Source organism: Pelagerythrobacter sp. Soil_C_18 (assembly GCF_057657235.1).
On the sequence record NZ_JBDGIU010000004.1, the window covers coordinates 222,803 to 268,319 of the forward strand.

General features: G+C 67.7%; 45 protein-coding genes and 1 pseudogene. 21 read left to right on the forward strand and 25 right to left on the reverse strand.

Annotated elements, in window-relative coordinates; translation table 11 throughout:
- The 7 genes from AC3A5N_RS11285 to AC3A5N_RS11315 form a co-directional block, all read left to right on the forward strand.
- The coding region (locus AC3A5N_RS11285) for a hypothetical protein (RefSeq protein ID WP_487737421.1) at positions 1-193 on the forward strand (193 nt) is incomplete at its 5' end.
- 53 nt (positions 194-246) lie between these two features.
- Positions 247-4,128, forward strand: a complete 3,882-nt coding sequence (locus tag AC3A5N_RS11290; protein WP_487737422.1) for a BapA/Bap/LapF family large adhesin — start codon at positions 247-249, stop codon at positions 4,126-4,128.
- Positions 4,129-4,317: 189 nt separating this feature from the next.
- Positions 4,318-5,523 (forward strand): TolC family protein, encoded by a 1,206-nt coding sequence (locus AC3A5N_RS11295; RefSeq protein WP_487737423.1) that lies wholly within the window; start codon positions 4,318-4,320, stop codon positions 5,521-5,523.
- Positions 5,520-7,661, forward strand: a complete 2,142-nt coding sequence (locus tag AC3A5N_RS11300; RefSeq protein WP_487737424.1) for a type I secretion system permease/ATPase — start codon at positions 5,520-5,522, stop codon at positions 7,659-7,661. Before AC3A5N_RS11295 ends, AC3A5N_RS11300 begins: the two co-directional genes overlap by 4 nt.
- Positions 7,658-8,845 (forward strand): HlyD family type I secretion periplasmic adaptor subunit, encoded by a 1,188-nt coding sequence (locus AC3A5N_RS11305; RefSeq protein WP_487737425.1) that lies wholly within the window; start codon positions 7,658-7,660, stop codon positions 8,843-8,845. The genes AC3A5N_RS11300 and AC3A5N_RS11305 overlap by 4 nt, the downstream gene beginning before the upstream one ends.
- Positions 8,842-11,901 (forward strand): UDP-N-acetylmuramoyl-tripeptide--D-alanyl-D-alanine ligase, encoded by a 3,060-nt coding sequence (locus tag AC3A5N_RS11310; RefSeq protein WP_487737426.1) that lies wholly within the window; start codon positions 8,842-8,844, stop codon positions 11,899-11,901. The genes AC3A5N_RS11305 and AC3A5N_RS11310 overlap by 4 nt, the downstream gene beginning before the upstream one ends.
- A 73-nt stretch (positions 11,902-11,974) precedes the next feature.
- Complete coding sequence (locus AC3A5N_RS11315; RefSeq protein ID WP_487737427.1) at positions 11,975-12,472, forward strand: MarR family winged helix-turn-helix transcriptional regulator; 498 nt, start codon at positions 11,975-11,977, stop codon at positions 12,470-12,472.
- Between the two features lie 9 nt (positions 12,473-12,481).
- Here the strand turns inward: AC3A5N_RS11315 and AC3A5N_RS11320 are convergent, their stop codons facing one another.
- Positions 12,482-13,681, reverse strand: coding sequence for a M20 metallopeptidase family protein (locus tag AC3A5N_RS11320; RefSeq protein WP_487737428.1), 1,200 nt, complete (start codon positions 13,679-13,681; stop codon positions 12,482-12,484).
- A gap of 82 nt (positions 13,682-13,763) precedes the next feature.
- Between AC3A5N_RS11320 and AC3A5N_RS11325 the strand changes: the two genes are divergently transcribed.
- Both AC3A5N_RS11325 and AC3A5N_RS11330 read left to right on the forward strand, forming a co-directional pair.
- A complete protein-coding gene (locus AC3A5N_RS11325; protein WP_487737429.1) occupies positions 13,764-14,756 on the forward strand; it encodes a diacylglycerol/lipid kinase family protein in 993 nt (330 codons plus the stop codon).
- A complete protein-coding gene (locus AC3A5N_RS11330) occupies positions 14,753-15,646 on the forward strand; it encodes a hypothetical protein (RefSeq protein ID WP_487737430.1) in 894 nt (297 codons plus the stop codon). Before AC3A5N_RS11325 ends, AC3A5N_RS11330 begins: the two co-directional genes overlap by 4 nt.
- Here the strand turns inward: AC3A5N_RS11330 and AC3A5N_RS11335 are convergent, their stop codons facing one another.
- From AC3A5N_RS11335 to AC3A5N_RS11375, 9 genes are all read right to left on the reverse strand, one after another.
- Positions 15,647-16,003, reverse strand: a complete 357-nt coding sequence (locus AC3A5N_RS11335) for a HesB/IscA family protein (protein WP_487737431.1) — start codon at positions 16,001-16,003, stop codon at positions 15,647-15,649.
- Between the two features lie 27 nt (positions 16,004-16,030).
- The gene (locus AC3A5N_RS11340; protein WP_487737432.1) at positions 16,031-16,546 is read right to left on the reverse strand and encodes an SUF system Fe-S cluster assembly protein; all 516 of its coding nucleotides are present in this window, start codon (positions 16,544-16,546) and stop codon (positions 16,031-16,033) included.
- A complete protein-coding gene (locus tag AC3A5N_RS11345; protein ID WP_487737433.1) occupies positions 16,543-17,808 on the reverse strand; it encodes an aminotransferase class V-fold PLP-dependent enzyme in 1,266 nt (421 codons plus the stop codon). Before AC3A5N_RS11345 ends, AC3A5N_RS11340 begins: the two co-directional genes overlap by 4 nt.
- Positions 17,805-18,554, reverse strand: a complete 750-nt coding sequence (locus tag AC3A5N_RS11350; protein WP_487737434.1) for a SufD family Fe-S cluster assembly protein — start codon at positions 18,552-18,554, stop codon at positions 17,805-17,807. The genes AC3A5N_RS11345 and AC3A5N_RS11350 overlap by 4 nt, the downstream gene beginning before the upstream one ends.
- Positions 18,551-19,294 carry a Fe-S cluster assembly ATPase SufC gene (gene sufC, locus AC3A5N_RS11355; protein WP_487737435.1) on the reverse strand — a complete coding sequence of 248 codons (744 nt, stop codon included), beginning with the start codon at positions 19,292-19,294 and terminating at the stop codon, positions 18,551-18,553. Before sufC ends, AC3A5N_RS11350 begins: the two co-directional genes overlap by 4 nt.
- Positions 19,278-19,811 (reverse strand): endonuclease domain-containing protein, encoded by a 534-nt coding sequence (locus tag AC3A5N_RS11360; RefSeq protein WP_487737436.1) that lies wholly within the window; start codon positions 19,809-19,811, stop codon positions 19,278-19,280. The genes sufC and AC3A5N_RS11360 overlap by 17 nt, the downstream gene beginning before the upstream one ends.
- Positions 19,808-21,289 (reverse strand): Fe-S cluster assembly protein SufB, encoded by a 1,482-nt coding sequence (gene sufB / locus AC3A5N_RS11365; protein ID WP_487737437.1) that lies wholly within the window; start codon positions 21,287-21,289, stop codon positions 19,808-19,810. The genes AC3A5N_RS11360 and sufB overlap by 4 nt, the downstream gene beginning before the upstream one ends.
- The gene (locus tag AC3A5N_RS11370; protein ID WP_487737438.1) at positions 21,286-21,720 is read right to left on the reverse strand and encodes an SUF system Fe-S cluster assembly regulator; all 435 of its coding nucleotides are present in this window, start codon (positions 21,718-21,720) and stop codon (positions 21,286-21,288) included. The genes sufB and AC3A5N_RS11370 overlap by 4 nt, the downstream gene beginning before the upstream one ends.
- A 111-nt stretch (positions 21,721-21,831) precedes the next feature.
- Complete coding sequence (locus AC3A5N_RS11375) at positions 21,832-23,646, reverse strand: DUF885 domain-containing protein (RefSeq protein ID WP_487737439.1); 1,815 nt, start codon at positions 23,644-23,646, stop codon at positions 21,832-21,834.
- Between the two features lie 300 nt (positions 23,647-23,946).
- On the opposite strand from AC3A5N_RS11375, the gene AC3A5N_RS11380 reads away from it, so the two are divergent.
- From AC3A5N_RS11380 to AC3A5N_RS11390, 3 genes are all read left to right on the forward strand, one after another.
- Positions 23,947-24,975 (forward strand): quinone-dependent dihydroorotate dehydrogenase, encoded by a 1,029-nt coding sequence (locus AC3A5N_RS11380; protein WP_487737440.1) that lies wholly within the window; start codon positions 23,947-23,949, stop codon positions 24,973-24,975.
- Between the two features lie 10 nt (positions 24,976-24,985).
- Positions 24,986-26,689 (forward strand): gamma-glutamyltransferase, encoded by a 1,704-nt coding sequence (gene ggt, locus AC3A5N_RS11385; RefSeq protein ID WP_487737441.1) that lies wholly within the window; start codon positions 24,986-24,988, stop codon positions 26,687-26,689.
- 92 nt (positions 26,690-26,781) lie between these two features.
- Positions 26,782-28,587 carry an AMP-dependent synthetase/ligase gene (locus AC3A5N_RS11390; RefSeq protein WP_487737442.1) on the forward strand — a complete coding sequence of 602 codons (1,806 nt, stop codon included), beginning with the start codon at positions 26,782-26,784 and terminating at the stop codon, positions 28,585-28,587.
- A 6-nt stretch (positions 28,588-28,593) separates the two neighbouring features.
- Here the strand turns inward: AC3A5N_RS11390 and AC3A5N_RS11395 are convergent, their stop codons facing one another.
- Positions 28,594-29,706, reverse strand: coding sequence for a calcium:cation antiporter (locus tag AC3A5N_RS11395; protein ID WP_487737443.1), 1,113 nt, complete (start codon positions 29,704-29,706; stop codon positions 28,594-28,596).
- 103 nt (positions 29,707-29,809) lie between these two features.
- Complete coding sequence (locus AC3A5N_RS11400; RefSeq protein ID WP_487737444.1) at positions 29,810-30,103, reverse strand: hypothetical protein; 294 nt, start codon at positions 30,101-30,103, stop codon at positions 29,810-29,812.
- Positions 30,104-30,191: 88 nt separating this feature from the next.
- Here AC3A5N_RS11400 and AC3A5N_RS11405 point away from each other — a divergent pair, with 88 nt between their 5' ends.
- The 3 genes from AC3A5N_RS11405 to xth all read left to right on the forward strand — a co-directional run bounded on the left by AC3A5N_RS11405 (position 30,192) and on the right by xth (position 31,878).
- Complete coding sequence (locus tag AC3A5N_RS11405; protein WP_487737445.1) at positions 30,192-30,623, forward strand: CBS domain-containing protein; 432 nt, start codon at positions 30,192-30,194, stop codon at positions 30,621-30,623.
- Between the two features lie 31 nt (positions 30,624-30,654).
- The gene (erpA, locus tag AC3A5N_RS11410) at positions 30,655-30,984 is read left to right on the forward strand and encodes an iron-sulfur cluster insertion protein ErpA (protein ID WP_487737446.1); all 330 of its coding nucleotides are present in this window, start codon (positions 30,655-30,657) and stop codon (positions 30,982-30,984) included.
- 114 nt (positions 30,985-31,098) lie between these two features.
- Complete coding sequence (gene xth / locus AC3A5N_RS11415) at positions 31,099-31,878, forward strand: exodeoxyribonuclease III (RefSeq protein WP_487737470.1); 780 nt, start codon at positions 31,099-31,101, stop codon at positions 31,876-31,878.
- Between the two features lie 31 nt (positions 31,879-31,909).
- Here xth and AC3A5N_RS11420 read toward each other — a convergent pair whose 3' ends face one another.
- The 10 genes from AC3A5N_RS11420 to AC3A5N_RS11465 all read right to left on the reverse strand — a co-directional run bounded on the left by AC3A5N_RS11420 (position 31,910) and on the right by AC3A5N_RS11465 (position 38,370).
- The gene (locus AC3A5N_RS11420; RefSeq protein ID WP_487737447.1) at positions 31,910-32,506 is read right to left on the reverse strand and encodes a cell wall hydrolase; all 597 of its coding nucleotides are present in this window, start codon (positions 32,504-32,506) and stop codon (positions 31,910-31,912) included.
- Between the two features lie 248 nt (positions 32,507-32,754).
- Complete coding sequence (locus tag AC3A5N_RS11425) at positions 32,755-33,090, reverse strand: DUF1491 family protein (protein ID WP_487737448.1); 336 nt, start codon at positions 33,088-33,090, stop codon at positions 32,755-32,757.
- A gap of 2 nt (positions 33,091-33,092) precedes the next feature.
- Positions 33,093-33,563 carry a PaaI family thioesterase gene (locus AC3A5N_RS11430; RefSeq protein ID WP_487737449.1) on the reverse strand — a complete coding sequence of 157 codons (471 nt, stop codon included), beginning with the start codon at positions 33,561-33,563 and terminating at the stop codon, positions 33,093-33,095.
- Entirely contained in the window at positions 33,550-34,011 is a 462-nt protein-coding gene (locus tag AC3A5N_RS11435; RefSeq protein ID WP_487737450.1) for a PTS sugar transporter subunit IIA, read from the reverse strand. Before AC3A5N_RS11435 ends, AC3A5N_RS11430 begins: the two co-directional genes overlap by 14 nt.
- 132 nt (positions 34,012-34,143) lie before the next feature.
- The gene (hpf, locus tag AC3A5N_RS11440; RefSeq protein ID WP_487737451.1) at positions 34,144-34,713 is read right to left on the reverse strand and encodes a ribosome hibernation-promoting factor, HPF/YfiA family; all 570 of its coding nucleotides are present in this window, start codon (positions 34,711-34,713) and stop codon (positions 34,144-34,146) included.
- Between the two features lie 44 nt (positions 34,714-34,757).
- The gene (dnaQ, locus tag AC3A5N_RS11445; RefSeq protein ID WP_487737452.1) at positions 34,758-35,444 is read right to left on the reverse strand and encodes a DNA polymerase III subunit epsilon; all 687 of its coding nucleotides are present in this window, start codon (positions 35,442-35,444) and stop codon (positions 34,758-34,760) included.
- A 64-nt stretch (positions 35,445-35,508) separates the two neighbouring features.
- Entirely contained in the window at positions 35,509-36,099 is a 591-nt protein-coding gene (coaE, locus tag AC3A5N_RS11450; RefSeq protein WP_487737453.1) for a dephospho-CoA kinase, read from the reverse strand.
- The gene (locus AC3A5N_RS11455; protein ID WP_487737454.1) at positions 36,096-36,950 is read right to left on the reverse strand and encodes a shikimate dehydrogenase family protein; all 855 of its coding nucleotides are present in this window, start codon (positions 36,948-36,950) and stop codon (positions 36,096-36,098) included. Before AC3A5N_RS11455 ends, coaE begins: the two co-directional genes overlap by 4 nt.
- A complete protein-coding gene (locus AC3A5N_RS11460) occupies positions 36,947-37,528 on the reverse strand; it encodes a Maf family protein (RefSeq protein ID WP_487737455.1) in 582 nt (193 codons plus the stop codon). The genes AC3A5N_RS11455 and AC3A5N_RS11460 overlap by 4 nt, the downstream gene beginning before the upstream one ends.
- Positions 37,525-38,370, reverse strand: coding sequence for a pyruvate, water dikinase regulatory protein (locus tag AC3A5N_RS11465; RefSeq protein WP_487737456.1), 846 nt, complete (start codon positions 38,368-38,370; stop codon positions 37,525-37,527). The genes AC3A5N_RS11460 and AC3A5N_RS11465 overlap by 4 nt, the downstream gene beginning before the upstream one ends.
- Positions 38,371-38,700: 330 nt before the next feature.
- Between AC3A5N_RS11465 and hemE the strand changes: the two genes are divergently transcribed.
- The 4 genes from hemE (at position 38,701) to AC3A5N_RS11485 (ending at position 42,173) form a co-directional block, all read left to right on the forward strand.
- Positions 38,701-39,726 (forward strand): uroporphyrinogen decarboxylase, encoded by a 1,026-nt coding sequence (gene hemE / locus AC3A5N_RS11470; protein WP_487737457.1) that lies wholly within the window; start codon positions 38,701-38,703, stop codon positions 39,724-39,726.
- A gap of 31 nt (positions 39,727-39,757) precedes the next feature.
- Positions 39,758-40,201: a CopD family protein gene (locus tag AC3A5N_RS11475; protein ID WP_487737458.1), complete on the forward strand. Its 444-nt coding sequence runs from the start codon at positions 39,758-39,760 to the stop codon at positions 40,199-40,201.
- 168 nt (positions 40,202-40,369) lie between these two features.
- On the forward strand, positions 40,370-41,635 hold the full coding sequence (rho, locus tag AC3A5N_RS11480) for a transcription termination factor Rho (protein ID WP_487737459.1): 1,266 nt from the start codon (positions 40,370-40,372) through the stop codon (positions 41,633-41,635).
- 7 nt (positions 41,636-41,642) lie between these two features.
- Positions 41,643-42,173: an AAA family ATPase gene (locus AC3A5N_RS11485; protein ID WP_487737460.1), complete on the forward strand. Its 531-nt coding sequence runs from the start codon at positions 41,643-41,645 to the stop codon at positions 42,171-42,173.
- Here the strand turns inward: AC3A5N_RS11485 and AC3A5N_RS11490 are convergent.
- From AC3A5N_RS11490 to AC3A5N_RS11500, 3 genes are read right to left on the reverse strand one after another with little or no spacing between them, the layout of a single operon-like run.
- Positions 42,165-42,578: a nuclear transport factor 2 family protein gene (locus AC3A5N_RS11490; RefSeq protein WP_487737461.1), complete on the reverse strand. Its 414-nt coding sequence runs from the start codon at positions 42,576-42,578 to the stop codon at positions 42,165-42,167. The genes AC3A5N_RS11485 and AC3A5N_RS11490 overlap by 9 nt on opposite strands.
- Entirely contained in the window at positions 42,575-44,191 is a 1,617-nt protein-coding gene (locus AC3A5N_RS11495) for an FMN-binding glutamate synthase family protein (RefSeq protein WP_487737462.1), read from the reverse strand. Before AC3A5N_RS11495 ends, AC3A5N_RS11490 begins: the two co-directional genes overlap by 4 nt.
- A gap of 13 nt (positions 44,192-44,204) precedes the next feature.
- Positions 44,205-44,903: a dienelactone hydrolase family protein gene (locus AC3A5N_RS11500; RefSeq protein WP_487737463.1), complete on the reverse strand. Its 699-nt coding sequence runs from the start codon at positions 44,901-44,903 to the stop codon at positions 44,205-44,207.
- A gap of 107 nt (positions 44,904-45,010) precedes the next feature.
- On the opposite strand from AC3A5N_RS11500, the gene AC3A5N_RS11505 reads away from it, so the two are divergent.
- Positions 45,011-45,271: a DUF6489 family protein gene (locus AC3A5N_RS11505; RefSeq protein ID WP_129525012.1), complete on the forward strand. Its 261-nt coding sequence runs from the start codon at positions 45,011-45,013 to the stop codon at positions 45,269-45,271.
- A gap of 108 nt (positions 45,272-45,379) precedes the next feature.
- Positions 45,380-45,517: pseudogene (locus tag AC3A5N_RS11510) on the forward strand (tRNA uridine-5-carboxymethylaminomethyl(34) synthesis GTPase MnmE); the annotation flags it as partial.

The window sequence follows — 45,517 nt, forward strand, 5'->3', positions numbered from 1 at the left end:
GACGACGCGGATGCAGACGCTGATGCGGACGCCGACGCGGATGCTGACGCCGATGCTGATGCTGACGCCGATGCGGACGCTGATGCAGATGCTGACGCTGACGCAGACGCTGATGCGGATGCAGATGCTGACGCTGACGCTGACGCTGATGCCGACGCGGACGCGGACGCCTTCGATGATACCGCAAGCGTAGAGTTCCCGCTGACAGTCGAGACGACGACCGACAGTGAGAGCACGACCTATCTCTTGGCGGTCGGAACCTTCAGCGAGACCTACGACTTCACGGTGGCCGCCGGCGCGGAGACCGATACCTCGTTCACGCTGACGGCGGACAGTATCGCGACCGTGCTTTCCGGCGTCGAATTCACTCTACAGAGGGAACTGCCCGACGGCTCGTTCGAGGATGTCGCCAGCACGTCCGGAGGCGGTCTGCTCGACCTACTCACGCTCGACGTCCTCGCCGATAATCAGGTTCAGGTCACGGCCGACGATCTTCCCCCAGGGAACTACCGTGTGGTCTACGAAGGTGGCGGCCTGCTGTCGGTAGGCATCACGCTCACCCTCGATGTTGAATTCCACACCACCACGGTCGACGGCGATCCGGTGAGCGGCAACGTGCTTGCGAACGACGTGGACGCGGGCGAGGCGGTGCTGGAGATCGATACCGGCGACGGTACCTTCGCCGCCGTGACCGACGGCCTCGTCGTCGCGGGCGAATACGGCACGCTCGTCATCAATGCGGACGGAAGCTACACCTACACGCCGAATGACGAGGCTGTGGGCGTGGGCGAGGCGGAAGTGTTCACCTACCGTCTCGTGAATCCCGACGGAAGCAGCGATACGGCTACGCTGACGATCAACCTGGTCGAAGCCGACACCACACCGCCCGACGCGCCGACCGCGGACGTGGACGATGCGACCGGCACCACGGTGACGGGGGCGGGCGAGATCGGTGCGACCATCACCGTCTACGCTCCCGACGGCACGACCCAGCTCGGAACCGGAACGGTCGGGGCAGACGGCACCTACAGCGTGACGATCCCGGCGCAGGTCGACGGCGAGGACCTTCTGGTCACTGCCACCGACGAAGCCGGCAACGAGTCCACGCCGACCACTGCCGAGGCGCCGGACCTTACACCGCCCGCAGCGCCGACCGCAGACGTGGACGACGCGACCGGCACCACGGTGACCGGCACAGGCGAGGTCGGTGCGACCATCACTGTCTACGCCCCTGACGGCACGACCGAGCTTGGGACCGGCACCGTCGGGGCCGGCGGCACCTACAGCGTGACGATCCCGGCACAGGTCAACGGCGAGGACCTTCTGGTCACCGCCACCGACGAAGCCGGCAACGAGTCCACGCCGACCGCTGCCGAGGCGCCGGACGGCACACCGCCGGCAGCGCCGACCGCGGACGTGGACGATGCGACCGGCACCACGGTGACGGGGACGGGCGAGGTCGGTGCGACCATCACCGTCTACGCCCCTGACGGCACGACCGAGCTTGGGACCGGCACGGTCGGGGCAGACGGCACCTACAGCGTGACGATCCCGGCGCAAGTCGACGGCGAGGACCTTCTGGTCACCGCCACCGACGCTGCCGGCAACGAGTCCACGCCAACCGCTGCGGAGGCGCCGGACCTTACACCGCCCGCAGCGCTTGAAGCCGCCCTCGAAACCGATACCGGCGTCGATGGCGACGGCATCACCAGCGACGGCACGGTCGGGATCAGCGGTCTCGAGACGGGAGCGTCCTGGGAATACTCGATCGACGGCGGCACGAGCTGGACGGCCGGAACGGACACCAGCTTCGAGCTTCCGGCCGGCGAATATGCCGCCGGTGAGGTGCAGGTCCGTCAGACCGACGCGGCCGGCAACTCCGGACCGAGCGCCCAGCTCGGCGCGGTGACGGTCGCGGCTCTCCTGGCCGTGAACGATACGGCCACCGCGGACCTGGGGACCAGGGACTCGGTCACCCAGGCGCCCGTGACCGACGAGAACCTGCAAGTTCTCGGCCTGCTCGACGACGGCAACGACACCAACAGCATCGCGGTCTCGATCGCCGAAGGATCGTCGGGTGAGATCGCGATCGAGGTCAGCCAGACGGCGCTGCTCGCGGTGGCGGACGCCTTCAATGTCGAGATCTACGACGCGGCCGGCGAGCTGGTCGGGGTCCTGACCACCGGCAACGATCCGCTGCTCGGCGACGTAGCCGGGCTGGGCGTGCTCGGGGTTACCAGCGACAACACGCTGGTCGCCAATGTGACCGGGCTCGAGCCGGGCGACTACACGATCGTGGTTCGCAAGGGTGAGAGCACGCTGGGCAGCCTGCTCGACACGGACGGCGACGGCCTGTCGCTCGAGGAACTGGGCGAAGGCGGCGTGGTTCTGGGCACGGAAAACGAGGCGCTCGTTCTGGATGCGGTCGAGACCGCGCTGAACGGCGAGATCCTGCCCGGGATCGGACTTCCGCTGGGAACGGTGGTGCGGAACCTTCTGGAGCCGGTGCTTCAGACCACCACCAACCTCGGTGCGGGTGAGCTGGTGGAAGTCCTGACGGACGGCCTCAATTCTTTGGGTCTGGGTGCATCTCTCGATGCGGTCCTCGGCGCGGTCACGGAGGCGCTGCTCAGCAACACGCTGACGGTCATCCAGGACACCTCCGTCACGGCGACCGTCACCGAGCACACCTTCTCGGGCGCCGGCACGCCGGTCAGCGGGAATGTCATCAACCCCGACGCCGCCGCGGACGGAGAAGCGGGTGAAGACAGCGCGGTTCCCGGCACCACGGTCACGCAGGTCGAGAACGGTACCGGCGAAGTGCAGACGGTCACCGATGGCAGCGCGACGATCGAGGGCGCCTACGGCACGCTCGTCATCAACGCCGACGGCTCCTACAGCTACACGGCGAACGGCGACCCTGCGTCCATCGGGTTATCCGACGTGTTCACCTACACCATCTCGGACGGCACCAATGCGGTCGAGGCGACGCTCACGGTCGAGGTCGCTGGCGAACGGGTGGCCGACGATACGGCGCAAGCCGGGATCGAGTACGAGTACGAGGTGACGACGGGCGATCCGATGCCCGATGCGGTGGACTACGCGTGGACCGCAGTGCTGCTCGGTGCGCCGGTCGGCACAAGCGGCGATCTCGTCAGCGACAGCTTCCTCGTCGCTGCCGATACCACACAGGACGTGACGCTCGCCGTCGATGCCGGAAGTCTCCTCGGCTTGGGCGGCGGCGTCACGGTCTTCGTCGAGATGCTGGACACGGCGAGCGGCACCTGGAGCACCTATGCGAGCTACAACGGCAGCCAGCTGCTGAGCCTGCTGGGCAGCGGCGGCACCGGTGACATCCTCGTTCCCGATGTTCCCGCGGGCGAGTACCGGATCCGGGCCGATGTCGACTTCGGCCTGGTCGCGGTAGCCGGCGGTGTCGACATCGACGTGAGCTCGACGGTCACCCATCTGGACAGCTTCCTCGTCGGCCAGACTTTCCCGGCCGAAGGCGATCTGTTCGCGAACGACTTCCTCGGCGACGTCGATCCGCCGCTGTCGATCTCGGCCGATGGCGTGACGTTCACCGAGGTGACCAGCGGCGCTCCGGTGACCATCCAGGGCACCTACGGTTCGCTGGAGGTCAATGCCGACGGCACTTACACCTACACGCCCAACACGACGGGGCACTTGACCGAACCCGGGCTCGATACCTTCGAGTACCAGGTCACGCTTCCGTCGGGCGAGGTGGAAGAGGGCACGCTCGAGGTGACCGTCGAGCCCTCAGGCGCCGGCGTACCCGAGGCCGGTGCGGCGGCGTTCATGAGCATGTTCGCGGCCGACGCCATCCCGCTGGATCTGGCGGGCGTCGACGGCAGTGAAAACGTCGCGGCGATCGGCGAGACCGGCTTCCCCGAGTTCGACCTGCTCGAAGGGCAGGGCACGCTCGAGGAAGTGCTCAACCACTATCTGTCGGAAAGCGGCGACGACACGCCGATGCCCTCGGCGGCGGAGCCGGCGGAAGAGATCGCGCTGGTGCAGACCGCATCGGATCCCATGCAGGATCCGCTCGGCTACCTCGGGACCGATCTGCGGGACGAACTCGACGGTAGTAACCTTTCGGTTGTCTGACCGCCTGTATTCTCACGGAGCCCGCGCCGGTCCGGCGCGGGCTCCTGTTGCCGCGTTTACGAGTGAGAATGTGTGAAGTGTGATCGGGTGAAGCGGGGGAATGGGTGGCTTGTTGCAGTCGGATGGGCCTGCGGACTTTGTTTACCGTCGTACGTGGCGGCTTCACCTCCTGAAGGCCCGGCCGCCATCATGATCGACCGTGCCGCGCGCGAGGCGGTCGCCTGGCATCCCTCCGTGGTCGAGGCGGAGGCGCGGCTGGATTCGCGGGCCGAAGAAATCGACGTCGCCGAAGCCGGCTATCTGCCGCAGATCAACGCGGGCGTCGGCACAGGTTACGACAACATCGGCCAGAGCCGCTGGCGCCCCCGGGCCAATGTCTCGGTGTCGCAGATGCTCTACGACTTCGGGAAAGTGCGCAGCTCGGTCCACTCCGCCGAGGCCGGCGTCGAGATCGGCGAGGCGCAGCTCCTGCTTGCGGTGGATGGACTGATCCGCGACACCAGCTACTCGGTCATCGAGCTCCAGCGCACCGAAGCCCTGCGGCAGATCGCTCTCGACCAGCTCGAAAGCGTGCGCGGCATCAGCGATCTCGTGCAGCACCGCTTCAATGAGGGCGCGGCGACCAAGGCCGACCTGCTGCAGGCCGACGCGCGCGTGCAGGCCGCCCAGGCGACGATCGAGGAGATCGAGGCCGAGCACTTGCGCTGGCAGACGACCCTCGCCCACCTTCTCGGCCGCGGAGAAGCGCCCGCGGTATCGTCAGAACTGCCCGAGGGCTTCATGCGGTCCTGCGCGCAAGGGGAGCCTGACTGGGAGACGATTCCGGCGATCCGCGAAGTCCGCGCCGAGCGCGACCAGGCGCTTGCCGACCTGGAGCGCAGCCGGTCGGAAAGCATGCCGACCGTGTCGCTCGGCGCCGGCGGCGCGACCGACATCCACGATCCGTTCGGGGGCCGCGAAGAGTACAATTTCGGGATCAACGTCTCGACCTCGCTCTACAACGGCGGGGCGAACCGGGCGCGCATCCGCGGCGCATCCCACGCGCTGGGCGCTGCCGACGCGGCGGAAGCGCGGATCCGCAACGACGTGAGCCGCACGCTGAGCGAGGCGCAGCGCCAGGTGGCGAGCTTCGGCCGTGTGCTCGACACGCTCGCCTTCCGCGAGGCAAGCATGCGCGAGACCGGCAAGCTCTACCGCCTGCAATACCTGGAGATGGGCACCAAGACGCTGGTCGATCTGCTCAATGCGGAGCAGGAACTGCATCAGGTCCGCTTCGACAGGGCGAACACACAGCACGACCTGCGCCGCCTGCAGGTCGATTGCCTGGTCAATTCGGGAACCGCGCGCGAGGCCTTCGGGCTCGCCGGGACCACCGTCGGCGGGACCGTCTTGTGACGGTCAGGGCCGCCCCGGATGCGGACTTCCGCCCGCACGCCTGGATCGAGGCCTTTCATCTCGTTGCGCGCCAATACGGCCTGCCGGTGTCTACCGAAACGGCCCGGCTTTCCGATCGCTGGCTGCACGCCAAGGGCGACGAGGAGCGCATCCGCATGCTCGCGCGGCATGCGGGACTGCAGGTCCACTTCGCCGAGCCCGCCTCGCTGTCGCTGACGAGCTGGCGCCTGCCGGTCATCGCGCGGATGCACGGCGGCGATCTCGCGGTGATCACCGCCGTCAGCGCTTCCGGGGAAGTCAGTCTGGCTGTCGTCGGCGAAGGCGGGCTGCAGCAGCGCATGGATCTGGCCGAGCTGGTCGAGGCCAGCGAGAGCTTCGTCGTCCCGCGCCCCGCCGGCGCCATTCCGGACGCGCGGGTCGATACTTATATCCGCCCTTACGAGGAGCACTGGCTGCGGCGTATCCTGCTGAAGGACCGCCGCTCCTACGCCAGCGTCATCGCCGCATCGCTGGTGACGAACACGCTCGCGCTCGCCGGCGTGCTGTTCTCGATGCAGGTCTACGACCGGGTCGTGCCGGCGGAATCGTTCCCGACTCTCTACGTTCTGTTCATCGGTGTGCTGCTCGCGATCGGGTTCAGCTTCCTGCTGACCAAGCTGCGGACCAATATCATCGACGTGCTGGGCCGGCGGGCGGACCTGCGCATATCGGACAGGGTTTTCGGCCATGCCTTGCGGGTGCGGAACAGCGACCGCCCCGCCTCCACCGGCACGTTCATCGCCCAGCTCCGCGATCTCGAGCAGGTGCGCGAGCTGCTCACCTCGACGACCGTGGCCGCGATCGCCGACATTCCGTTCTTCGTCCTGTTCCTGGCGGCGTTCTGGTTCATCGCCGGGCCACTGGCGCTGGTCCCGCTCGGCGCGATGCTGCTGCTGCTCGTGCCGGGCTGGCTCGCCCAGCGGAAGCTGCGCACCTACGCGACCGAGGCGATGCGCGAATCCTCGCTGCGGAACGCCATGCTGGTGGAAGCGGTCCAGCGGATCGAGGACGTAAAGACGCTCCAGGCCGAAGATCCGCTGCAGCAGCGGTGGAACCACTTCAACGCCGTTGCGGGCGAGGCGCAGCTCAAGCTCCGGGGCCTCACCAATGGCCTGACCGCCTGGGCGCAGAACGTCCAGAACGGCGTCTACGCCACGATCGTGTTCTGCGGCGCGCCGATGGTGATCGCGGGCGACATGACGACGGGCGCGCTCGTCGGCGCATCGATCCTGGGCTCGCGCATGATGGCGCCGATTTCGCAGGTGACGCAGGTCCTGAACCGGCTGCAGCAGGCGAAAGTCGGGATTCAGGGCGTCGACCAGATCATGGCGCTGCCGGTCGACAGCCCCGAGCACGAGCAGCGGCTCCAGATCCCCGCGATACGGGGGACTTTCAGCCTCCGCTCGGCCGTCTTCACTTACGGAGACGCCAATGCGCCGCCCGCGCTGGCCGTGCCGGAGCTGGAAATTGCCGCGGGCGAGAAGATCGCGCTGCTCGGCCGCAACGGGGCCGGCAAGTCGACCCTGCTGCAGGCGCTTTCGGGGCTGCTGCCGCCGGTCGCGGGCGAAGTTCTGGTCGACGATCTGGCGCTGCACCAGATCGATCCGGCCGACGTGCGGCGCGACATCGGTCTGCTCAGCCAGAACAGCCGCCTGTTCCACGGGACCTTGCGCGACAACCTGACGATGGGCGCGCCGAATGCGTCCGATCAGCAGATCGCGGCGATGCTGGAGATGGTCGGCGCCGACGAATTCGTACGCCGGACGCAGTCCGGGCTCGACTACATGATTCTCGAAGGGGGCCTGGGCCTTTCGGGCGGGCAAACGCAGGCCCTGCTCCTCGCGCGGCTGCTGCTGCGCGAACCCTCGGTCGTCCTGCTCGATGAGCCCACCGCCGCGATGGACGAGGCGACCGAGCGGCATTTCATCGAGCGCTTCGCGGACTGGAGCAAGAGCCGCACCGTGATCATCGCCACGCACCGTATGCGGGTGCTCGAACTCGTCGAGCGGATCGTCGTGATCCACAACGGCGCGGTCAAGCTCGACAAGCCCAAGCATGCCGCGCTCGCGACGATGCAAGGAAAGGGCAAGGCCGCATGACCGCGCGGGCCGCAAGCGAGGACTGGCTGTTCGGGGAGGAGACCGATCCCCGCCTGAAGCTGTCCAGCCGTCTCGTCTGGACGCTCGGCGCACTGTTTGCCGCCGCGGTCCTCTGGGCATGGTTCGCGACGCTCGACGAAGTGGCGACCGGCAGCGGGCGGGTCGTGCCGACCATGCGCGAACAGGTCATCGAATCGCTCGAAGGCGGCATCGTGGCCGAGCTGCACGTCAAGCAGGACGACCTGGTCGAAGCCGGTCAGATCCTGGCGCAGCTCGATCCGACGCAGGCGAGTTCGACCTTCGACGAAAGCGCCGCGAAGTACCGTGCGGCCCTCGCCGCCTCGGCCCGGCTGCAGGCGGAAGTCAATCAGACGGCACTCATCTTTCCTGCCGAGCTGGACGAGTTTCCGGACCTCAAGCAGGCGGAAACCCGCCTCTACGAGACGCGCCGCCGCAGCCTGAACGAGTCGGTCCGCCTGATCGACCAATCGATCGCCCTGATCCGCCGCGAAGTCGCGATCGGCGAGTCGCTGATCGAAGTCGGGGCGGCGAGCAACGTCGAAGTGATCCGGCTGCGGCGCCAGCTCTCCGAGCTCGAGCTGAAGAAGGCGGACCTGCACTCGCAATATCTGGTCGAGGCGCGCCAGCAGCTCTCCGAAGCCAGCGAGCAGGTCGAGGCGCTCGCCCCGGTCATGCGCGGGCGTTCCGACACTTTGAGCCGGCTGACGCTCCGCTCGCCGGTCAAGGGCATCGTCAAGAGCATCGAGGTTTCGACAGTAGGCGGCGTGATTCCGCCGAACGGGCGGCTGATGGAGATCATTCCGCTGGAGGACCAGCTCATGATCGAGGCGCGCATGTCGCCGCGCGACATCGCATTCATCCATCCTGGGCAGAGGGCGACGGTGAAAGTCACCGCCTTCGACTATTCGATCTACGGCGGTCTCGAAGGCGAAGTCGCAACGATCTCGCCCGACACGATCCAGGACGAGGTGAACCCCGAAGTCTATTACTACCGCGTCTTCATACGCACGACATCCAATGCGCTGGTGAACGATGCGGGTGAGCGCTTCCCGATCGTGCCCGGCATGATCACCACCGTCGACGTTCACACCGGGCAGAAGACGGTGCTGCAATACCTGATGAAGCCGATCAACCGGGCGCAGGAGGCGCTGCGCGAGAGGTGACGGACCGGCTGCAAGCCTGCCTGGAGCGCCTCCGCACCCGTCTGGGGCAGGTCCCCTCCGTGCAGGTCGAAGGGCACACGCGCACGGTCCTGTTCTTCTCCTTCACCGACGGAACCCGGCGAGCGGCGACCGTGACCGCCAGCGGGCCGACCGCCGAGGAGGCCTGGCAAGCCGGGGCCGAGCGGATCGCGGCAAGCGGGGCGGCGGTTCGCTGGCTGCGCCTCGACTGGGTCGATGCGGTGGAGCGGCGGAGCTGGAGCGAGCTCAAGGCCGCGCTGCGCACGATCAAGCGCAATTACTTCCGCCTCGGCATCTCGCTCGATCCCCGCTTCGAGCACGCGTTCCTCGAGACCGAGATCAACGCCAACGCCATGCTCTACGGCGGAAACCGCGACGCGGCGGCCGTCCTCAACGAGAAGAACTTCCGCATTTACGCCGAGAAGCGCCACGGGCTGACCGATCTGGCGTTCGGCGACGACGATCCGGTGTGGCTGTTCACGACCAAGGGCGCGTTCGTCGGCGACGATCTGCAGGTCCGCGAGCTTTCGGGCGCGGGTCTCGACGCAGGGCGGCGCACGATGAATGCTCTGCAGCCGGAGGACGTCGCGCAACTCGTCCGGTCGGGTAGCGCCTATCTCGCCTCCCAGGTTCTGGACGACGGGCGCTTTCATTACGGCTGGCATCCGTGCTTCGACCGCCCCATCCGGGCCTACAATGCGCTGCGCCATGCGAGCACGGTCTATGCCATGCTCGAAGCGTGGGAGGTCACTCGCGACGACAGCCTGGAGCAGGCGATCGGCCGTGCCCTCGCATATCTGACCGGGGAGCTGATCCGGCCCGCGCCGCTCCCGTCCGGACGCGAGGCGGCGTTCCTCGTCGACGTCGGCGGCGAGATCAAGCTCGGCGGGAACGCGGTGGCGGTCCTCGCACTGCTCAAGCACCATGCGCTGACGGGAACCGCCGAAAGCCTCGCGCTCGCCGAGCGGCTGGGCGCGGGGATCCTGCACATGCAGGATCCCGGCACCGGATCGTTCTCCCACGTGCTCGCCTATCCCTCGCTGAGCGAGAAGGAGCGCTTCCGGATCATCTATTACGATGGCGAGGCGGCATTCGCCCTCATGCGCCTCTACGAGGCCACGCGCGACGCGCACTGGCTGTCCGCGGTGGAGAGGGCGTTCGCATACTTCATCGACCAGGAGCACTGGAAGGCGCACGACCACTGGCTCAGCTATGCCGTCAACGAGCTGACCCGCTACCGGCCCGAGGAGCGTTACTTCCGTTTCGGGCTGGACAACTTCCGCACCCACCTCGGCTTCGTCCTCGAGCGGATCACGACTTTCCCGACACTGCTGGAACTGATGACCGCGGCCGAGAGCATGGTCGCCCGCCTGCGCGCCGATCCCGAGCGGCGGCACCTGCTCGACGGCATCGACCTGACGCGCTTCTACCGGGCGCTCGATTTCCGCGCGCGTTACCTGCTCAACGGCCACTTCTGGCCCGAGCTGGCGATGTTCTTCGCCCGGCCTTCGAAGATCGCCGGCAGCTTCTTCATCCGCCACCACGCCTTCCGCATCCGGATCGACGACGTGGAGCACTACCTGTCCGGCCTCGCCGCCTATCGCCGCTACCTGCTGGTGCGCGACGGCGAAGACGGTGCCGTCCACCGTCCTCCCGCGGAGAAGGCGCGGCGTCACTGGACCGCGGCGGATGTCGCGCGGGCAACCGGAGGAGAATGGCAGAGCCCTCCTCCCGGTGACTGGTCGACCGGCGGACTGTGCACCTACCTTCCAGCGTTCCGCGACGGAGATATGGTCGCGCTGCGCCCGCCCGAAGGGCAGCGCGGCGTGTCCGAACGCCACATTCCTCGCCTGACACACCGTGCCGCAGCCTACATCGGCAGCGATCCCGCGCGGTTCGGAGACCTCGTCGCACCAGCCCTTCTGGTAGAGGATGTAGAGAGAGCCATTCTCGATCTCGGCGGGTACGCGCGCCAGCGGATGCGCGGGAAGGTGGTCGGCGTCACCGGCAGCGCCGGGAAGACGAGCACGGTCGCGATGCTGGCACACGCCATGGAAGGCTACGGCGCGGTCGGAACGACGCGCTACAATGCCAACCTGCCGCACGGGATCGCCTGGAACCTCGCCTCGATCCCCTGGGACGTGCCGCATGTCGCGCTGGAGCTGGCCATCGGTCGGATGGCGCAGAATTCGCGGCTGACCCGGCCGGATGTGGCGATCTTCACCAACATCCTGCCGGCGCACCTCGAACACCACCACGACCTCGCGACGATCGCCCGGCGAAAGAGCGCGATCTTCGAAGGCATGCGCCCCGGCGGGGTGGCGGTGCTCAACCGCGAGATGGCCGAATGGGCGCGGGTTAACATGGCCGCGCGCAGCCGGGGCCTGCGCGTGATCGACTACGGCCGGGCGCCGGAATGCGAAGTCCGGCTGACCGACTACGACCCGTCATCGCAGATTGCCGAAGCGCGCATCGGCGGCCGCAACGTCGCCTTCGCGCTGGGCGCGGCGGGGGAGCACATGGCGCTGAACGCCCTGGCGGTTCTCGCCGCGCTGTGGGCGCTCGGCCGCGATCTCGAGCCGGCATTGTCCCGGCTCGCGACCTTCGCCCCGCTGGAGGGGCGCGGCCGCGAATTCGAAGCCTGGATCGAGGGACGGCGGGTGCTCGTCCTCGACGAGGCCTACAACGCCAATCCGGGCTCGATGGAAGCGGCGCTTGCGCTGCTGGGCTCGAAGACGGCTGCGACCCGCCGCGTGGCCGTTCTGGGCGAGATGGCCGAGCTGGGCCCCGATGCCGGCTCGTACCATACGCGGCTTGCGGCGGTCGTGGCGCGCCACTCCATCGACCGCGTCTATGCACTCGGCCCCTTGTACGACGAATTCTGGTCCCAATTGCCCGAACAACTCAGGGCAGACCGGCCATCGTCGCTCCAAAGCTTAAGAAACTCTTTACTATCCGATTTGAAAAGTGGTGATGCAGTACTTTTCAAGGGGTCTCACAGCACTTCTATACACGAACTCGTTTCTGATATAGTATAGAAAGGAGGGGGTCTTATGGCAGCGTAAGCTGAATTGTTAAATATTGTTACGGAAAGTTCGACATAACACCGTCATGAAAAGTTCGAAGACCAGGATCATCCCCCTTCACGCCGGTCCGTCGCCCACCTCGCAACGGACGGTCGAGTCCCTGGCGCAGGCCGGTCAGGGCCGGACGATCTTCGAACGGGAGCTCGTCGATTGCGCACGGCGGCTCATTCGTCTCCGCAGGGAAGTGGACAAGCACATGCCGCCGGGGCTGGTGAAGGACTTTGCCTGGGACATTTTGCTGGAGCTGTTCGTCAACGGCGAGGAAGGCGGCATCGTCTATGTCAAGCAGCTCATGCTCGTCTCGGGTACGACGGCGACCTCGGCGATGCGGCTGATCGACCGGCTGGAAGACGAAGCGCTGATCGAGCGGCTCCCCGATCCGCTCGATCATCGGCGCGTCATCGTGAGCCTGTCCGAACGCGGACGAACCGCAATGGTCACCCTGCTTCGAAAGATTCTGGAGAAGCCGCACGAAAGCGATGCCGCGGCCCAGCCGAAGCCGTTCGTTCCCCGCGGCCGATAGCAGCTCGGCTCAGGCGAACCCGCGTTCGAGGAAGCGCAGCGCGCAGCCGGCGAGCATGGCGGTTCCCCGGGGCAGGGCGGCTTCGTCCACGATCATGCGTGGCGAATGGATGCCGCAGCACTGGCGCCAGTCCTCCCCTTCGGGCGCGACGCCGAGGAAGAACATGGCGCCCGGGACTTTCTCCAGGACGTAGGCGAAATCCTCCGCACCCATGATCGGCGCCGGCAGTTCGCGCCACGAGCCTTCGCCCAGCGCCTCGTGAACGACCTCGCGGCCGAGCGCGACTGCACGCTCATCGCAGATGGTGACGGGAAAGCCCTCGGTCACGGTCAGCTCCGCCTCCACCCCGTGCGCCTGCGCCACGCCGCACACGACCGCTTCGATCGCCTCGCGCACGGCCGTGCGGTGGCGGGGCGACAGCGTGCGGATCGTGCCGCGCAGGCTCGCATGGTCGGGGATGACGTTGTGCGCGGTGCCCGCCTGGAGCTGGGTCACGGTCACGACCACCGCGTCGGCCGCGTTGAAGCGCCGCGTGACCATCGCCTGTAGCGCACCGACGATCTCGCACGCGGCGGGCACCGGATCGCGCGCATCGTGCGGCATCGAAGCATGGCCGCCCCGACCGGTCACGGCGACATCGAACTGGTCGGCTGCGGCCATCAGCGCCCCCGCGCGGCCGGCAAGCACCCCATGGGGCGCGTTGGGCATGATGTGGAGCGCAAAGGCCGCTTCCGGCAGCGGATCGCCAAGCAGCCTGTCCTCCAGCATGAAGCGCGCGCCGTGGAAGCCTTCCTCGCCCGGCTGGAACATGAACAGCACTTCGCCGGCCAGCTCACCGCGCCGGGCCGCGAGCAGCTCCGCCGCGCCGGCCAGCATCGCGGTGTGCGTGTCATGCCCGCAGGCATGCATCCGGCCCTCGATCGCCGAGGCGAAGTCGAGCCCGGTCTCCTCGCGCATCGGCAGCGCATCCATGTCGCCGCGCAGCAGAACGCGCCGCCCGGGCTGCGCGCCCTTGAGCACCGCGACCTGTCCCGTCGTCGAGGAACCTTCGCGCCATTCGAGCGGCAGATGGGCGAGCGCGGCGCGCACTTTCGCCATCGTCATCGGGGTGTGAAGCCCGAGCTCGGGTTCGGCATGGATCGCGCGGCGCAGGGTGACGATGCGGCCGGACAGCGCGCGGGCGGAGTCGAGCAGATCGGGATGGAGCATGAGCCGAGGTTACAGGAGCGGATCCGCCCGGCGAAGCGAAAATGTCTAGGTCCGCGCCCCACTATCCGGCTAAGGCGCCCCCATGACTCCCGTCGACGCAAAACTGCCCGCGCCCGACGTGCGCATTGCCGCGGCCGGGCCATCGGTCGGCGTGATCTACAACCCGCGCAGCCACCGCAACAAGGGTCAGGACCTGAACCTCGGGGTGAAGGCCAACATCTTCGTCGCCCAGCCGCCCGACACCGCACGCCTGAAGGAGGAACTGGCCCGCTTCGCCGCGCGCGGGATCGACTATCTCGTCATCAACGGCGGCGACGGGACCGTGCGCGACGTGCTCACGGCAGGGCTGGACGTGTTCGGCGAGACCTGGCCGGACGTGGCCGTTCTGCCCAAGGGCAAGACAAACGCCCTCAACGTCGACCTCGGCGCACCACCGGCGTGGACGATCGGGGCGGCGATCGGGGCCTATGCCTCTGGCCGCCGCGTGACCCGCCGCCCCATCCGCGTCGACGCGCTCGACCGTGCGGTACCACCCATGCTCGGCTTTATCTTCGGCGCCGGCGCCTACACGCTGGGCATCCGCGCCGGGCAGGACGCGCACCGGCTCGGGGCGTTCGACAGTCTCGCCGTCGGCGTAACCGCGGGCTGGGGCATTCTCCAGGCCCTGCTCGGCAGCGACCGCAACCGCTGGCGCCGTGGCGTTCCGATGGAGCTGACAATCGGCCCCGAAGGCCGCGCGCTGCCGCATGTCCCGGCCGGCGACCCGGCACGGCGCCATTTCGTCCTCGCCTCCACGCTCGAGCGGTTCCCCGCCGGTATCAACCCGTTCGGCGAGCCGCGCGAGGGGCTCAAGCTCGCGGTGCTCGACCATCCCGCGCGCGGACTGCTGCTGCAGATGCCGGCGATCATCCGCGGGCACGGTTCCGAGCGGCTGCGCGAGCAGGGCTTCCACCGTGTCACCGCCGACCCGATCGAAATCGCGGTCGACGATGAGATCATCCTCGATGGCGAGGCCTTCCCCGCCGGGCGGTATCGGCTGACGAGCGGCCCCGAGCTGCGCTTCATCGTCCCGTGAACGGCGCGCTGGAGCAGCGGATCGCAGACGGCCTGGGCGCCGCAGTGCACCCTGCCGTCGCCGCTTTCGCCGCGCGCCTTGCCGAAGAAGCGGGCGCGGCGGCCGCGCTGTTCTACGGTTCTAATCTGCGTACGGGCGAACTCGAGGGCGTGCTCGACTTCTACCTCCTGCTGCCCGGCAGCCAGGCGGAGCGCATCTGGCCCCGCGTGAGCTATCACGAGTGGGAACACGAGGGGCGCGTGCTGCGCGCGAAAGTCGCGCGGATGGCCTTCACCACCTTCGTTCGCGCCGCCGAGGGGGAGAGCCGGGATACGACGATCTGGGCCCGCTTCGTGCAACCGAGCGCGCTCGTCTGGCTGTCAGCCGAGGAATGGCGCCCGCGCGTCGTTTCTGCGATCGCCGGCGCGGCGCAGACGGCGGCGCGGCTCGCTGCGGCGCTCGGGCCCGAGAGCGGCACGGCCGGGGATTACTGGCGCGCGCTGTTCCGCGCGACCTATCAGGCCGAATTCCGGGTCGAGAAGCCGGGACGCGAGGATTCGATCCTGTCGGTCAATGCCGCCCATTTCGAGGGGCTGCTGCCGCTCGCCTGGGAGGCGCAAGGCATTCCCTTCGCGCGCGACGGTGAGCGGCTCTCCCCGCGCCTCTCGGCCGGCGAGCAGCGGCGCATCCTGAGCTGGTGGGGGCGCAGGCGGCGTTTCGGCAAGCCGCTCAATCTCGCGCGGCTGGTCAAGGCGAGCACGACTTTCGACGGGGCCGCGCGCTACGCGGCTTGGAAGATCGAACGGCACACGGGCGTTCCGGTGGCGATCACGCCCTGGCGCGAACGGCACCCGGTGCTGGCCGCGCCGGGCGTGCTGTTCAGAGTCTGGCGCGCGCGCCGGCGCGGCTAGTCAGACCATGAAGCTCTCGCCGCAGCCGCAGGCACCCTTGGCGTTGGGATTCTCGAACACGAAGCCGGCGGTGAAATCGTCCTCGCGCCAGTCCATCGTGCTGCCGATGAGGTAGAGCACGCTGGCGGCGTCGATGTAGAACGTGCCGCCGGGCGTCACGATCTTCTCGTCGAAGCCCTGCTCCTCGGTCACGTAGTCGACCGAATAGGCCAGCCCCGAGCAGCCGCGCCGCGGGGTCGAGAGCTTGACCCCGATCGCGCCTTTCGGTGCCTTCGCCATGAGGTCGGTAATGCGCCGCTCGGCCGCTTCGGTCAGGGTGACGGCGGCAGGGCGTTGGCGGGTTTTGGTCTCGGTCATGATACAAACCTATCCATCGGGGAGCGCCTAGAGCATCCCCAGTTCGAGCCGCGCTTCGTCGGTCATCTTGTCGGGGCCCCACGGCGGGTCCCACACCAGGTTCACTTCCGCATCGCGCACGCCGGGGACGGAAGCAGCACGCAGTTCCACCTCGCCCGGCATCGACTCCGCGACCGGGCAGTGCGGCGTGGTCAGCGTCATCGTGATCGTCACGCTGCTCTCGTCGTCGACGTCGACCCCGTAGATCAGGCCGAGATCGTAGATATTGACCGGAATCTCGGGGTCGTAGATTTCCTTCAGCGCGGCGATCACCGCCTCGTAGAGCTCGCCGCCCGGCGCGCCTGCCGACACGCTCGCCGGCTTCTTCTGCAGAAAGCCTTCGAGATAGTCGCGCTTGCGCTCGAGCTTTTCGCCCATCGTCTCCTCGGAGCTCTCCTCCGGGTCGACCGCATCCGCAACGCGCGCGCGCGGAGGCTTCGCGAAGCCCTCGTTGGGCGCGGGCGCGGCAACGTATTCCTTCTTCTTTTCGCTCGCTTCGGTCATCCGAAGATCCTCCTGGTGCGATCGATCCCGCGCAGCAGCGCCTCGACGTCGCTTTCGTCCGAGTAGAGCCCGAAGCTCGCCCGCGCGGTGGCGGGGACGCCGAGATGGGCCATCAGCGGCTGTGCGCAGTGGTGCCCGGCGCGGATCGCGACGTTTTCCTCATCCAATATGGTGCCGAGATCGTGCGGGTGAACCCCGCGCATGGCAAAACTGACGATTCCGGCGCTGTCGGCGGGGCCGAACAGGGTGACATCGTTCATTCCGTACAGCGCCTCGCGCAAGTGCCCGACGAGCGCGCATTCGTGCGCGTGGATTCGCTCGATCCCGACGTTCTCGACGTAATCGCAGGCGGCGGCGAAGCCGATCGCCTCGACGATCGCGGGCGTGCCCGCCTCGAACCGCTGCGGCGGCGGTGCGTAAGTCGTGCGCTCGAAGGTGACCTTCTCGATCATCGAGCCCCCGCCCTGCCACGGCGGCATGGCATCGAGCAGCTCGGCCCTGCCCCAGAGCGCGCCGACGCCGGTGGGGCCATAGAGCTTGTGCGCGCTGAAGGCGTAGAAGTCGCAGCCAATCGCAGCGACGTCGACCGGCAGGCGCGGCACCGCCTGGCATCCGTCGAGCAGCAGCTTCGCACCGACCGAATGCGCGAGTTCCGCCGCACGCTTCGCGTCGACCACCGAGCCGAGCACGTTCGAGACGTGCGCGAAGGCGACCATCGTATGCTCGGGCGTCAGCATCCGCTCGGCGGCGTCGAGATCGATCTTGCCGTCCTCGGTCAGCGGGCAAACGTCGATTTCCCACCCGGCAAGCTGCCAGGGGACGATGTTCGAATGGTGCTCCAGGGTGGAGAGCAGCACGCGGCCCTTGTTCGGGTAGCTGTGGGCGACGAGGTTGATCGCCTCGGTCGCGCCGCGGGTGAAGACCAGCTCTTCCTCGCGTCCGCCGATAAAGCCAGCGACGCGGCGACGCGCGGCCTCGTAGCCGAGCGTCATCTCGGCCGAGCGCGTGTAGACCCCGCGGTGGACCGTGGCGTAGTCGGCCCCGATCGCGCGGGAGACAGCGTCGATCACGCCTTGCGGCTTCTGCGAAGTCGCGGCGGTGTCGAGGTAGTGCCACGGCTTGCCCTCGGCGGTGAGGAGACCGGGGAAGTCCTTGCGAACATCGCGAGCCCAGGCGGAAGCCGCGGCCTCAGGCCGCGGGCGCTCCGCTGGAGGCCCGAGGTCCCCGCCTTCGCGGGGACTCAGGGATGTGCGCCCGCTCACAGGTGCAAATCCAGCTTGGCGAGCGCAATGCCCATCAGCCGCTCACGCTCCGTCTCGTCTTCAAGCGCCACGAAGGCATCGCCGATAAACGCCTGCACCAGCAGTCGGCGCGACAGTTCGGGCGAGAGGCCGCGCGTCGCCATGTAATAGCGCGCCATTTCGTCCATCTGCCCCACGCTCGCGCCGTGGGCGCACTTCACGTCGTCGGCGAAGATCTCGAGCTGCGGCACGGCGTTCACGCTCGCGCCCTTCTCGAGCAGAAGGCCCTTGAAGCTCTGCGCCGCGTCGGTCTTCTGCGCGTCGCGCACCACGTCGATCTGGCCGAGAAAGTTGCCCGTGCCCTGCCCCCAGTGGACCGAGCGGACCACCTGGTTGCTGGTCGCCTCGGGTTCGGCATGGACGACGTGCGTCACGAACTCGCGCACCGTATCGCGCCCGCCGAGCGTGACGCCGCCGAGCTCGATATGCGCGCCCTTGCCCAGCCGGACCTCGACTTCGATCCTTCCGAGACGCCCCGCGGCGATTACCGCGAACAGCTCGCATCGCGCCCCTTCGCCGATCGAAACGCGCAGGCGGCGCAGCTCGGTGCTTTCGCTATCCTCGATCGTCAGGCATTCGCGGTAGCTCTCGCCCGCCGGCACGTTGATCGCGCGCCAGCTATCGAGATCGACACCTTGAAGCGCCTCGACCGCCGAATAGCGCCAGGCCTCGTCCTTGCGGGTGGGGAGGGCGGTCACCGCGTTCATGCCGCGACCGCCTCGTAGCCTTCCTCCTCGAGCCGCAGCGCGAGTTCGGGGCCGCCGGTTTTCACGATCCGGCCCTTGCTGAGGATATGGACGTAGTCCGGCTTCACGTAGTCGAGCAGGCGCTGGTAGTGCGTGATCAGCAGCGCGCCCTTCTCGGGCGCTCGCATGATCGCGTTGATTCCATCGCCCACGACGCGCAGCGCATCGATGTCGAGGCCGGAGTCGGTCTCGTCGAGCACGGCGAACTGCGGATCGAGAATGCCCATCTGGACCATCTCGGCGCGCTTCTTCTCGCCGCCCGAGAAGCCGACGTTCACGTGGCGCTTGAGCATGTCCATGTCGAGCTTGAGCAGCCCGGCCTTCTCCTTCGCCAGTCTGAGGAAATCGCCGCCCGAGAGCGGTTCCTCGCCGCGCACCTGCCGCTGCGCGTTGAGCGCCTCGCGCAGGAACTGCACGTTCGACACGCCCGGGATCTCGACGGGATACTGGAAGCCGAGGAACAGCCCGGCCGCCGCGCGCTCGTGCGGCTCCATTTCGAGCAGGTCACGGCCCATGAATTCCGCCGAGCCGCCGGTCACTTCGTATCCCGGCCGTCCGCCGAGCACGTAGGCGAGCGTCGACTTGCCCGCGCCGTTGGGGCCCATGATCGCGTGGACTTCGCCCGCGTTCACTTCGAGCGAGAGACCGTTGAGTATCCGCGTACCGCCGATTTCGGCCTGGAGATTATCGATTTTCAGCATTGCTGGTCCTGTAACTGCGCCCGCGCGATGCGCTCTGGCGCGGGTGGCTTGCATGATGTTCGCGGCGCGCGACCTGCTTGTCGCCGATGCGCAGGCGCATACCGGCGGTGATGCGCGCGAGCACGTCGTCCATGTTCTCGAGAATGTCGGCAGCCTTGATCCGCATCACACGGATCCCGACGGCCTCGAGGCTCTTGTCGCGGCGTGTCGCGATCGGATCGGGCGCATCGCCCTCATCAATGGCGATCGCCATGCCGAGATTGTGGCAGTTGAAGTCGACGATCGCGCTGCCGACTACCGCGTGGCGAGTGAACTTGTAGCGCCCGAGATCCGCCTTCGCGAACCGCTCTGCCAGCGCCTTGTGCGCCTCGCTCGAATGCCGCCGCAGCTCGCGGGCCCGCTCGTGCAGCGCATCGAGCCGCTTCTCCGAGATCTTCCACCCACGGCCCTTCTTCTGGACCTTGGGCGCCTCGGACTGCTCGGACGGGGAGCGGAGGTGGAGAGTGCGCTTGGTCATCCCACGCTCCCCTCGAGCGAGATCGCCAGCAGCTTCTGCGCTTCGACCGCGAATTCCATCGGCAGTTCCTTGAGCACCTCGCGGGCGAAGCCGTTGACGATCAGGGCGACGGCCTGCTCCTGGTCCAGCCCGCGCTGCATGGCGTAGAAGAGCTGGTCGTCGCTGATCTTGCTGGTGGTCGCCTCGTGCTCGATCTGCGCCGAGGGGTTCTTGACCTCGATGTAGGGCACGGTGTGTGCGCCACACTTGTCGCCCAGCAGCAGGCTGTCGCACTGGGTGAAGTTGCGCACGCCTTCCGCGTTGGGACCGACGCGGACGAGGCCGCGATAGGTGTTGTTGCTCTTGCCGGCGCTGATGCCCTTGGAGATGATGGTCGAGCGCGTTCGGGCGCCGTTGTGGATCATCTTGGTGCCGGTGTCGGCCTGTTGGTAGTTGTTGGTCACCGCGACCGAATAGAACTCGCCGACCGAATCCTCGCCGTTGAGCACGCAGCTCGGGTACTTCCAGGTCACCGCACTGCCGGTCTCCACCTGGGTCCACGAGATCTTGCTGCGTGCACCCTGACACAGGCCGCGCTTGGTGACGAAGTTGTAGATCCCGCCCTTGCCCTCGGCATTGCCCGGATACCAGTTCTGCACGGTCGAGTACTTGATCTCGGCATCGTCCATCGCGACCAGTTCCACCACGGCGGCATGGAGCTGGTTCTCGTCGCGCATCGGCGCGGTGCAGCCTTCGAGGTAGGATACGTAGGACCCCTTCTCGGCCACGATCAGCGTGCGTTCGAACTGGCCGGTGTTTTCCGCATTGATGCGGAAATAGGTGCTGAGCTCCATCGGGCAGCGCACGCCCTCGGGCACGTAGACGAACGTGCCGTCGGAGAAGACCGCGCTGTTGAGCGTCGCGAAATAGTTGTCGCGCTGCGGCACCACGCGGCCGAGCCATTTCTTCACCAGCTCGGGATGCTCGCGGATCGCCTCGCTGATCGAGAGGAAGATGACGCCGGCCTTCTTCAGCTCCTCGCGGAAGGTGGTGGCGACCGAGACGCTGTCGAACACCGCGTCGACTGCGACCTTGCGCGCGCCCTCGACCCCGGCGAGCACTTCCTGCTCGCCGATCGGAATGCCGAGCTTGTCGTAAACCGCCTTGATCTCGGGATCGAGTTCGTCGAGCGATGCAAGTTTAGGCTTCTTCTTCGGCTCGGCATAATAGTACGCGCCCTGATAGTCGATCGCCGGATAGCCGACTTTGGCCCAGTTCGGCTCCTCCATCTGCTGCCACAGGCGGAACGCCTTAAGCCGCCACTCGAGCATCCATTCCGGCTCGCGCTTCTTGGCGCTGATGAAGCGAACGGTGTCTTCGTTCAGCCCCTTGGGCGCGAATTCCTGCTCGATGTCGCTCGACCAGCCGAATTCGTACTCGGCAGCGCGGGCGGCGGCTTCGCGGGCATCGCGATCCTGGATGTCGATGTCGTCAGTCATGCAGAAATTCCACTGGGATTCGGTTCACGCGGCGCTGCCTTCGAAAGCTGCGTCAGGGGGATGCCGGCGAGCGCGCCGCGCAGCGCGGCGTTGACCATCGGCCAATGCGGTTTGACGCTGCAGGTGTGATCGACCGCGCATTCGTCGCCGTCGATGCAGGCGGTCAGCGCGATCGGCCCTTCCACGGCCTCGACGATGTCCGCCAGCGTGATCGCCGCTGCCGGGCGGGCGAGCTGCAGCCCACCGCCCGCGCCGCGCACCGAGCGCAGCAGGCCCGCAGCGGAGAGCTTGCTGACCACCTTCTGCACCGTCGGCACAGGCAGTCCCGTCTCCGCCGCCAGCTCGGCCGCGCTCGTGCGCCCGCCGCCGCAATGGCGCGCGGCGGCGCTCATCGTCACGACCGCGTAGTCGGCAAGGTTGGAGAGGCGCATCGCAAATCAGACCATTTCGTTCCGATTTGCACCTATGCACCGCACCGCCGGCTTTCAACCGGAAATCGCCAGTTGCGAGTCGTTAGCAAACTCCCCGTAGAGGGAGGCTAGCTAGCTCGCCTTCTCCGCCGCGATCCAGGCCGCAACGTTCTCCTCCATGATCGAGAGCGGCACCGGGCCGGTGCGGAGAATCGCATCGTGGAAGCCGCGAATGTCGAACTCCGCGCCCAGTTCCGTTTTCGCCCGCTCGCGCAGTTCCATGATCTTGAGCTTGCCGATCATATAGGCGGTCGCCTGACCGGGGTAGACGACGTAGCGCTCGATCGCCTTGCGGATGTCGCCTTCGGGATTGGGTGTGTTGTCCGTCAGGTACTGGATCGCCTGCTCGCGGCTCCAGCGCTTGTGGTGGATGCCGGTATCCACGACCAGTCGACAGGCTCTCCACAGCTCCATCCCCAGCCGGCCGAAGTCCGAATAGGGATCGGTGTAGAAGCCCATGTCCTTGCCCAGTTCCTCGGCATAGAGGCCCCAGCCTTCGGTATAGGCGGTGACCCCGCCGAAGCGGCGGAAGGGCGGCACGTCGCCGAGCTGCGTCTGGATCGAAAGCTGCAGGTGATGGCCCGGCAGCCCCTCATGGTAGAACAGAGCCTCGAGCTCGTTCTTCGACATGTCCTTCAGATTGTAGAGATTGACGTAGTAGGTGCCCGGGCGCGAGCCGTCGGGCGCCGGGCGCGAGTAGAACGCCTTGCCCGCGCTCTTCTCGCGGAACGCCTCGACCGGCTTCACCGTCAGCGGATCTTCCGGCAGCGTGGAGAAATACTGCGGCAGCGCGGCTTCCATCGTCACGCGGTACTTCTCCACGTCGGCCAGGTACTCCTCGCGCGTGTCGTAATAGAAACGCGGATCGGTGCGGACGTGCTCGAAGAACTCCTGCAGCGTGCCGTCGAATCCGACCTGCTGCATGATCGCGCGCATCTCGCCATGAATGCGCGCGACGTTGTCGAGGCCGATCTGGTGGATCTGGTCGGCGGTTAGATCCGTCGTGGTGTAGTTCTTGAGCAGCGCTTCGTAATAGGCCGCACCTTCGGGCAGGCGCCAAATGCCGTCGTCGGTCGGCGCATTCGCCTGCTGGCGCTTCATCTCGGCGAGCAGCCGCTGATATGCGGGTGCGGCCGAATTCTCCCACGCGCGCTGCGCCGCCGAAATCAGCTCGGCCTCTTTCGCCGCGTCGAGTTCCAGCGCCTTCGCCTTGCCGGCGAAGTCGACCAGAATCGCATTCTCCTCGCCCGCATTCAGGAGGTTCTCGATGTCGGAGATGACGTAGGGATAGACCCAGTCGGGAGGCATGACGCCGTTCGCCGCCCGCTCGCGCGATTCGGCGATCAGCGTATCGAGCACGGGGCCGAGCCCTTCGATGCGGCTGACGTAGGCGCGCGCCTGCGCCTCGTCGGCGACCGAGTGGATATTGATCAGGAACGCAGGCAACCCGCTCTGCGCGCCGTTCATCTGGTCGAAGACGTAGCCGTACTCGCGGTAGGGGAAGAGCGTGGCGCTGCGCTTCGCCATGGCATCGAACAGGCGGTAGCTGAGCGCATCCTGTTCCGGCAGCGTCGCGGGATCGAAGTTCTCGCGCATGGTCGCGGCGGTCTTCTGGAGCAGCTCTTGCTCGCGCACTTCGGCCGCATCGGAGAAGTCGCCCCAGTCGTCGTAGTCCGAATCGCGAATGCCGCGATAGGCCTTGCCGAGCGGCGAGAGCGCCAGTTGCGCCTCGTCATAGCGCTCGAACAGCGTTCCTATGTCGGACGCGGGCCGCGTCGCCGCGGTCTCGGAGCCGGCCACCTGCGTCGTGCGCGGTTCCTCTCCGGTGGCGGCGCATCCCCCCAGCGCCAGTGCCAGCAGCGAAACTCCCAGAATCCTCGTCGTCATGAGCGACCTCCCTCTTTTTCTTCAATGACGGGCCGGCTTGTGGCGCGATTTGCCCGCCATGGCCAGACCGGCGAAAAAAGAGGGCGGCGCTCTCGATGGAACGCCGCCCTGCAAAGGCAAGGAACCCGGCGCACCATTGCACCGAGCGCCTTCGGGTCGCAGCGCCCCTCTAGGGCGAGTCGGCGGTGCACGATTGTATGGATGCGACAACGGCTCACGAAATTTCCTTGCAGGCGCGGCCCGCAATGCGTCCGATCGGCACAGTCGACAGGGCCCGGCGCGCTTGCCATAGGCCCGGCGATGCTGTTCCGCCTTGCCCGCCCCGCGCTTTTCGCGCTCGACCCCGAAACCGCGCATCGCACGACGATCGCGGCGCTCAAGCTCTCCCCTGCACGCACACCGCCGGCGCCTGGGCCGCTCGCGACCGAGGTGGCGGGGCTGCGCTTCCCCAATCCGCTCGGCATGGCTGCCGGGTTCGACAAGGACGGCGAAGTGCCCGACGCTGTGCTCGGCCTCGGCTTCGGGTTCGTCGAGGTCGGCTCGATCACCCCATTGGCGCAACCAGGCAATCCCAGGCCGCGCCTATTCCGGCTGGCGGAGGACCGTGCGGTGATCAACCGCATGGGGTTCAACAACGGAGGCGCGGAAGGGGCCGAGGCGCGGCTGCGCCAGCGCGCCGGCCGGCCCGGGATCGTCGGCGTCAATATCGGCGCGAACAAGGATTCGGCCGACCGGATCGCCGACTACGCCCTGCTCACGCGCCGCTTCGCGCCGCTGGCGAGCTACCTCACGGTCAATATCTCCAGCCCCAACACCCCTGGTCTGCGCGCCTTGCAGGACGAGGGTGCGCTGGTCGCGCTACTCGACGCCGTGCTGGACGCACGCCCGGTGGAGGGGCCGCCGGTGTTCCTCAAGGTCGCGCCCGATCTCGAGCCTGCCGACATCGGCGCGATCGCCCGGATCGCGCTCGACAAGCGGCTTGGCGCGCTGATCGTCTCGAACACGACCATTTCGCGCCCGCCGCTCGCGTCGCGCCATGCAGGCGAGACGGGTGGGCTGTCGGGCGCGCCCTTGCGCGACCTGGCGCAGCAGCGGCTGCGCGATTTCCGGGCAGCGACCGGCGGGGCGATCCCGCTGATCGGCGTGGGCGGGATCGGCAGCGCGGAGGACGCCTGGGCACGCATCCGGGCCGGCGCCAGCCTGGTCCAGCTCTACAGCGCCCTGGTCTACGAAGGGCCCGGCCTGGCGCGGCGAATCGTGCGCGGGCTTGAGCGGCTGATGCTGCACGACGGCTTCGCCACGCTTGCCGAGGCGGTCGGGAGCGAATAGCCACGGCGCCATGCTCCGCACCGTTCTCACCCCCATCGCCGCCCTGCTCGCGCTCGCCGGATGCGCGACCGTTCCGCCCGCCGAGAGCGAGGCCGATTTCATCGGCACGGTCAGCGCCGCGGATCCGCGCGCGCAGGAAGCGGGCATGGCCATGCTGCGCCGCGGCGGCAGCGCCACCGATGCGGCGATCGCGACGATGCTGGCGCTGACGGTGGTCGAGCCCCAGAGCTCCGGCATCGGCGGCGGCGGCTTCATGGTGCGCGGCGCCGCGGACGGAACGGTCGAGACCTTCGACGGGCGCGAAACGGCACCGGCCGGCGCCACGCCGGACTGGTTCCTCAATCCCGGCGGCACGGTGCCGCCCTTCGCCGAGTCGGTGAAGAGCGGCCTCAGCGTCGGCGTTCCGGGCAACATCGCGCTCGCCGCACTGGCGCATGAGCAGCACGGGCGGCTGCCCTGGGCCACGCTGTTCGAGCCGGCGATCGAGCTGGCGCGCGAAGGCTTCCGCATCAATCCGCGGCTCAACGGCTCGCTGACCTCGACCGCCGAGCGCGCGGGATGGACCGAGACGGGACGGGCGCTGTTCTTCGACGACGCGGGCCGGCCGCAGTCCGCCGGACACCTGGTCGTCAACGAAGAGCTCGCCCGCACGTTGGAGGAGATCGCCGCTGCCGGCCCCGAGGCGTTCTACGAAGGCCCGCGGGCCGAGGCGCTCGCCGCGACCGTCGCCGCCGAGACACCGCGCAAGGGTGCGATGACCGCTGCCGATCTCGCCGCCTACGAGGCGAAGGAGCGCGAGGCGGTCTGCGGGACCTACCGCGCCTATCGCATCTGCGGCATGGGCCCGCCAAGCTCCGGCGGGATCGCCGTGCTGCAGATCCTCGGCCAGCTCGAACGTTTCGACCTGTCCGCGCTCGGGGCCGAGAGCCCGGTGACCTGGCACCTGTTCCTCGAATCGCAACGGCTCGCCTATGCCGACCGCGAGCTCTACATTGCCGACAGCGATTTCGTCTCTGTCCCGGTGCAGGGCTTGATCGACCCCGATTACCTCGCGCGGCGCAGCGCCCTGATCGATCCCGACTCGACGATCGAGGCGGTCGTCGCCGGCGTGCCCGCGGGCGCGTCGACCGCGCTGGCGGACGGCGACGAGCTCGAGGAGCGTGGCACCTCCCACTTCGCCGTGGTTGACGCGCAGAACACGATGATCAGCTATACCTCGACCATCGAGAGCACCTTCGGCTCGGGGCTCATGACCGGCGGATTCTTCCTCAACAACGAGTTGACCGACTTCAGCCGCGCGCCGGAAATCGATGGCCGCCCGGTCGTCAACCGGGTCGAGGCAGGCAAGCGCCCGCGCAGCTCGATGTCGCCGATGGTCGTGTGGGATCCGCAGGGCCGCCCCGTGCTCGCGATCGGCGCCGCCGGCGGGAGCACGATCCCGGTGCAGACCGCCCGCAGCATCATCGGCGTGATCGACTTCGGCCTGGGCGCGGAAGCGGTGCTCGGCATGCCCTTCGTCATGGCTTACGGCGACAGCGTGACGGTGGAGGAGGGCACCTGGCTCGAAGGCGCGATCCCGCAGTTGAAGGCGCTCGGCCACCGCGAGATCGCGGTGCGCGAGGCGGGGGTCAAGGGGAACGCAGTGCTGCGCAGGGGCGAACGCTGGGTTCCCGCGCGCGATCCGCGAGTCGAGGCGAAGCTGATCCTGCCCTGACGGCGATCGCACGCTTGCCGCTACCGCGGCGGCGGCGTAATCCGGGCGACCGGCCGCAATGAAGCCGGACGTGGGAGCAGGAGCCCAGAGACTTGCAGCTTTCCGATATCGATTCGGCGAACAACCTCGTCGAACTCTTCCTGAAACGTGCCGATGCGAAGGGCGATGCGCCCATGCTGGGCGTGAAGCGCAGCGGCGCATGGCAGACGATGAGCTGGCGCGAGGCTGCCGAAACGGTCTGCTCGCTGGCCGAGAACCTGCGCGCTCTGGGACTGGAACAGGGAGACCGGGTAATGCTGGTCTCCGAGAACCGCCCGGAATGGTGCCTGGCCGACCTCGCGATCATGGCGGCGGGCTGCGTGACGGTGCCCGCCTACACCACCAATACCGAGCGCGACCATGTCCATATCCTCGACAATTCGGGCGCCCGCGCGGTGATCGTTTCGACCGAGAAGCTCTCGCAGCCGCTGCTCCCGGCGATCATGCGCACCGGCATCGCCGAGCACGTCATCCCGATCGACGGCATCCGCAAGTACCAGCAGGGCAATCTCGCCTGCCATGACTGGTCGAAGATGATTGCAGGCGATGCGTCCGCCGCGCGCAAGGCGGTGGAGGAGCGGATCGCCGCGGTCGGCCGCGACGACACCGCCTGCATCATCTACACCAGCGGCACCGGCGGCGCGCCGCGCGGCGTGCTGCAGCACCACGGCGCGATCCTGTGCAACGTCGCCGGCGCGGCGGATATCCTGGCGAACGACTTCGGGCTCGACGCCAACGAGCGCTTCCTCTCGTTCCTGCCGCTGAGCCACGCCTACGAGCACACCGGCGGCCAGTTCCTGCCGATCGCGGTGGGCGCGGAGATCTACTACGCCGAGGGGCTCGAGAAGCTCGCCAGCAATATCGAGGAAACGCGCCCGACGATCATGGTCGTCGTCCCGCGCCTGTTCGAAGTCCTGCGCCAGCGGATCATGAAGCAGGTGGAGAAGCAGGGCGGGGCGGCCAAGGCGCTGATGGACCGCGCGCTCGCACTCGGCGAGCGGCAGGCGGAAGGCCGTTACCGTCTCGGCGACAAGACGCTCAACTTCGTCCTCGAGCGACTGCTGCGGCCAAGGATCCGCCAGCGCTTCGGCGGCCGGATCAAGGCCATGGTCAGTGGGGGCGCTCCGCTCAACCCCGATGTCGGCGTGTTCTTCCAGGCCATGGGGCTGACGATGCTCCAGGGCTACGGCCAGACCGAGGCGGGCCCGGTGATAAGCTGCAACCGCCCGAGCGCAGGCATCGCCATGCACACCGTCGGCCCGCCGCTGCGCGGGGTCGAGATCCAGATCGCCGAAGACGGCGAGATCCTCTGCCGCGGCGAACTCATCATGCACGGCTACTGGCGCAACGAGGCCGAAACGCGGCGCACGCTCAAGGACGGCTGGCTGCACACCGGCGACATCGGCCATCTCGACGAGAAAGGCCGGATCGTCATCACCGACCGCAAGAAGGACATGATCGTCAACGACAAGGGCGACAACGTCGCCCCACAGAAGATCGAGGGCATGCTGACCCTGCGGCAGGAGATCGCCCAGGCGATGGTGAGCGGCGACCGGCGCCCCTACGTCGTCGGGCTGATCGTACCCGACGCCGAATGGGCGCTCGAATGGGCCAGTGCGAACGACGTGAAGTTCGACATGAAGGAACTGCAGGAGCTGCCCGCCTTCCGCAGCGCGGTGCGCGCCGCGATCGACGAGGTGAACCGGGACCTTTCGGTGATCGAGAAAGTCCGCCAGTTCGCCTTCGCCGACGAGCCGTTCACGATCGAGAACGAGGAGATGACCCCCTCGATGAAGATCCGCCGGCACAAGATCCGCGAACGCTACCAACCGCGGCTGGACGCGCTCTACCGGAACTGACGCCGGCTAGGGCACGATCGTGATGAACAGGAAGGTCGCAAAGATCGTCAGGTGAATCACGCCCTGGACCACGGTGGTGCGTCCACGGCCCAGCGTTATCGCGGCGACCAACAGGGTTAGGGCAAGGATCACGATCGAAGGCATCGACAGGCCGAGTTCGAGATCGAGACCCAGGACCAGCGCCACCGTCGCGACCGCGGGGATGGTCAGCCCGATCGAGGCGAGGGCGGAGCCGATCGCGAGGTTGAGACTGGTCTGCACGCGATTGGCGCGCGCGGCCCGCAGCGCGGCGAAGCCTTCGGGCGCGAGCACCAGTGCGGCAATGATGATCCCGACCAGCGCACGCGGCGCGCCGATGGCCGCCACGCCGATTTCGATCAGCGGCGAAAGATTCTTGGCCAGGAGCACCACGGCCACCAGTGCGACCAGCATGAAGGCGGCCGCCGCCAGCGCCTTCGGACGCGTCACCGGCGCTTCGTGGGCATGGTCGTCCGCGTCCGGAATGTGATGCAGGAAATGGTCGCGATGGCGAATCGTCTGCGCGACGACGAACGTCGCGTAGATCAGCAGCGAGATGATCGCCACGAACACGAGCTGCTGCGAATTGTAGAAGGCGCCGCTCGCGCTGGTCGTGTAGTTCGGCAGGATCAGCGTCAGCACCGACAGCGTCGCCAGCATGGCCAGGCCCGCGCTCACGCCCGACTGGGTATAGCGCTGCTCGTGATGCCGCCGGCCGCCGGCCAGAAGACAGATGCCGATGATGCCGTTGATCGTGATCATGATCGCCGCGATCAGCGTGTCGCGCGCCAGCGCCTGGGCCTGCGCGCCCTCGCTCAGCATGATCGAGACGATCAGCGAGCTTTCGATGATCGTGACCGCCAGCGCGAGCACGAGCGTGCCGAACGGCTCGCCCAGATAGTGCGCGAGGATCTCCGCATGGTAGACCGCCGCCAGAATCGCGGCGCAGAGCAGCATGCCGACCACCACCGCGAGGGCGGGGCCTTCGGGTTTGCCCAGCAGGACGGCCGCAAGCGCGACAAGCGGTGCGAAGACTGACCACGAAGAGAGGCCGAAGAAGCGCGAAGACGGATGGGCGGTCTGGGCTGCGGGCGCTGTCATCGCTTCCTCGCTAGCCTGTCGGGCCCCGCGCGCCAATTCACGATTTTTCCGGATAGCGGGATCCACCGCCCGGGCCGCTGCCGGGCGCGCGGGATCGGCGCGGCTAGTCGCGCCACTTGTCGTTCGTCGGGTCGTCGATACTTTCGTCATGACCGGTCCCGCTCGAAAGGAACACCAGCCCCATCAACGCGGCGGTGAGCATCATCGCCACGCCCACGCCCAGCCCTGTGGCAATGTAGAAGTGGATCGAGAGCGCGCTGTCGGTGACATAGATGTAGCCCAGGACCAGCGCGACTACGGCCAGCGTGACGAGCACCATTGCGCGCATCAGCCGCTTGTAGCGGGCCCACGCGAAAGCGGCCTTGTCGGGATCGTCGAGGGGAGACCGGGATGTCATCCCGCCCCAACTGCCTATTCCCCTCCCGATTGGCAATGGCGCGCGATTCATGGCATTCTCCGATCCTAGCGAAGGAGGCCGGATACAAATGGACATTGCCAGCCTGATCGTCGGCCGGGCACGCGCCGACATCGTACAGTGCGAAGCGGCCACCCGGATGCGCGACGCCGTCGCCCTGCTCGCGGAGCGCCGAATCGGTGCCATGCCGGTCATGGAAGGCGGCAGGGTCGCGGGCATCTTCTCCGAGCGCGACGTACTCTATTGCGTGGCGAAGGAAGGGGCCGCGGCGTTCGACCGCACCGTGGGCGAGGTGATGACCGCACCTGCGATCACCGTTGCGCCGTCGACGAAGGTCGACGAGGCGATGGCGCTGATGACCCGGCGGCGCGTGCGCCACCTGCCGGTGGTCGACGGGGAGATCATGTGCGGCTTCATCTCGATCGGCGATCTGGTCAAATCGCGGATCGACGAGGTCGAGCGCGACGCAGCCGCGATGCGCGACTATATCCGCACCGCTTGAGCGCGTGCCGCCGCATCCCCATATCGCCGTCATGGCCCACACGCTGACTCTCACGCCCGCCGCCGCGAAGCGCATCGCATGGATCGCCGAACGCCAGGCAAAGCCCGCCGTTCTGCGGCTTTCGGTGGAAGGGGGTGGCTGCTCCGGCTTCCAGTACAAGTTCGATCTCGCCGATGCGCCCGATGAGGGCGACAACGTGAGCGAGACCGACGGGGTGCGCCTGGTGGTGGATCCGGTCAGCCTCGACCTCGTCGCGGGCAGCACGGTCGATTTCGTGGAATCGCTGGGCGGCGCGGCCTTCCGGGTCGAGAATCCCAACGCCGCGGCCGGTTGCGGCTGCGGCTCCAGCTTCGGAATCTAGCGCCGCGGCCCGCACGGACGCGCGCCGCGCTTTCGAAGCACGGCATTTTCTTCTAGCGAAGCCTTAAAGGGCAGGGCCGGGTAGGCTCCGCCCAACCGTGTGCGGGAGGTTGCTCTGAGAATCGCCAGCTTCAATATCAACGGCATCAAGGCGCGCCTGCCGCGGCTGATCGAATGGCTCGAGGAAACCCGCCCCACCGTCGCCTGTCTGCAGGAGATCAAGAGCCAGGACGAGGGCTTCCCCGCCGACGCGTTCGAGAAGATCGGCTACAAGGCGATCTGGCACGGCCAGAAGGGCTTCAACGGCGTCGCCATCCTCGCCGACGGGGTGCAGCCGATCGAGGCGCAGCGCACGCTGCCCGGCGATCCGGAGGATTTGCACGCGCGCTACATCGAAGCCGACGTGAACGGCGTGCGGATCGCCTGCATCTACTTGCCCAACGGCAATCCGCAGCCCGGCCCCAAGTTCGATTACAAGCTCGCCTGGATGGAACGGCTGCGCGCGCGCATGGCCGAGCTATGGGCGTTGGAGATTCCCTGCGCGGTCGTCGGCGACTTCAACGTCATTCCCGACGACAAGGATGTCTGGTCGCCCGGCGCGATGGCGAACGACGCGCTGATGCAGCCCGAATCGCGCGCCGCCTACCGCCGGCTGCTCGCCGCCGGATGGACCGACGCGCTCGACACCCTGAACCCGCGCGGCGGGGTCTGGACTTTCTGGGACTACCAGGCCGGCGCCTGGCAGCGTGACCACGGCTTCCGTATCGATCACCTGCTGCTCAGCCCCGAACTTGCGGACCGCATGACCGCAGCGGGGGTCGACAAGGAATACCGGGGCCGCGAGAAGGCCAGCGACCACACCCCGGTATGGGTCGACATCGCCGACCGGGCATGAGGCTGCGGGGGCGTCGGCCCCCGCTCATGGATCAGCGGTAGAAGACGTGCGTGTCGATGGTGGCACGCGCCTGCTTCCTGCGGCTCCACGACGGATTAACGTAAGTCGCGTGGAAATAGAGCGAGTCCGCGGCTTCGCTTTCCCACAGCCCTTCGTGCGCGATGTGCGCCACGGCCTTGGCACGTTCCCACGCGGCCGATCCACGCGGAATACGCGGCATCTCGCCGCCCCGCACGAAGGAGAACTGCGCGCGCTGGAACACCACGCCGCAGTAGCTCGAGGGGAAGACGCCCGAATTGGCGCGGTTGATCACCACTTGCGCCACGGCAAGCTGGCCCGCGAGCGGTTCGCCGCGCGATTCGAAGTAGATCGCGCCGGCGAGGCATTCCATCTCGCGCGAAAGCTGTCCGCGGTCGGGGATCTGCGCGACCAGTTCGCGCAGTGAGCCGGCACTGGTGAGATCCTGCGCCGTCGCGGCGGCGCTGCCGGGAAGCGGCTGGACCACTTCCTTCTCGACGAAGACCGGAACGACCTCCTCGGTCAGCACCGGTTCGGAAATCTGGGGGTTCTCGCCCACTTGGGCATTGGCGCCGGAACCTTCGGCGCTGGCAATCGTAAAACTGGTCATTGCGGCAATGGCCGCGAACGACGCGAGGCGGGTCTTTCGACTCATTGATCCGTCACATTTGGGCGGTGAACGAGCGCAGTCGCAGGCTGGGACCTGAATCGCGTTGGAGCGCGTTAAAGGATGGGTCGGATGAGTGGGCCTGCCGGCCGTTCCCCGTCTGCGTGCCTGCCGCGCGGCCGAATGCCGCCCATGCCGCCTGCGCATCGGTAGTTGCGCGGCCAGATAGTCGGCGGCGTTTCGATGTCAACTTAACGCGGCAAGGATGCGACGAACCGTTCCGGGTCCGCGATGTCTGCCTCTAAAATCCAGATATCGCTGTCCTGGCGCTTGCGCCGCGCCAAATACTCTGAAAATTCCGCTGGATTATCAGTGCTCTGTTCGCGAACGAGCAGGAAAGCGCGGGTTCCGTCGAGCTGCGGCATTTTTTCGTAAAGGCGCGCCGCTTGGCCGCGAAACATCGTTACCAGCAGAATGGTGCCCGAGTCGCGTTCGCCTTTTTCGATAACCGTGCCGAACCCGCCGAGCGATTCGGCGAGCCGTAGAATCGCCGCTGCTTCCAAATGCGCGGGCAGCCGGCCGTCCATGATCAGGCCTGGTCGGGGCGATAGCCCGCGAGGCTGGAAAGCGCGATGCGCGAGCGCATGAATGTGCCCGTGCCGCGGCCGATCTCCTCGCCTTCGGCATCGACCAGCCGCGCTTCGGCGACCAGCACGCGCCGCCGGCCGCTGATCCAGCGTCCCTCAGCCGTCACTTTGCCTTCGCGCACGGGCTTGGTGAAATGGAGGTTGAACGAGGTCGTCAGCAGAAAGCGGTCGGTGATCAGCGTGTTCGCCGCGTAGAAGGCGGCATCGTCGAGCATCTTGAAATAGATCGTCCCGTGCGCCGCGCCGGCGGCGTGGTATGCAGCCGGGGTCACGAGGAATTCGATGCGCGAGCGCCCTTCGGCGACGATCTCCAGCGTCGATTCGAACAGCGCATTGACCGGCGCGGAGCGGTAGAGCGCCTCGAGCGCTCGGTAGTGCGGGCCGGCGCCGGACGAGGACTCAGGCGACGTCACGATCGCTGGCGTCGGTGAGCGACGCGATCAGCGCCTCTGTGTCGGTCGCCTCGAGCAGCATCCGGTTGGTCACCTCGTCGCGCACCAGCCGCGAAACGGCGGCCAGCGCGTGGAGGTGCGCAACACCGGCGTTCTCGGGCGAGATCAGGCCGAAGGCGAGCTCCACCGGCATGCCGTCGGCCGCGTCGAAGTCGACCGGGGCGGACAGCTTGAGCACGGCCGCGACGGGCCGGTTGATCCCTGCAAGGCGCGCGTGCGGAATGGCGACGCCCCGGCCGAAGCCGGTGCTGCCGAGCTTCTCGCGCTCGTCGAGCGCCTCCAGCACGTCGGGCGCGGCGAAGCCGTAGGCGCGCGCGAAGCACTGGGCGAGATCGCCCAGAACCGCGGCCTTGGTGCCGGCATCGCTCAGCACGAATGCTTCGGGAATCAGCTTGAAATGTACGTTCATCGTTCGGTTGCGAATCAGTTCAGCATGCCGCGATCCGGCGAGTAGGTCGCGCGCCGGAGGCGCGATCGACCGTAGCAAGCCTTTGCGATCCGGCGGATTTCCGTGGCCGGCGCCTGTCCGCGCGCCGCGGTGTCAACGGGGCTCGACCCAGCCGATCGAGCCATCTCGGCGGCGGTAGACCATATTATGTCGGCCGGTGCCAGCGTTTTTGAAGAACATCGCGTTCGTGTCGCGCAGGTCCAGCATCATGACCGCGTCGGCCACGCTCGTCTCGGGGATGTCGGCAGTAGTCTCGGCGACGATCATCGGTGGCTCGTCGCCCTCGATCTCCTCCACGTCCTCGCCGACCGGGGCGAAGATCGTATAGGCGGCCTCTTCCTCCTGCAGCGCGTGCACGGCCTGCGAATGGCGGTCCTGCAGGCGGCGCTTGTAGCGGCGGAGCTGCTTGTCGATCTTCTCGGCCGCGCGATCGAGCGCCTGGTGCGCGTCCTGCGCCTCGCCATGGCTCTTGACGATCATGCCCTGCATCACGTGAGTCACGATGTCGCAACTGAAGGCCCCGGCGGGCGCCTTGCCGAACGTCACCTGCGAGGTGAGCGCTCGGTTGAAATACTTCTCGACGATCGCGTTCAGCCGCTCGGCGGCGTGATCCTGCAGGGCGGTGCCCGTCTCCATCTGGTGGCCAGAAATGCGGATATCCATCGGCGATCATTCTCCATTGCTTGGGCGAGACCCCCCGGCCCCGGTCAGCTACCCCAGAGGGGCGAAGTCATCTTGGCGATAAACGCCTGGTGTCGTGCGAGTTCCTCCGGGCTCGCGGCATGTGGTCGTGGTTCGCGGCGCACGCGCGCCACGGGCCTGTGTCGCGGCATCGCGACGATGCCGACGCTGGCGGTTTCCGCAGCGAGCGCGAGCCCGATCTGCCGGCCGCCGGTCAGTTCGACGTAGACCTGCGCGAGCAGTTCGGCGTCGAGCAGCGCGCCGTGCTTCACGCGGTGGCTGCGGTCGATGCCGTAGCGGGTGCACAGCGCGTCGAGCGAAAGCTTGGCGCCCGGATGCCGCTTGCGCGCAAGCGCCACGGTATCGATCATCCGGGTCATGCACACCGCCTCGCGCTCGCACAGCGCGAGTTCGGAATTGAGAAAACCGAAATCGAATGCGGCATTGTGCGCGACGAGCGGCGAGTCGGCGATGAAATCGAGCACCGCGCCCACCGTGTCGCGAAACAGCGGCTTGTCCAACAGGAAGGCGCTCGACAGCCCGTGCACGGCCTCGGCGCCGGCCGGCATGTCCCGCTCCGGATTGAAGTAGGCGTGGAAGGTCTGCCCGGTGGGCACGCGGTTGATCAGTTCGACACATCCGATTTCCACCAGGCGGTCCCCGCTGCGGGGGTCGAGGCCGGTGGTTTCGGTATCGAATACGATTTCGCGCATCCCTTTATCTATCGGCTTCGGACAGCCAAGTGACAAGGGGCGACGGGCGCTTTTTTAACCCGGGCTAACGAGCCAGTTCGGCGGCGAGCGCGTGCACCGCGGCCTCGGTTTCGGCGAGCGGTCGGCCGGTGTCGATCACGTGGTCCGCACGGGCGCGCTTTTCCTCGTCGGGCACTTGCAGCGCAAGGATCTGCGTGAACTTCTCAGCCGTCATTCCCGGCCGCCGAAGCACGCGCTCGCGCTGGACGTCGGCCGGCGCCGAGACGACGACGATCGCGTCGACTTGCGCGTAGCCGCCTTTCTCGAACAGCAGCGGGATGTCGAACACGACCAGGGGGGCGCCCGCATGCTCGACCAGGAATTCCTTGCGCCGCACGGCGACTGCGGGATGGACGATTCCCTCCAGCCGGGCGAGCGCCGCCGGATCGCCGAAAACCTGCGCGCCAAGCACCTCGCGCCGGACGCCGTCGGGTCCGGTAGAGCCGGGAAAGGCGGCCTCGATCGCCGGGACCAGCGGGCCGTCCGGCCCCTGCATGCGCCGCACTTCGGCATCGGCGTCGAACACCGGCACACCGGCGCGTTCGAACATCGCGGCCACGGTCGACTTGCCCATGCCGATCGAGCCGGTGAGGCCGACGATCCTCGGGCGGGTCATTGCGTGAGCCTTTCGCGCAGTTCGCCATCGCGCTCGCGCGGCGCGGTTGTGCCGAAGAAGCGCACGAAGGCGGCCGCCGCCTGCCCGATCAGCATCGAAAGGCCATCGATCGTGCCGAAGCCTGCGGCCTGCGCGCGCTGCAGGAAGTCGGTCTCCACCGGATCGGTCACGATGTCGTAGGCGACCGATCCCGGCGGCGCGTGGCTGAAGTCGAACGCGAGCGGCGCCTGGCCGCGCATGCCCAGCGGCGTGGTGTTGACCAGCAGGTCGCAGCATCCCTCGCGGTCGTCGAAGGCGAAATCGGTCGCCTGCGCGAAGTGATCGAGCGCCACTGCATGATGCTCGCCGCCCGGATCGAGCTCGTCGAGCAGCGCGCGGGCCTTCCCCGGATCGCGTCCGGCGAGAACAAGCGTGAACCCGTGGTCGGCGAGGGCGGTGATCACCGCGCGTGTCGCCCCGCCGGTGCCGAACACGCGCGCCATGCGGAACAGGTGCCGTTCGCCGAGCATGCCTTCGAGCGGTTCGAGGAAGCCGGCCACGTCGGTGTTGTAACCGGCCAGCGCGTCACCTTCGCGCACCACCGTGTTGACCGCGCCGACTCGCGCCGCGAGCGGATCGATCCGGTCGAGCAGGGGAATGATCGCCTGCTTGTGCGGCATCGTCACGTTGCACCCGCGCCACGCTGGGTCGGTGCGCCGCGCCGCGAGGTAGTCGGCCAGCACCCCTTCGGCCACCCCGTGTGCGCGGTAGTCGGCATCGAGCCCGGCGCCTTCTATCCAGAAGCGGTGGATGAGCGGCGACTTCGACTGCGCGATCGGATCGCCGATCACTTCGGCATAGGCGGCGCTCATTGCGGCAGCTCCCCCATGTCGCGCAAGGCGCCGAGCACCGCGAGCAGCGGCATTCCGAGCACGGTAAACTGGTCGCCTTCGATCCGTTCGAACAGTTGCACGCCGGGGCCTTCGATCCGGAACACCCCGACGCAGTGGCTTACTGCGGGCCATTCGGTGTTGAGGTAGGTCTGGATGAAATCTTCAGTAAACTTGCGCGTGTGAAGCATGGCGAGTGAAGTTTCGCGCCAGACGACCGAGCCGCCGCGGGCGATGGCCGCGGCGGAATGGAGATGCATGACCCGGCCCGAGAACGCGCGCAGGTGCTCGGCCGCTTCCTCGCGGCTGGCGGGCTTGTCGAAGCGCCGGTCGCCGACGACGACCAGCGAATCGCTGCCGAGCACCGGGCGCTCGGCTTCCGCGACGGCGAGCGCCTTGGCCTCGGCGAGCGCCAGGGCGACCTGATCGGGCGGAGCGGTGCCGAGCTGCGCTTCGAGCGCCCGCTCGTCCACGCGCGCCGGCCGCGCCTCGAACGCGACGCCCGCCGCCTCGAGCATGGCCGCGCGCGAGGCGCTCTTCGATGCCAGCACCAGCGTCATATCGGCTTCGATCCGGCGACCATGTCGTCGCCATCGCTCGGCCGTTCCCCCAGCAGGCGGATGATCGCCGCCGCGGTCTCCTCGATCGAGCGGCGCGTGACGTCGATCACCGGCCAGCCGTTGTCGGCGAACATGCGGCGGGCGAACTGGACCTCGCTGCGCACCCGCTCGGCATCGACGTAGGAAGTCTCGGCCGTCTCGTTGAGCGTGAGCAGGCGGTTGCGGCGGATCTGCACCAGCCGCTCGGGCGCGGTGGTCAGGCCCACGACCAGCGGATGGCGCAGCGCGAACAGGGCGGGCGGGGGCGGGCTTTCGATGACCAGCGGAATGTTGGCGACTTTGTATCCGCGGTTGGCGAGATAGATGCTGGTCGGCGTCTTCGACGAGCGCGACACGCCGGCGAGCACGATGTCGGCTTGCTCCCAGTCCTCCCACCCGAGCCCGTCGTCGTGCGCGATCGTGAAGTGGATCGCGTCGACCCGGCGGAAATAGGCGTCGTCCATCGCATGCTGGCGGCCCGGGCGCCCGTGCGCTTCCTGCCCGAGCTGCGCCTCGAGCGCTTCGGTCACCGCGTCGAGCGCGGGCACCGCCGGCAGGCCGAGCTGACGGCAGTGCTCCTCCAGCGTCGCACGCGTCTCGGGATTGACCAGCGTGAACAGCACGAGACCTGGATTGTCGGCAAGATCGGGCAGGATGCGCGAGAGATGCTGGCGCGAGCGGACCATGGGCCAGAAATGGCGCACGACTTCCGCCGCGTCGAACTGGGCAAGCGCGGCTTTGGCCACCATTTCGAGCGTTTCCCCGGTGGAATCGGAGACGAGATGGAGGTGGAGGCGGCTCATCCGGGCGTGTATGTTCTGGGGCGCGATCGGCTGTGGAGAATGCCGGCATAAACCACGGGAGAAAGCTGGCGACAAGTTCGGCGGCGGAATTCGTTCCCGCTACCAGCCATTCCGCACCGGCCTTGTGGACATGGCGCGCGGCTTTTCGACAGGCTGGGGACAGCGGGGATAAGGATCGGTTGACGCGGCGGGCGGGCGAGTCGCGAAGCCGGCGGGCCTGTTCAATCCGGGAGAAATCGGGCAGGGCGCGCCTGTCCCCGATATCCACAGGGCCAACAAACACCATCATCCTATTTAAATAACTATATTATTTGGATTGGACTCTCTCGAATGCCCGGTCTCCTCCTCGAAACCCTGCGCGGGAAACGCGGCGAGCACGTGCCGCTCTGGCTCATGCGTCAGGCGGGCCGCTACCTGCCCGAGTACCGCGCGCTGAGGGCCGAGAAGGGCGGTTTCCTCGAGCTGGTCTACGACAGCGAGGCCGCGGCCGAGGTCACGCTGCAGCCGATCGAGCGCTTCGGGTTCGACGGCGCGATCCTGTTTTCCGATATTCTCATCGTGCCTTACGCCATGGGCCAGGACCTGCAGTTCCTCGCCGGGGAGGGGCCGAAGCTCTCGCCGCCGCTGGTCGATACCGCGCTGGCGAGCCTGGAGGCGGTTCCGGGCCGTCTTGCGCCGATCTACGAAACGGTGCGGCAGGTGCGCGCGCGGCTTTCGCCCGAGACGACCTTGCTCGGCTTTGCCGGCAGCCCGTGGACCGTCGCGACCTACATGGTGGCGGGTGAGGGTAGCCGCGACCAGCATGCCGCGCGCGAGATGGCTTACCGCGATCCCGCGGCGTTCCAGGCGCTGATCGACGCGATCGTCGCGGTCACGACCGAATATCTCGCCGGCCAGATCGAGGCCGGGGCCGAGGCGGTGCAGCTTTTCGATAGCTGGGCCGGCAGCCTCGCCCCGCGCGAATTCGAGCGCTGGGTGATCGCGCCCAACGCGGCCCTGACCGCCGCCATGGCCGAGCGGTTCCCCGGCCTGCCGGTGATCGGCTTCCCCAAGGGCTCGGGCGAGAAACTGCCCGCCTATGCGCGGGAAACCGGCGTCGCCGCGGTCGGGGTGGACGAGACGCTCGACCCTGCGTGGGTGGCGCGCGAACTGCCGGCGGGCATGCCGGTCCAGGGCAACCTCGACCCCCTGCTGCTGCTCGCGGGCGGGGAGCGGCTGGCGAGCGGGGCGCAGGCGATTCTCGAAGCCTTCGCCGACCGGCCGCATGTCTTCAACCTCGGCCATGGGATCGGCCAGCACACGCCGATCGCCCACGTCGAGACGCTGATCGAAACCGTTCGCGCATGGAGGGGGTGACGGCCGCCCCGCGACCCTCTACATCGCGCCCATGCAGGACATCCTCGGCATGACCTACTACTGGCTCAAGGCGGGCCATCTGATCTTCGTGATCTTCTGGATGGCCGGCCTGTTCATGCTGCCGCGCTTCTTCGTCTACCACCAGGAATCGGCGCCCGGATCGGCCGAGGACACCGCCTGGGTGGAGCGCGAGCGTCGCCTGCTGAAGATCATCCTCCTGCCCTCGATCCTGGTCGTCTGGGCGCTCGGCCTGCTGCTCGCCGTCACTGTCGATGCCTGGAGCCAGGGCTGGTTCCACGCCAAGCTGCTGCTGGTGCTCGCGCTGTCGGGCTATCACGGGTGGATGGCGGCCTATGCGAAGAAACTCGCGCGCGGCGAACGTCCGCTCGAGGGGCGCAAGCTGCGGCTGCTCAACGAAGTGCCGGGGATCGCCGTGGCGCTGATCGTCGTGCTGGTGATCGTCCGCCCGTTCTGATTGCCGGACCGGCCGGCGCGGAACTTGCGCAAAGCGAATTGACGGCGCGGCGGCACGGGTTTATTTCGAAGTTCTCTTCCGGCTGAGGCCCCGCGGTCAAGCGGTGCCGGGTCTGCTTTCTCCAAGCCCATATCGACCTGCCGGCCATTCCACCACGGAACGAACACAATGCATTTGAAAGAACTGAAGCAGAAACCCCCGGCCGACCTGGTGTCGATGGCCGAGGAACTTGGCGTCGAGGGCGCCTCCACCATGCGCCGGCAGGACCTGATGTTCTGCATCCTGCGCGAGCTGGCGGAGGACGACGAGTACGACGAGAAGATCATGGGCGTGGGCACGATCGAGGTGCTGCAGGACGGCTTCGGCTTCCTCCGCAGTCCCGAGGCGAACTACCTCGCCGGCCCCGACGACATCTACGTCTCCCCCAACCAGATCCGCAAATGGGGCCTGAGGACCGGCGACACGGTCGAAGGCGAGATCCGCGCGCCGAAGGACGGCGAACGCTATTTCGCGCTCACCAGCCTCACCAAGGTCAATTTCGACGATCCCGATGCGGTCCGCCACCGGACCAACTTCGACAACCTGACGCCGCTCTATCCGGACGAGAAGCTCAATCTCGACACGCTCGACCCGACCGTGAAGGACAAGAGCGCGCGGGTGATCGACATCATCAGCCCGCAGGGCAAGGGCCAGCGCGCGCTGATCGTCGCCCCGCCGCGCACCGGCAAGACCGTGCTGATGCAGAACATCGCCAAGGCGATCACCGACAACCATCCGGAAGTCTTCCTGCTGGTCCTGCTCGTCGACGAGCGGCCGGAGGAAGTGACCGACATGCAGCGCAGCGTGAACGGCGAGGTCATTTCCTCGACTTTCGACGAGCCCGCCACGCGCCACGTGCAGGTCGCCGAAATGGTGATCGAGAAGGCCAAGCGCCTGGTCGAGCACAAGAAGGATGTCGTGATCCTGCTCGATTCGATCACCCGCCTCGGCCGCGCCTACAACACCGTCGTGCCGAGCTCGGGCAAGGTCCTGACCGGCGGCGTCGACGCCAACGCGCTCCAGCGGCCCAAGCGCTTCTTCGGCGCGGCGCGCAACATCGAGGAAGGCGGCAGCCTGTCGATCATCGCCACCGCGCTGATCGACACCGGCAGCCGCATGGACGAGGTCATCTTCGAGGAGTTCAAGGGCACCGGCAATTCGGAGATCGTGCTCGACCGCAAGGTCTCCGACAAGCGGATCTTCCCCTCGCTCGACGTCGGCAAGTCCGGCACCCGCAAGGAAGAGCTGCTGGTCGAGAAGGACAAGCTCTCCAAGATGTGGGTCCTCAGGCGCATCCTCATGCAGATGGGCACGATCGATGCGATGGAATTCCTCCTCGACAAGATGAAGGATTCCAAGACCAACGAGGACTTCTTCGCGACGATGAACCAGTAGGCCGGCTGTGCCCGTTCCGGCTCGCGCGGTTATCACCGGCGGTCCCGGCACGGGCAAGTCGACGCTGCTCGAGGCGCTGGCACGGCGCGGGATTGCGACCGAGCCCGAGGTTGCGCGCGCGATCCTGCGCGAGGCCGGCGGGATGGCCTTGCGGGCGGACGATCCCTCCGGCTTCGCGCGCGCGATGTTCGAAGCGGAGCTTGCCGCCTGGCGCGCGGCCGAGGAGCGGCCGGGCCCCACCGTGTTCGACCGCGGCTTTCCCGATATCGTCGGCTTCCTGCGGCTCGAAGGCCTGCCGGTGCCCGAGGACATCGACCGCGCCTGCCGCGAGCTGCGCTACGACGGCCCGGTGTTCCGCGCCCCGCCGTGGGAGGCGATCTACCAGCCCGACGAGGAGCGAATCCAGGACTGGGAGGCCGCGCTGGCGAGCGATGCGGCGGTGACGGGCGCCTGGCGCGACTGCGGCTACGAGCCGGTCGACCTGCCGCTCGTCAGCGCCAAGGAGCGCGTGGACTTTGTCCTCGAACGGCTAGCCTGACGCGCGCCCGAGCTGGGCTGCCATAGCTTCCCAGACTTTGTTGATTGCCTTGAGCGGGCGGATCATCACCTTGAAATCGATGATCTTTCCGCTCTCGTCGAAGCGAATGAGGTCCACGCCGTTGATGTGGATGCCGTCGATCTGCGTCTCGAATTCGAGCAGCACGTCGCGGCCGTCGACCAGTTCGCGCACGTAGCGGAAGTGCTCGCCGCCGAGCACCTGGCCAGCCGCGGCGAGGTAGCCGACGACCGTGGCCTTGCCGGCCTGCGGGGTGTGGACGACGGGCGAGTGGAACACGGCATTGTCCGCGAGGATCTCGGCCAGCTCCTCCGGCCGGTTGCCGTTCGCCAGCACGCGGTGCCAGGCGGCGAGGCCTGCGGGCGTGCTCCCCGAGGGCTCGTTCATAATGCCTTCGCGAAGCTGTCGGCGCGGGCGATGCGCCAGTCGCGGGCATATTGCGTGCCGCCCGGTTCCGCCAGCAGCTCCCCGGGTTCGAGGAAATTGTAGATGTGGTCGATCGCGTCGGAGCGGGCGCTGTTCTGCCGTTCGGACAAGTCGCACGGTTCGATCTGCCACGGATTCTCCAGCCCCATGGCGACGACCATCTCGCGCAGGGCGTGGAGCGTGTGGCGGTGGAAGCGCGTGACCCGCTCCGACTTGTCCATCACCACCAGCCCGCGCTGCCGCGTCGCATCCTGCGTCGCGACGCCGGTGGGGCAGGTGTCGTCGTGGCAGCGCATCGACTGGACGCAGCCGAGCGCGAACATGAAGGCGCGCCCGGCGTTGCACCAGTCGGCGCCGAGCGCGAACTTCATCGCCATGCCGGCACCCGAATGGACCTTGCCGGCGGCGGACAGCCGGATCTCGTCCCGCAGCCCGCAGCCGACCAGCGCGTTGCGCAGCAGGATCAGCCCTTCGCGCAGCGGCATACCGATCCGGTTCGACATCTCGACCGGCGCCGCGCCGGTGCCGCCCTCGGCCCCGTCGACCACGATATAGTCGAGCCGGATGCCCGTTTCGCGCATGGCTTTCATCACGGCGAAGACCTCGTGCGGCTTGCCGACGCAGAGCTTGATCCCGACCGGCTTTCCGCCCGAGAGGTCGCGCAGTTGCGCCGCCCATTCGAGCAGGCCGATCGGGGTCGAGAACGTGGAGTGGCCCGCGGGGGAGATGCAGTCCTTGTGCGGCAGGATCCCGCGCGCGGCGGCGATCTCCTGGCTCACTTTCGCGGCGGGCAGGACGCCGCCGTGGCCCGGCTTGGCGCCCTGGCTGAGCTTGATCTCGATCATCTTGACCTGATCGATCTGCGCCATGTCGGCAAAGCGCGCGGGGTCGAACCGGCCGTCGCCGTCGCGGCAGCCGAAGTAGCCGCTGCCGATCTCCCACACGAGGTCGCCGCCGTGCTCGCGGTGATAGCGCGAGATGCCGCCTTCCCCGGTGTCGTGGTAGAACCCGCCGGCCGCCGCGCCCTTGTTGAGCGCGAGGATCGCGTTGGCCGAGAGCGACCCGAAGCTCATTGCGGAGATGTTGAGCAGCGAGGCGGAGTAGGGCCGCGCGCATTGCGGCCCGCCGACGTCCACCCGCCAGTCCGAAGGCGCCGCCTCGTTCGGCACGATCGAATGGGCGAGCCACTCGTATTCGTCCGAATAGACGTCGAGCTCGGTGCCGAAGGGATGCGAGTCGAGCTCGCCCTTGGAGCGGGCGTAGACCAGCGCGCGCTCGTCATGGTTGAACGGGCGGCCTTCGAGATCGCCCTCGATCACGTAGGCGCGGGCGTAGGGGCGCAGATCCTCCATGATCCACCGCACCCGCGCGAGCAGCGGGTAGTTGCGCCGCAGGGTGTGCTTCTTCTGGAAGAAGTCCCACGCGGCGATCGCCAGCAGGGGGAGGGTGAGGATAAGGCCCCAGCGCAGCGGCTCCCACCAGGCGAACAGCGCGGTCACGACGATCAGCAGCGCCGGGACGACAAAACGCGCGGCGACATGCCCGGAGAAGCGCCAGGACGCGCGGTTGATCATCGCCTGCCGCCTCTCAGCCGAGATGCCGGGCGAAGAACTCCGCGGTGCGCTCGTCGGCCAGCGTCGCGCCCTGCTCGTTCCGGCGCTTGCCGACTTCGGTGGCGAAGCCGTGGTCGAGCCCGGGGTAGTCGTGGAGCGTGACCTTGGGATGGTCGTCCAGCCCTTCGTGCATCGCCTTCTGCGTGGCCTGGTCGACGAAGCCGTCGTCGCCGGCGATGTGCAGCATCAGCGGGTTGGCGATGGCGTGCTTCTCGCGCAGCAGGTTGTCGATCCCGACCGCGTAGTAGCCGACCGAGGCATCCACGTCGGTGCGCGCCGCGGTCATGTAGGCGAGCCGCCCGCCGAGGCAGTAACCGACCGCGCCGACTTTCGGCACGCCTTCGCTCCTCCGGATCCAGTGGATCGCCGCCTCGATGTCGCGGATGCCCTGGTCCTGGTCGAACTTGCCCATCAGCTCGAGCGCGCGCTGGAATTCGGCATCGACGTCGGGGTCGAGCTCGACGTCCGGCTCGATCCGCCAGAACAGATCGGGCGCGACCGCGAGATAGCCGGCCTCCGCCAAGCGATCGCACTTGCGGCGGATGCCGGGGTTCACGCCGAAGATTTCCTGGATCACGACGATCGCCGCACGCGGAGTTCCCTCGGGCCGCGCGACGTAGGCGCTGAAGGTCTGCTCGCCCGACAGTGTCTCGATGGTCGCGGTCTCGCTCATTTCGTCGTCCCTTCCTTTCGCGGTTGCACCTGCGTAGGCCGGGCTTAACGCTTGCGCGCGGCGAATGCCAAACCCAGTTTGTTTCCCGACCCAACGGAGGAACCGCGATGAAGGTCCATATCGAGATCGACTGCACGCCCGAGGAGGCCCGGACCTTCATGGGTCTCCCCGACGTCGGCAAGGCCAACGACGTCTATGTCGACATGATGGCCAAGGCGATGAAAGGGGTCAGCAATCCCGACCAGTTGCAGGACTACGCGCGGCAGCTCGCCCCGATGGGGCAGGCGGGCCTGAAACTGTTCCAGAGCTTCATGGAAGGCGCGGCACGCAATGCGGAGAAGAAGCCGACCGACGAGGGGAAGTCCTAGGGCCCGCCTCCAGGAGGATGCCACCCATCCGCCATCCCGGCGTATGCTGGGAGCGGTGATCAAGCAGTCATGAAACCAACGCCGATTCCCCCCGATAGCGGCAAGGCGCTGGCCCAGACGATCTTCGCGCTGTCGAGCGGTGCGCTGCCCGCCGGCATCGCGGTCGTGCGCATCAGCGGCCCGCGCGCGGGGGACGCACTGCAGGCCTTGGCCGGCAGGCTTCCGCCGGCGCGGCGGGCCGCGGCG

Bases quoted from the DNA above. Each gene is read 5' to 3' on its own strand.
- AC3A5N_RS11295 (WP_487737423.1), top strand. From the start codon at position 4,318: ATGATCGACCGTGCCGCGCGCGAGGCGGTCGCCTGGCATCCCTCCGTG.
- AC3A5N_RS11305 (WP_487737425.1), top strand. From the start codon at position 7,658: ATGACCGCGCGGGCCGCAAGCGAGGACTGGCTGTTCGGGGAGGAGACC.
- AC3A5N_RS11315 (WP_487737427.1), top strand. From the start codon at position 11,975: ATGAAAAGTTCGAAGACCAGGATCATCCCCCTTCACGCCGGTCCGTCG.
- AC3A5N_RS11320 (WP_487737428.1), bottom strand. From the start codon at position 13,681: ATGCTCCATCCCGATCTGCTCGACTCCGCCCGCGCGCTGTCCGGCCGC.
- AC3A5N_RS11325 (WP_487737429.1), top strand. From the start codon at position 13,764: ATGACTCCCGTCGACGCAAAACTGCCCGCGCCCGACGTGCGCATTGCC.
- AC3A5N_RS11335 (WP_487737431.1), bottom strand. From the start codon at position 16,003: ATGACCGAGACCAAAACCCGCCAACGCCCTGCCGCCGTCACCCTGACC.
- AC3A5N_RS11340 (WP_487737432.1), bottom strand. From the start codon at position 16,546: ATGACCGAAGCGAGCGAAAAGAAGAAGGAATACGTTGCCGCGCCCGCG.
- AC3A5N_RS11350 (WP_487737434.1), bottom strand. From the start codon at position 18,554: ATGAACGCGGTGACCGCCCTCCCCACCCGCAAGGACGAGGCCTGGCGC.
- sufC (WP_487737435.1), bottom strand. From the start codon at position 19,294: ATGCTGAAAATCGATAATCTCCAGGCCGAAATCGGCGGTACGCGGATA.
- AC3A5N_RS11360 (WP_487737436.1), bottom strand. From the start codon at position 19,811: ATGACCAAGCGCACTCTCCACCTCCGCTCCCCGTCCGAGCAGTCCGAG.
- sufB (WP_487737437.1), bottom strand. From the start codon at position 21,289: ATGACTGACGACATCGACATCCAGGATCGCGATGCCCGCGAAGCCGCC.
- AC3A5N_RS11370 (WP_487737438.1), bottom strand. From the start codon at position 21,720: ATGCGCCTCTCCAACCTTGCCGACTACGCGGTCGTGACGATGAGCGCC.
- AC3A5N_RS11375 (WP_487737439.1), bottom strand. From the start codon at position 23,646: ATGACGACGAGGATTCTGGGAGTTTCGCTGCTGGCACTGGCGCTGGGG.
- AC3A5N_RS11380 (WP_487737440.1), top strand. From the start codon at position 23,947: ATGCTGTTCCGCCTTGCCCGCCCCGCGCTTTTCGCGCTCGACCCCGAA.
- ggt (WP_487737441.1), top strand. From the start codon at position 24,986: ATGCTCCGCACCGTTCTCACCCCCATCGCCGCCCTGCTCGCGCTCGCC.
- AC3A5N_RS11395 (WP_487737443.1), bottom strand. From the start codon at position 29,706: ATGACAGCGCCCGCAGCCCAGACCGCCCATCCGTCTTCGCGCTTCTTC.
- AC3A5N_RS11400 (WP_487737444.1), bottom strand. From the start codon at position 30,103: ATGACATCCCGGTCTCCCCTCGACGATCCCGACAAGGCCGCTTTCGCG.
- AC3A5N_RS11405 (WP_487737445.1), top strand. From the start codon at position 30,192: ATGGACATTGCCAGCCTGATCGTCGGCCGGGCACGCGCCGACATCGTA.
- erpA (WP_487737446.1), top strand. From the start codon at position 30,655: ATGGCCCACACGCTGACTCTCACGCCCGCCGCCGCGAAGCGCATCGCA.
- AC3A5N_RS11420 (WP_487737447.1), bottom strand. From the start codon at position 32,506: ATGACCAGTTTTACGATTGCCAGCGCCGAAGGTTCCGGCGCCAATGCC.
- AC3A5N_RS11425 (WP_487737448.1), bottom strand. From the start codon at position 33,090: ATGGACGGCCGGCTGCCCGCGCATTTGGAAGCAGCGGCGATTCTACGG.
- AC3A5N_RS11435 (WP_487737450.1), bottom strand. From the start codon at position 34,011: ATGAACGTACATTTCAAGCTGATTCCCGAAGCATTCGTGCTGAGCGAT.
- hpf (WP_487737451.1), bottom strand. From the start codon at position 34,713: ATGGATATCCGCATTTCTGGCCACCAGATGGAGACGGGCACCGCCCTG.
- dnaQ (WP_487737452.1), bottom strand. From the start codon at position 35,444: ATGCGCGAAATCGTATTCGATACCGAAACCACCGGCCTCGACCCCCGC.
- coaE (WP_487737453.1), bottom strand. From the start codon at position 36,099: ATGACCCGCCCGAGGATCGTCGGCCTCACCGGCTCGATCGGCATGGGC.
- AC3A5N_RS11455 (WP_487737454.1), bottom strand. From the start codon at position 36,950: ATGAGCGCCGCCTATGCCGAAGTGATCGGCGATCCGATCGCGCAGTCG.
- AC3A5N_RS11460 (WP_487737455.1), bottom strand. From the start codon at position 37,528: ATGACGCTGGTGCTGGCATCGAAGAGCGCCTCGCGCGCGGCCATGCTC.
- AC3A5N_RS11465 (WP_487737456.1), bottom strand. From the start codon at position 38,370: ATGAGCCGCCTCCACCTCCATCTCGTCTCCGATTCCACCGGGGAAACG.
- hemE (WP_487737457.1), top strand. From the start codon at position 38,701: ATGCCCGGTCTCCTCCTCGAAACCCTGCGCGGGAAACGCGGCGAGCAC.
- AC3A5N_RS11475 (WP_487737458.1), top strand. From the start codon at position 39,758: ATGCAGGACATCCTCGGCATGACCTACTACTGGCTCAAGGCGGGCCAT.
- rho (WP_487737459.1), top strand. From the start codon at position 40,370: ATGCATTTGAAAGAACTGAAGCAGAAACCCCCGGCCGACCTGGTGTCG.
- AC3A5N_RS11490 (WP_487737461.1), bottom strand. From the start codon at position 42,578: ATGAACGAGCCCTCGGGGAGCACGCCCGCAGGCCTCGCCGCCTGGCAC.
- AC3A5N_RS11495 (WP_487737462.1), bottom strand. From the start codon at position 44,191: ATGATCAACCGCGCGTCCTGGCGCTTCTCCGGGCATGTCGCCGCGCGT.
- AC3A5N_RS11500 (WP_487737463.1), bottom strand. From the start codon at position 44,903: ATGAGCGAGACCGCGACCATCGAGACACTGTCGGGCGAGCAGACCTTC.
- AC3A5N_RS11505 (WP_129525012.1), top strand. From the start codon at position 45,011: ATGAAGGTCCATATCGAGATCGACTGCACGCCCGAGGAGGCCCGGACC.